This is a genomic window from Parasphingorhabdus sp. (genome assembly GCF_036568145.1).
Classification (GTDB): Bacteria; Pseudomonadota; Alphaproteobacteria; order Sphingomonadales; family Sphingomonadaceae; genus Parasphingorhabdus.
The window spans coordinates 114,513-172,183 of the sequence record NZ_DATCTC010000027.1 but is presented as its reverse complement, the minus strand read 5'-3'; the positions used below and the strand labels follow the sequence as shown (position 1 = coordinate 172,183).

Here is a 57,671-nt window from a genome sequence, read left to right as displayed (position 1 = left end):
CGAACGCAATGTCCGGCCAACGGCGCTGCAACCGTTCTGGAAAGTGGCGGGCTATGCGCTGGGCGCGGGCACTGCGATCATGGGGCCACGCGCGGCTATGGCCTGCACAGCGGCTGTCGAGACAGAAATTGACCTGCACTATCAGGAGCAAATGGAGCAGCTTGCAGATGCAGATGAGCCTGAACTGCTTGGCAAGATTGCGGAGTTTCGGGAAGAGGAACTGGAACATAAGCAGACTGCGATTGACTCCGGCGCGGAAGAGACATTCGGTTATCCGGTGTTGAGCGCGGCCATAAGGCTGGGCTGCAAGCTGGCAATAGGGCTTTCAAAACGGATTTAGCCCGTAGTTTTTACAAGGTAGAGCCGCGCCGCTGGGCTTCAGCGGCGGTTCATTCGGGTTATGACAAAGGATAATATATGAAGAAGACAGCTTTTCTCTCCGCGGGCTTGCTTTTCGCAAGTGGTTTGTTGGTCAGCCCTGCGCTCGCACAGGACGAGGCCGGTGATCGGGTCAACCAACTGATCATCTATGGCGATGACCCCTGCCCGGAAAGCGCGGAAGGAGAAATTGTTGTCTGTGCGCGCAAGGACGAATCGGAACGCTATCGCATTCCCGAAACACTCCGTGGTTCCGAGCTTGGCGATGCCAAGAATCAGGCATGGTCAGAGCGCGTCCGCTCCTATGAATATGTTGGCAAAAACGGCACGCAAAGCTGTTCGCCCGTTGGCGCTGGTGGCTTTACCGGCTGCACACAGCAACTGTTGACCCAGGCCTATGCCGAACGAGGGCAAGACGATACGGTCAACTGGGGCCGGTTGATTGAGGAAGAGCGCCAGAAACGGCTTTCCAGCATCGACGAAGAGGCCGAAGTGGTGGAACAACGGCTTCGCGAGATTGAAGCCCAGCGTGAAGCACGAGAAGCAGGCGCAGAAGAAGCGCGTGCGCGTCTGGAAGCCCAGGATGCAGAGGCTGTGGCCGCCGAAAAGGCCAACGACCGGGCCGGTAATGCGCTGGCTGTGCCGCCGGGCGCTGATGAAAGGGCTCCGGAAACCGGCGCAGAAGAAACGGTTCCGGTTCCCGAAGGTGACGAGAGCGAATGATCCGTTAGCGTTAAGCCTCCCGAGCCGAAGTCCGGTCGGGGGGCAGTCACGCTCCCGCATCACTTTCTATAAGAAATCCACCACACAAGCGGATAGCGCCAGATCAATTCTGCGCTTCAATCCAGCGGCTGACCTGCGCGTCCAGCAGGTCCAGCGGCACCGCGCCTTGGCCGAGCACAACATCATGGAATTCGCGTAGATCAAACTTCTCGCCCAGCGCTGCGGTGGCTTTTTCGCGCAGTTCGCGGATTTTCAGTTCACCCATTTTATAGGCCAGCGCCTGACCGGGCCAACTGATATAGCGGTTCACCTCCGCTTCGATATTGGCTTCGCTCAGCGCCGTGTTGTCCGTCATAAAGTCAATCGCACGCTGCTTGCTCCAGCCCTTTGAATGGATGCCGGTATCGACTACTAGCCGCGCCGCACGCCACATTTCATAAGACAGGCGGCCCATATCCTTTGCGGGTGTGTCGTAAAGCCCCATTTCAATGCCTAATCGTTCGGCATAAAGGCCCCAGCCTTCGACAAAGGCGGTGAAAAACGCGCCGTGCTTGCGAAAGTCCGGCATATCCAGTTCCTGTTGCAGGGCAATTTGCTGATGATGGCCCGGGACCGCTTCATGGACGCTGAGCGCAGGAATTTCCCAAAACGGCCGCTGGTCGAGTTTCGATGTATTGACGTAATAGAAACCGGCAATCCTGACTTCGGGTGATCCCGGGTAATAATAAGCGGTGGTTGTGCCCTCGGCCGTTTCCGCCGGGATTTCTTTGATGCCATAGGGAAGCCGCGCAAGCTTCCCGATAATCGAGGGCATTTTGCCATCAATCGTCTTGTTTACCCGCGCGACTTTTTCCATCAGCTCTTCGGGTGATTTTGCATAATATACGGGATTGGTCCGCAGATCCTGAATAAACGCCTCTCGCGAGTCGAAACCGGCCTGTTTCGCAACTTCGACCATCTCGGCGCGAATCCGGGCGACTTCGGACAGGCCGATCTTGTGAATCTCGTCCGCTGTCTTGTCCGTGGTTGTCATCTGGCGAACGCGAAACTCGTAATATTTGTCGCCGCCGGGCTGTGCAGAGACGCCCGGCTCCTTGGCGCAGTTGGGCGCATAGCGGGTGTTATACCATTCGAGATGTTCTTTCAGCGCCGGATTGATTACCGTTCGAATGGCTTCACTGGCACTGGCCGCCAGTTTATCAAAAGCCTGTTGGTCAATGCTTTCGGGTTTGGTGCGGGTGAATGGTTCGTAAAAGCGCGTTTGCTTCGGGTCTTCTTTAATCAGTCCGGAAATGCTTTTTTCAAATCCTTCCATCGCAACACAGGGCTGAACATAGCTACCTTCCAGCGCCTGATTGGCGACAGCTATCGATTGCTGATGGATTGTGCCGTATTTTTTCAGGCGATTGACATAGGTTTGATAGTCCTCAACCGTACGGAAGGCTATGCTGTTTGGCATAAAGGCAAAGCTTTGATGCCAGCCTTCGCGATTGGTAAAGTTTATTGTCCGCTGGCCGTAGCTATTGGCCTCAATCTGTTCGGCAAGACTGCGGTGAAGGATTCCGTAATTGGTTAAATCCGCCTCGGACAAGCTGTTCTGGTCGATGTTATTGAGCCGCTCTAGCCAGATCCTGGCCTTTTCGACTCGCTTGTCTTCGGCTTCAAGGCTGTAATCCCTGACCCGGCCAGCCGGATCACTAATGCCCAGAGAAGATGCGAATACCGGGCTTTGCTCCAGGGTATAGGCCCAATATTCATCGATAATCTGATGCAATTGGGGTGATTTGCTGCTGACCTCATTCTCGGCCCGCGCTGGTGTACTGATCGCCAGTGCGGTCAACGAAACCAACATCATGCTATATGCTTTGAAATTTCCCCAGCGCATCTTTCACTCCTGCAATGTGGTAACTGTTGCAACAACCGAGAATATTCGGCCGCGCAAGTCAAGTGTCATGATCACGGCATCATGTTTTCAAGGCGGGTGAAATCAGTTTTGACCGCAATGCCTTCGCGGCGGTGAGCGGGATGGCACAAATCTTTAGCGGGGCCATGGATGATCCACCCGCGACACCCACTGTCACAGAGGCAAGGCCAAGCGGATGATCGAGGGGCGACTGGCCAATATCGACAGTCTGAACTTTGCGGATTGGCAAGATAGTCAGCTTGCTCCGCCACCATCCCCGTCGGACGAAAAGATGCGTATCGGACAGCGCATAGTGATGGTGACGCCAGTTGAGATATTTTACTATACTGATCGGGATAGCCAGAAATACCAGCCCGAATGCAGCGGGGTGGCTTAGCAGTCCGTTAGCGATACCGACAGCCAGCAACACGGCCGTCCAGATGAGAGCATCGCGCCACCACATGGCAGGATGAACCGGTAAAAACTCCAGTTCATCCGTCACATTATCGATGCCCGCTTCCGCTAATATCGGATCGATTTCTTCGAGTCGGGCGCACGGCGCTGCGCTATGATCGCTTTCTCCTTTGCCATCGCCAGCAAGGGACTGGAATTGCAGATGATGCCAGCCAAAATGGCTTCGGATCGGGCCGGTTTTGATAATGGCGGCCTGAACCCGGTGGAATGGCATCACCATATCAGTGAGTGTGAACAGACCGCGCCTGCGCCGGAACCCCGGCCGTCCGCTATCAACGCGGTCCAGACGAAAACCATATTCGCGAATGAAAGTGAGAATGACGCCGCTGAACACGCCCATGAAGAGCAGCGAAACCAGTGCGCCGACCAGCCCCGCTATTTGTAGGGCAAAGCTGATTCCATTGAATATCTTATCTTGGTCGAACTCTTTGATCCTATAGAGCGGCCTTAAAAACTGGTCGGGTATAAGGAAATCGAGCTGCTGTGCTATCGCGGCCAATATGGTGAGCAGAATGAACGAGAAGTTGAATAGCCCCGCTATAAAAATCCGCCGGTTGTCCATGGCAAAAAGCGGGGGCCGTTCTTCCGCTTGAGGGGATTGTCCGGTGCCCGGCATATCCCCTTCACCGGCGGTGATGCCCGATTTATAATCGCGCAGCATATCACGCAATATCCGGGCATCGGTCAGCGAAAGGGCATCCAGTTTGCCATCCTCGCCCGCCGACGCGCCGGTTTCCAGCTTTACCGTGGCCAGTCCCAATAGGCGGTTGAGCAGGTTCCGCTCCAGGCTGATATCCTGTATCCGGTCAAATGGTATGGACCGGTTATTACGGCGCAGCAGGCCGCTTTTGATACGGATTTCCTTTGTCCCGACGTGATAGGTAAATCGCCACCATATCAGCGCGAACACACCGATGATAAACGCTATCAGGGTGATTGTGGCAAGACTGGTTAAGGCTATGTTCCGGTCGAAAACGCTGAAATATAGGACGCCTATACCGATCAGGTTCTGGCCGATAGCAGTAACAGATTTCAGAACGATGCTAAGCGGGTGGAGCCGGCGGAACTGTGTGTCGTCGGTCATATCATGTCTTGACGGATATGGTCCTTGATCGTGTCGCGCATGGCCTCCGCATCCGGGGTGCTGAGGCCGGGAAGCGTGACAATGCTGTTATGCGTTCCTGCTGTGTGGACGATCAGGGTCGATAATCCGAACATCCGTTGCAGCGGCCCCTGTGACACATCAATATGCTGGATACGGTTAAACGGAACGATTGTATCTGTCCGCCAAAGATAACCGCGTAAAATGCGGAGTTGTTCGTCCCCCATGTCATAACCCCAACGGCGATAGATACGGCCCGGCAGCATGACAAAAAGGAAGAAAGCAATGGCAGTTGCTGGCCCGATGATCGTGCCAGGCGCCAATGATAGCGCCTCCCCGATAACAAATTCCGCAACGATTGCCGCGATAATCAAAAGGACAGAGAGGCTTGCGATGCTTAGTTTCAAGAGCGATTTTTGGGGAGGGTGTAACGGGGTCAGGCCTTGGTTATAGGCCCGTGCGCTGTCTTCCTCCATCCGGGCGAGCGGGTCGGCGGTTATATCGGTCATGATCGGACTATGCCCAAACTGTATTATTTAAGCAAGACAGTTAAGGGGGCGTGCTGTTACGGACAGAATATTATCGCGCCAGCGCCGCTTCGGCTTGTTCGACCAACGACTTCAGAATCTCCGCAACGCTTTCTTCGGCTTTGACCATGCCCACGGATTGTCCGGCCATGACGGAACCATATTCGACATCGCCGTCAATCACGGCCTTGCGAAGCGCACCGGCCCAGAAATGCTCGATCTGCAACTGCGCTTCGCCCATTTCAATTTCACCGGAATCCAGCAGCTTTGCGACTTCAATCTGTTTGCGCGTAAATTCTTCGGTTCCCTTGTTTTTCAGGGCACGGACCGGAATGACCGGCAGGCGTGGATCGACCTGAACGCTGGTAATAGCATCGCGTGCATTGCCGCGAATGAAGGCTTTTTTGAAATTGGGATGGGCAATGGATTCATGGGCGCAGACAAAGCGGGAGCCAAGTTGGACACCGCTCGCCCCCATTTCCAGATAGCTGGCAATAGCTTCGCCGCGGCCAATACCGCCCGCTACAAAAACCGGAATCTGGTCAGCAATTTCCGGTAATATTTCCTGAGCGAGCACCGAAGTGGCCACTGGCCCGATATGGCCGCCCGCTTCCATGCCTTCAATAACAATGGCATCAACGCCAGACTTGATGAATTTCTTTGCCAGCGACAGGGCGGGCGCGAAACAGATCACTTTTGCGCCGGTTGCCTTTATCGCTTCAAGGCTGCCCTTGGGAGGCAAACCACCGGCCAGCACGATATGGCTGACGTCATGTTCACCGCAGACTTCAATGAGCTTCATCAGGTCAGGATGCATGGTGATCAGGTTGACGCCAAACGGTTTAGACGTTCGCTTTTTAGTCTCAGCAATTTCGGTGTCGAGCAATTCCGGTGTCATCGCACCGCAGGCGATAACGCCAAATCCGCCCGCGTTGGAAATCGCGCTGACCAGATTGCGTTCGGAAACCCAGCTCATCGCGCCGCACATGATTGCGGTTTCACTGCCAAGCAGATCGGTACCGCGCTGCATCAGGGATGCGAGTTTAGATTGGGCCATGTTTTTCTTTCGTTATTCCGGCATCCGGCTCAGGGCTGACGGTTTCTTCTTTGTCCAGTGGAGATAATTGCCAGGCAACGTCCTCAGGACCTAAACCGTTTCCTCTGCATCCAGCCCATAAGCGGTGTGCAGAACGCGCAGCGCCAGTTCGGCATAATCTGCTTCGATCAATACGCTGACCTTGATTTCCGATGTGGTAATCGCCTGAATATTGACGCCGCGTTCGGCCAATGCCTTGAACATCGTAGAGGCAACACCGGCATGGCTTTTCATGCCCACACCGACAACGGAAATTTTTGCCACATTGGTATCAGAAAGTATCCGGTTATAACCGATTTGGTCCCTTGCCTTTTCCAGTATCTGCATGGTCCGGTCAAGATCGCTGACCGGGGTGGTAAAGGTCACATCGGTTTCGCCTTTTTCACGGCCGACATTCTGGACGATCATGTCCACGTTGATGGCGGCATCGGCCAGGGGTTCAAAAATACTTGCCACCGCGCCCGGCTTGTCCGGCACGCGGGTCAGGGTGATTTTGCATTCGTTCTTGTCATGGGCAATGCCGGTGATGAGCTGACGCTCCATATCATTTTTCTCCATTTCGCTTTCGCTAACGATCATAGTTCCGGGCAGGTCATCGGCGCACGGCGCGTCATCCCCGTTAAACGATGACAGCACCTGAATACGCACATTTTCTTTCATCGCCAGACCGACAGAGCGTGTCTGCAACACTTTTGCGCCGACACTGGCGAGTTCCAGCATTTCCTCAAACGTAACGGTTTTCAGCTTGCGTGCACGGGTCACAATGCGGGGGTCAGTGGTGTAAACCCCGTCAACATCGGTATAAATGTCGCAGCGGTCCGCCTTTACCGCTGCGGCAATGGCGACGGCGCTGGTGTCGGAACCGCCCCGGCCCAGCGTTGTGATCCGGCCATTCTCGCTAATCCCCTGAAACCCCGGAATAATCGCGATTTCACCGCTTGCCATGGCGGCTGTCAGGGCTTCGGCGTCAATCGTTTCGATTCGCGCCTTGCTATGCGACGAGATGGTGCGGATCGGCATTTGCCAGCCCAGCCAGCTGCGCGCCCTTGCGCCAAGCGATTGCAAGGCAATGGCGAGCAGTCCGGAAGTGACTTGTTCACCGCTGGCCACCACGACATCATATTCCGCCGGATCGTATAACGAACTGGCCTCGCGGCAAAAATTGACAAGTCTGTCGGTGTCCCCCGCCATGGCGGAGACGACAACGGCGACCTCGTGCCCGGCATCGGCCTGCCGCTTGACGATCTGGGCAACCCGGCGGATACGTTCGATTCCTGCCATAGAGGTGCCGCCAAATTTCATCACTATTCGTGCCATGATGCCTGCTTATGTTCTTTCTGTTGAAAAAGGGTCTGAACGAGACGCGTGCGCTGTGATAAAGAGACGATATGACAAACGCAAGCATCAGCAATAGGGAAGTTTCAGGGGCGTCTGTACCTGAAATCAAAAGCACAATAAACCCCGAAGAAGCGGCGCATTTCGGCGCTTTGGCGGCGGAGTGGTGGGATCCGAACGGGTCTTCCGCAATGCTCCACAGGTTAAATCCGGTCCGGCTCGGCTATATCCGGGACGCGATCAACCTGCATTTTGACGTTGATCCAGCCGAATTGAGACCCCTGACGGGCAAACGCGCCCTTGATGTCGGGTGCGGGGCAGGGCTGATTTGCGAACCGCTGGCCCGCATGGGGGCGCAGGTAACAGGGCTTGACGCTGCGCCGGAAAATATTGCCGCAGCCAAGGCGCATGCCGAGCCCCAGGGACTGAATATCGCTTATCATTGCAACGGGATAGAAACATTCGGGGAAAGCGGCTTTGATCTGGTCACTTCGCTTGAAGTGATAGAGCATGTCGATGATCCCGACGGCTTTGTCGCTGGCCTCGCCAACGCGCTGGCGGATGATGGCCTGATGGTCATTTCCACGCCCAATCGCACCACCATGTCAAAATTGCTGATGGTCGATCTGGCAGAAATGACGGGGCGTATCCCCAAGGGCACACATCGTCATGACCAGTTTTTCACGCCCGATGAGCTGCAAAAACTATTGGATGAAGCGGGCCTGCGCGTGACGGATATAACAGGCATTTCCTATAGCCCTACGCATGGATTTAGCCTGTCCGAGAATCTGGCGCTTAATTATCTGATGACGGTGGTGAAAGACTAGGCAGGCGTGTCAGAAGTCCACCAGCTCGTAATGGGATGGCGGAGAGATGACTTCCATGCGTTCCGATAATAATGGCCGGAAGGAAGGGCGGGATTTGAACATGGCATACCATGCCTTGGTCTGCCCATGGCCCGTCCAGTCAATCCCGCCAAGATAATCCGCGACCGAAATCTGCGCCGCGGCAGCAAGGTCGGCAAGGCTCATCGTCGCACCGGCCAGCCAGCTGCGATGGTCGATCAGATAGTCGATATAGTCGAGGTGGACATTGGCCCGCCGCATGGCTTCCCGCAATATTTTGGCATCCGGCGGCGCGCGGTGGACAATGCGTTTATGCATGCGTTCATAGAGCAAGGGCGCGGTCACATCGCCGTAAAACTGTTCATCAAACCAGGCCACAAGCCGGCGGATTTCGGCACGGTTAGTGGCGGTGCCATTGATCATCGGGGACTTTTCGACCGTCTCTTCGATATATTCGCAGATCGCGACGCTATCGGCGAGGATGATATCCCGTTGATCGTGGCTCATGACCGGAGTCCGGCCAGCGGGGTTCATATCCAGAAATTCATCGCGCTGTAACCATGGCGATTCGCGGACCAGTTCGTAACCGACCGACTTTTCGCCCAGTAACAGACGCACTTTGCGCGAAAAAGGACAAAGAGGAAATTGGAATAAGTGCCACATATTTATGCTGTTAAGCGGGTTTGCGCTGCGGGGGAAGAGCCTTGATGCGGTAAATGCGGATTACCGGTTTCCTGGCAGGATAAGTGGCATTATTCCGGCATCGAAGCGGTCTGGTAAATGGCCAGCCGGTTGCCCGCAGGGTCAAGACATTCAAAGCGGCGACCGCCGGGATAGGCAAAAATCTCTTTGACGATAGTGCCGCCCGCTTCCTTCACCTGTGCCAGTGCCGATTCCAGATCATCGGCCTCGAATGTCGGGAGAGGAGCCGCTGGTTCATCCCCGGCGGCCAGACCAATCTGCACCGGACCGCCTTCGACCCCGGCATAGTCCGGGCCATAGTCGGTGAAGACGAAACCAAAGGCTTTTTCATAAAAGGTTTTGCTGGCCCCCATGTCGTCAGCTTTCATTTCCATATAATTGGGCGTGAATTGGGGCATTTTACTGGCTTCCTTCTGCTGGCTGTATGACAATCATCCTGCGCTATAATATCATGGCCGCCATGTGAGAAAAAGCGGGATCATCAAATTTGGCTTTCGGTAGCACTAACGAAAAAGGGGCGATCCTAGGACCGCCCATAATTACGCAAGATTACAGCTACTATCACTCTGCCGCTTGTATCGTTTCGCTGTCCGATAGCGGATGCACCAAACGGCTGATCATTTCCTTTGGACATACCTGCCAAAACCGTTCACGCCAGCGGTCCCAGTCGCGTAGAACCGTCTCTGACCATTTGCTGTCCGTGGCCCGGTAATGCTGCTCGATAAGTCCTTTCAGGTGCTGTTCCCAATAGTCGCTTTCCAGCCGTTGCCAGACAATAGTTTCGGGATTGGCAAGTTTTTCAAAGTCACGGTTGAGGTCGAGGATGAAGGCCATGCCGCCGGTCATGCCAGCGCCAAAATTATTGCCGACCGCGCCCAGTATGACCGCGTTGCCGCCAGTCATATATTCACAGCCATTGGCACCGCAGCCTTCCACCACAACATCCGCGCCGGAATTACGGACAGCAAAACGCTCGCCCGCCTGTCCCGCGGCAAAAAGCCGACCCGATGTCGCGCCATAAAGTACGGTGTTACCAATAATCGTATTCTGCTTGCTGTCGAGCGGTGAGCTGACCATCTGACGCACGACAATTGTACCGCCAGACAGGCCCTTGCCGACATAATCATTGGCATCGCCGAATACTTCCAGCGTGATCCCCTGACACAAAAATGCGCCAAGCGATTGACCCGCGCTACCACGCAGACGCACATGGACATGGTCTTCGTTCAATGTACTCATGCCATATTTGGCGGTAATTTCTGCCGAAAAACGTGTGCCAACAGCGCGGTGCGTATTGCGTACCGTATAGGTAAGCTGCATTTTCTCGCGGCGTTCGAACACCGGCTTTGCATCGGCGATCATCTGCGCGTCCAGACTGTCGGGCACTTCGTTACGGTGCGTCGGCAGATTGAAGGTGCGCTTTGCATCCGGCACATCAACCTTGGCCAGAATCGGGTTGAGGTCGAGATCATCAAGATGTTCGGCCCCGCGGCTGACCTGACGCAGCAATTCGGTGCGGCCGATAATTTCTTCCAGCGAGCGGAAACCGAGCCGCGCCAGAATCTCGCGCACTTCTTCGGCCATATAGGTCATCAGGTTGATGATTTTTTCCGGTGTGCCGGTGAATTTCTCACGCAGTTTTTCATCCTGCACACACACGCCGACCGGGCAGGTATTGCTGTGGCATTGGCGCACCATGATACAGCCCATGGCGACAAGGCTCAGTGTACCGATACCATATTCCTCTGCGCCCAATATTGCCGCGATGACTATATCGCGGCCGGTTTTCAGGCCGCCATCCGTGCGCAATTTCACCCGGTGACGCAGGTTGTTCAACGTCAAAACCTGATTGGCTTCGGTCAGGCCCATTTCCCACGGCGTTCCGGCAAACTTGATGGACGTTTGCGGTGACGCGCCGGTCCCGCCGGTATTGCCGGAAATCAGGATGACATCGGCATGCGCCTTGGCCACGCCAGCCGCAATCGTGCCGATACCGGCGGAGGAAACCAGCTTCACGCATACGCGCGCTTTGGGATTGATCTGTTTCAGATCGTAAATCAGCTGGGCAAGATCCTCGATCGAATAGATATCATGATGCGGCGGCGGGCTGATCAGCGTGACACCCGGAGTCGAATGGCGCAGCTTGGCGATAAACTCGGTGACCTTGAAACCGGGCAACTGTCCGCCTTCGCCGGGCTTTGCGCCTTGTGCGACCTTGATTTCAAGTTCTTCACAAGCACCGAGATATTCTGCCGTCACGCCAAAGCGGCCAGACGCTACCTGTTTGATCGGGCTGGACGCATTATCGCCATTTTCAAAGGGCGTGTAGCGGCGCTTTTCTTCGCCGCCTTCGCCTGAAACGGATTTCGCGCCGATCCGGTTCATAGCGATGGCCAGCGTTTCATGCGCTTCCGGGCTTAGCGCGCCCAGCGACATGCCGGGGGTGTTAAACCGTTTGCGGATTTCGGTAATCGCTTCCACTTCATCAATCGGAATCGGTTCCGGCGCGTAGTTAAATTCCATCAGGTCGCGCAGGTAAACAGGCTCCAGCTCGCGGACACCTTGCGAAAATTGCAGGTAAGAGGAATAGCTGTCATGCGCGACTGCGCTTTGCAGCAAATGCATCAGATGCGCGCTATAGGCATGGGTTTCGCCGCCGTCGCGCTGTTTGTAAAAACCGCCGACGGGCAAGCGGACTACCGCAGCATCAAAGGCCGCTTCGTGCTTTTCCTGTGCATTGATGAACAAAGACGCATAGCCTTCACCGGAAATTTTCGTCGGCATGCCGGGGAACAGATCGTTACATAATGCACGCGACAGGCCCACTGCCTCGAAATTATAGCCGCCGCGATAGCTTGAAATGACGGCAATGCCCATTTTGGACATGATTTTCAGCAGGCCTTCATCCACAGCCTTTTTGTGGCGAGCGATGCACTCATCAAGCGAAAGACCGTCGAAAAGCCCGCGGGCATGGCGGTCCACAATCGCGGCTTCGGACAGATAGGCATTGACCGTCGTGGCGCCGACACCGATCAGCACCGCGTAGCAATGGGTGTCCAGGCATTCCGCCGCGCGGACGTTGACCGATGCGTAAGAGCGTAACCCTTTGCGGACCAGATGGGTGTGCACGGCAGCAGTGGCGATCACCATAGAGATAGACATATGGTCTTCGTCTATATTCTCGTCCGACAGGAATATTTCGGTCTTTCCCTGACGCACGGCTTGCTCTGCTTCATCGCGGATGCGGGCAATCGCATCGCGCAATGTAATGGCTCCGCCCGTGGTGGACATGGTGCAATCAATCGTGGCAACCATATCGCCAAATCCGGCCTTCAACCGCTCCCAGTCGGCACAGCTTAATACCGGGCTGTCCAGCACCAGAACATTCTCGTTCTGGCTGTCTTTCTCCAAGATATTTGCAAGATTGGAAAACCGCGTCCGCAGGCTCATGACATGCCGCTCACGCAGGCTGTCAATCGGCGGGTTGGTGACCTGGCTGAAATTCTGCCGGAAAAAATGGCTGACTTGCCGGGGTTTCTGGCTGATTACCGCCAGCGGAGTGTCATCGCCCATGGAGCCGACCGCCTCTTTCGCGTCCTCGACCATAGGGGCGAGAATCATCTCCATATCCTCCAGCGTATGACCGGCGGCGGTTTGACGGCGGATCAGTTCTTCCTTGGAAAAGCCCATACCCGATTCCGCAGGAGCAGGGGGCAAGTCATCTATTGCCCGGAACCCCTTGACCAGATCGGCATAAGGCTCTTCCGAAGCGATCCGGTCCTTGATTTCCTTGTCAGCAAAAACCACGCCTTCCTGAAGATCGACGGCGATCATCTGCCCGGGGCCAAGGCGGCCTTTCTCGACGATCTGGCTTTCGGGGACGACAACCATGCCGGTTTCCGACCCGATAATCAGCAGGTTGTCAGACGTTTTGCTATAGCGCAGCGGACGCAAAGCATTGCGATCGACACCGGCAACGGCCCAGCGACCATCAGTCATGGCAAGGGCGGCGGGACCGTCCCACGGTTCCATCACACTGGCCAGATATTCATACATAGCCTTGTGCGCGGGGTCGAGGTCCGTTCCATTCTGCCATGCTTCGGGGACCAGCATCAGCTTTGCGGTTGGCGCATCGCGGCCAGAGCGGCAGATGGTTTCAAACACGGCATCAAGAGCAGCAGTATCCGAAGCACCGGCGGGGATCACGGGTTTGATATCTTCCGAATGATCACCAAACGCGAGGCTCGCCATCTTGATCTCGTGGCTTTTCATCCAGTTCGTATTGCCGCGTATCGTGTTCACTTCACCGTTATGTGCGAGGGTCCGGAACGGCTGCGCCAACCACCATTGCGGGAAGGTGTTGGTGGAATAACGCTGGTGGAAAATCGCAACCCGGCTTTCAAACCGCTCGTCGAGCAAATCTGGGTAAAAGACGGACAGGGATTCGGCAAGGAACAGGCCCTTGTAGATGATGGAACGACAAGACAGGCTGCAAATATAGAAATCCTGTATCTGCGCTGCGACGGCTTTCTTCTCGATCCGGCGGCGAATGAGGTAGAGGTTCTTTTCAAACTCCTCGACACTCTGCCGATCCGGCAACGGCCCGGCGATCATGATCTGTTCAATTTCCGGCCGGGTATTTTGTGCTTTTTCGCCAATCACCGACACATCAACCGGCACCTGGCGCCAGCCATAAATTTTATAACCGGCCTCAATAATCTCCGCCTCGACAATGGTCCGGCAGGTTTCCTGCGCACTTAAATCCGTGCGCGGAAGAAATATCATGCCCACGGCAAGCCGGTTGGGCCGGACTTTGTGGCCGCTATCGGCAACCGCATCATCAAAGAAACGGACCGGCAAATCGACATGAATCCCTGCACCGTCTCCAGTCATTCCATCAGCATCGACCGCACCGCGATGCCACACAGCTTTCAGCGCATCAATTGCGGACGATACTACCCGCCTTGAAGGCTTTCCATCGGTTGCTGCGACCAATCCGACACCGCAGGCATCAGATTCAAATTCAGGTCGATACATACCGATTTCGGCAAGCCGCTTATGTTCTGGTGTAGGATAATAATGGGTCATCATATTTTCATTTCAATCAGTGGAATCTCTGTCTTCGCAGCTTTCATCTAATGCTGCGGCGCGGAACTATTCAGGCAGCCTGCTTTTCTGCAGTTGCCTTTTCGCGCAAAAATTTATGCATATGCTCGGTTACATCCCGCCCGTCGCGAATCCCCCAGACAACGAGGCTGGCTCCGCGCACGATGTCACCGGCGGCAAAAACGCCGTCGAGGTTAGTCATCATGGATTTATGATCCACCCGCAACGTGCCCCAGCGCGTGACGCTGAGATCGGGGCAATCGAACAAAGTGGGCAGTTCTTCTGCATCAAATCCCAAGGCCTTGATGACGAGGTCCGCTTCCAGCGTAAATTCACTATCGGGTTGAACTTCTGGAGAGCGCCGACCACTTGCATCGGCCGCACCAAGGCGCATCTTCGTAGCCTTTACTGCGGTGACATGTTCTGTGCCCTCCACTGCTATGGGAGCAGACAGCCAGACAAATTCAACGCCTTCTTCTTCGGCATTTTTAACTTCGTTCTGAGAGCCGGGCATATTGTCGCGGTCGCGGCGGTAGAGGCATTTCACTGATTTGGCACCCTGCCGGATCGAAGTCCTGACACAGTCCATTGCGGTGTCACCGCCACCGATAACAACGACATTTTTATCCTTCGCATTAAATCGGCCATTGTCAAATTCTGGCACTTCATCGCCAAAGCTCTTGCGATTGGATGCGGTAAGAAAAGCAAGAGCTTCCTCTACTCCCGGAGCGCCCACGCCGGGCATCATTATTTCACGCGCCTTGTAAACGCCCGTAGCGATCAGAATCGCATCATGCTTGCCACGCAAGTCATCTAGCGTCGCGTCTTTGCCAACCTCGAAATTCTCATGGAAGTTTATTCCGCCATCTTTAAGCCGCTGGACCCGACGCATGATAATGTCTTTTTCCAGCTTAAAACCGGGGATGCCATAGGTCAGCAGGCCACCGGCACGGTCATGGCGATCATAAATATGCACGTCATAGCCCGCCACGCGTAAATATTCGCCAGCAGTCAGGCCAGCGGGGCCAGCTCCGATAATGCCAACCGACTGGCCACGAGGCTTTCCGGGCTCTAACGGTTCGACCCAGCCTTTTTCCCAGGCCGTATCGGTTATATATTTTTCCACCGCGCCAATGGTTACTGCGCCATGGCCGGAAAATTCAATTACGCAATTGCCCTCACACAAGCGGTCTTGTGGACAGATACGTCCACAAATTTCTGGCATGGTGGAGGTAAGGTTCGACATTTCATAGGCTTCCCTTACCCTGCCTTCTGCGGTTAATCGGAGCCAGTCGGGAATATGATTGTGCAAAGGGCAGTGGACGGAACAATACGGCACCCCGCATTGCGAGCAACGAGAAGCCTGTTCGGCCGCTTTATCAGGTGCATAGCGATCAGCAATTTCTCGAAAATCTTCGGCGCGCAAAATGGGTTCGCGCTTTTCCGGATAGCTTTGCCCGGTGTCAACAAATTTCAACATATCTAATTTTACTGCGTCTTTTGGCATGCCAGTCACTCGATTCCGGTAATTTTATATTATAGTGCCTGCTCTTTTGAGTGTCCTTCCTGAAGAGGCCCTGAGCCAGGCGATGCGTTCCGATAGAGGAAATCAGGGAGTGAGTCACGCAAAAAAATCCAAAAAAGACAGCCTTACTGCCCTATATAAAAATTTTTGAATCAATTAGCATGCTCCGCGTAATTCGATGCTGGTAAATATACATCAAGGCGGACCTAATTGGCTAGCGACAAAAATAGCGACAAACAAAGGTGCCGCTTCTATACGGTGCATTCGTTCTTTTTATCGGGATTCCATCATGACATTTATTCAAATGCTGCTCCTCGCCGTTGTGCAAGGTGTTACTGAATTTTTGCCAATTTCATCGTCCGGCCATTTAATATTACTCCCCGTTTTTACGGGTTATTCTGATCAAGGACCGATGATCGATATCGCAGTCCATGTCGGATCACTCCTCGCCATTATTACCTTTTTCTTCAAGGATGTGATTGCACTTGGCAAAGGAGGTTTTGCAACCATCGGTATCGGTAAGGCAGATGCGGAAAAACGTTTGTTATGGTGGATCATAATCGGCACCATTCCTGCGGTGATCGTTGGTTTATTTCTGAAAACCGGCGGTTATTTGGACGGGTTTCGCAGTACCACTTTGGTTGGCGTTAACCTGATTATTTATGGCGTATTACTGGGATTTGCAGACCGGATAGGGCGGCAGGTCAAAACTTTTGAGGATATGACGCTTAAAGACGGGATCATTGTCGGTTTGGCACAGGCGCTTGCGCTGATCCCGGGCACTAGCCGCTCCGGTGTGACAATGACGGCAGCGCGATTCTTGGGCTATAGCCGTGTGGAATCGGCGCGTTTTTCTTTTCTTCTGTCAATCCCCGCCGTCGCGGGGGCCGGTATACTGATCGTGCCGGATCTAATGGATGCCAATAGTGAACTTCTCAAAGAAGCCTTCATTACAGGCGCGATGACTTTTGTTGCTGCCCTGCTGACGATGACCTTCCTGATGCAGTTTCTGCGTAAGGCATCAATGATGGTTTTCGTGATTTATCGCGTCGCCTTGGGCGGTGCGCTATTAATCTGGTTTTAAAAGCAGAATGGATTAACCCGCTTTGGCCTGCGCGCCAAAGCGGCCATGCATGGTATAAGACTCCATCCATCCGTGTCCAACGGCGTTCAGCGGCGTAGGCGTTACACCAAAAGCCTTCAGCCCTGCCTGCCCTTCACTGACGATATTATCCTTTTGCAGCATCTTATATTGATCGGACGTAATAGGTGCACCGGGCAATAAGCCTGTTAAAGCCACCAGGATCTTCGTCGCGAAATCGGGAAGTTCAACAAAGACGCGGTCCCGACGGGTTATTTTCGCAATCCGCCGATAGAGTTGGGCCATGCTAAGCACTTCCGGACCGCCGAGCTCGAAAACCTTCCCGGCATATAATTCCGGATTTTCCAAGGCTACCGCAACGACCTGCGCGACATCATCGACAAAAACCGGCTGAAACTTGGTATCGCCGCTGATGATTGGAACCATGGGCAGCATACGGATCATTCCGGCAAAGCGGTTGATAAACTTGTCTTCACGTCCAAACACAATAGACGGCCGCAGGATGATTGCGCTTGGAAAGGCGTTGAGCACTGCTTCCTCTGCCTCGCCTTTGCTCTGTCCATAACGTGATGGTGATTCGGTATCCGCGCCAATGGCGGACATCTGCACCAATGCGCGGCACCCTGCCTGTGTAGCCGCTTCGGCAACATTTCGCGCGCCTGTTACATGCACAGCATCAAAGTTACCGTCTAATATACCCACCAGATTAATGACCGCATCGCAGCCATGAACGGCACGGATGACGCTGTCCTTTTTTGTGACGTCAGCACTGCATAACTGGGTCTGTCCTAGACTGCCTAGCGGTTTAATATGGACTGCATTTTTCGGATCGCGCTCAGCTATCCGAACCCGTGCGCCGCGCGACAAGAGATGCTGTGATATATAGCGGCCTAAAAAGCCGCCACCACCAAAAATACAAACCAGTTGTCCGTCAAGCGTCATAATCCAGTGTCCGTTTCTTGTCGCAAATTACAGTATGTTCTGCGCGCGCTTGTGCCCGACCGGCGCGCGGCACGCAATATCCGAATCCACTTAAAAGTAGGATGAATTATATCATATTAGAGCGAGCAAGCCCTCCAAAGAAATTTGATTGCAAATAACGACAGATGAATCATTGACAATATCGTCCCCATGGCGCTAATCGCCCGCTGCTACACCGATGATAGGTCGGCGTGCCCAGATGGCGGAATTGGTAGACGCGCTAGCTTCAGGTGCTAGTATTCGCAAGGATGTGGAGGTTCGAGCCCTCTTCTGGGCACCATTTATCTGTTCGCAGACATTCACCAAAGCTTGTATAACCCTTAGAAAACTGCTAAAAACTACGCTAGTTTAGTCGCTGGCGTCCGCCGCTGTTCGTGTGCAAACGCGATATTATGGGGGCCACGTTGGGGGCCATTAGGATTACCCTAACCAATGCTTGTGGGGAACAGACTGGCCGCATCCTAATCAGCAAGAAATATTACCCGACGATGGCATGCTGGTGGATGTCATCCCGAAAATTGCGCCGACACAAGAGCTTCAGCGCAAATTGCTTATCGACAATCCAATGCGTCTCTATTGGCCAGAGGAACGAACTCATGTTTAAAATATGCGCATAAACATGCACGCACATTGCAAGTGGAACCAAGCGCGTCGCGCGTATCTGTTGGCACAAAAACGCAGGCATCTTGACAAGCTTTCAAATTGACTTAGGTCCGGGCTGACATATCGGTGTGGGACGGTTCAGAAATATATTTCTGAACTTTCGCGATTTTACGCCCTGCCGTAGTCTAAGGAACAGAGCAGTTTTGAAGCAACTCACAGACGAACAGATCGAGCGCCGGTTATCGGAAGCTTTGACCCATTTTTCCTCCGTGTCACCGGACAAGCTGGTGGACGGATTGCTCCGCACGCTTGATCTTACGGCGGATGTGGATGATGAATTTGTGTTTCCCGCACTCAATTCAACGTCTCGAGAGCGTATTTTTGGGGGGCAGGTGATCGCTCAAGCCATTGTTGCGGCGGATCGCACGGTTGATGAGGGCAAGCATATTCATTCGCTTCATGCCTATTTTTTGCGGGCGGGAGATGAGACAAAGCCGCTGCATTTCCGGGTTCACCGTGACTTTGACGGGAGGAGCATATCCAATCGCAGGGTCGTTGTGCGGCAGGATGAAAAAGTCATATTCAACCTTACGGCTTCCTTCCAAACGCCGGCCGAAGGGTTCCATCATCAAATACCGATGTCATCCGATATTTTGCCGCCCGATCAATGTCTGAGTGCATTGGAACTTACGGCCCGCAACCCGGATATATTGGATGAACATATAGAGCAAATGAGTAGGCCGCGGCCCTTTGATATACGCAGCGTTCATCCGCAGGACAAGGACCGGACTGCACATCAATATCAATGGTTCAAAACTGCTGCTCCGCTACCAGATGACCCGCTTACCCACCGCGCAGCTCTGGCCTTCGCATCCGATATGGGATTGCTTTCAACAGCGATGATTCCGCACGGATTAAACTGGACCTCGCCCGGATTATTCTCCACCAGCCTGGACCACGCTATGTGGTTCCATGATGATTTCAGGATTGATCAATGGATATGCTATGTGATGGATAGCGATTGGTCCGGCAACGCACGCGGCCTCAATCGTGGCTCCCTTTATACCGAGGATGGCAAACTGGTTGCATCAGCCGCACAGGAAGGCCTGATGCGCGTGGTACCGAACAACGGCTGATCTTTAGAATGCGGATTAAAGCTCGCGTTTCAACATTCTGCTAAAGTGATCCACGGGGGGCTAGCCGGTGGGCTGGATCGTCATTTCCACATGAATCGTTCCTAGTTAACCGAGGATCATTGCATTTTTACGCAGATCAGCTATATACCCCCCATAGGTATATGCGGAAGGGCGCTGATTCAATGACTGCAAAAAATTCAGAGAAGAAGATTAACCGCCTCAAACGCATTGAGGGTCAGGTGCGCGGTATTGCCCGAATGGTGGAAGAAGACCGTTATTGTATTGACATTTTGCATCAGATTCAGGCGGTACGCGCCGCTCTGACCAAGGTCGAGAGCGCGGTATTGAAGGATCATGCGGCGTGCTGCGTCGCGGAGGCCATTGCCAGCGGTGATGAGGCCGAGCAGCGTGAAAAATTCACCGAACTGGTCGACTTATTTGAAAAAGTGCAGCGGTGATGGAGGCTTGATTTATGGCTGAAGCTTCTCATCCTAGTGATTGCTGCAACCATGACGTTATCGACCCGGTATGCGGGATGACGGTCGATCCGGCAAAGACCGCGCATCATGGCGAACATCAGGGTAGTGAATATCATTTCTGTTCCGCTGGCTGCAAAACCAAATTTGCCGCAGACCCCGAACGGTATTTATCGGATAAGCCGATCCCACAAGAACCAATGCCTGCCGGCACCATTTATACCTGCCCCATGCATCCGGAAATCCGTCAGGAAGGCCCAGGTTCTTGCCCCATCTGCGGTATGGCGCTGGAGCCGGAGACATTTTCGCTCGATACCGGGCCTGATCCGGAATATCTGGATATGCGCCGCCGGTTCTGGGTGAGTGCTCTGTTCACGATTCCGTTGTTCATCTATGCCATGGGAGATATGCTGCCGGGCAGGCCGTTTGATGGGTTGGTCGACCCGAGTATATCACAGTGGTTGCAGTTGATCCTTGCCGCTCCGGTCGTGATTTGGGGCGCACAGCCATTTTTTGTCCGTGCATTCCAATCCATAAAAACGCTCAACCTCAATATGTTTACGCTGATTGGCATTGGCGTCGGCGTGGCGTTTCTGTTCAGTCTGGCGGCGACGCTGTTCCCCGATATATTTCCGGATTCGTTCAGGGACCATGGTGGACAGGTGGGCGTTTATTATGAAGCCGCTGCGGTTATCACCACTCTTGTCTTGTTGGGGCAGGTTCTGGAGCTGAAAGCGCGTGGACAGACGACAAGCGCCTTGCGGGCTTTGCTGGAGCTGGCACCGCCGACAGCGATACGGATTAACAGCGATGGCTCCGAAGAAGAAATCGCGCTGGAGCAAGTCGCCACGGATGACCGTTTGCGGGTTAGGCCGGGTGAGAAAATTCCGGTTGATGGCACCATAGCAAAGGGTTCCAGTACCGTTGACCAGTCGATGATTACGGGCGAGCCGATACCGGTCAGCAAAGCGCAGGGGGATGAGGTCACCGCCGGTACGGTCAATCAGACCGGCGGCTTTGAAATGATCGCAACGCGCGTTGGCAAGGACACATTGCTGGCGAAAATCGTGCAAATGGTGGCCGATGCACAGCGCAGCCGTGCGCCCATTCAAAAGCTTGCCGATACAGTTTCCGGCTATTTTGTGCCGGGCGTGGTGGCGATTTCGATTATCACCTTTGCCGTGTGGGCCATTTGGGGGCCGGAACCAGCGCTGGTATACGGGCTGGTGAACGCGGTGGCGGTTCTTATCATTGCCTGTCCTTGCGCGCTGGGATTGGCAACGCCGATGTCGATCATGGTCGGTACGGGCAAGGGGGCGCAAAGCGGGATCTTGATCAAGAATGCCGAGGTTCTTGAGACATTTGAAAAGGTCGACACCATAGTTGTCGACAAGACCGGAACACTGACAGAGGGTAAGCCGAAGCTGGTAATGGTAGAGGCGCAAGGCGCGCTGGAAGAAGATGAGATGTTGGCGCTTGTCGCGGCGGCGGAGATGTCCAGCGAACATCCGTTGGCAGCCGCGATTGTGGCGGGGGCAAAGGATCGCGGGCTGTCTTTTGCAGCGGCAGATGACTTTCAGTCGGTTACCGGGGAAGGCGCGGAGGCCACGGTTCATGGCCGCCGGGTTGCTGTCGGTAACGAAAAGATGATGGAACGGCTGAGTGCATCAAGCTCCGATCTTTCAGCGAAAGCACAAGATGGCCGCTCGCAGGGTCAGACGGTGATGTTTGTCGCGGTAAATGGCAAACCAGCGGGCCTCATCGGCGTTGCGGACCCGATCAAATCCACCACGGCGCAGGCCATCAAGGACCTGCATGCGGCCGGTATGAATGTCGTTATGCTCACCGGTGATGCGGAGGCGACGGCCAAGGCGGTTGGCAATGAAATCGGCATCGACGAGATCCATGCCAATGTGTCGCCGGAGGACAAGCACCGTGTCATCAGCGAGTTGCAGGCATCGGGCAAGATTGTCGCCATGGCAGGGGACGGGATTAACGACGCTCCTGCCTTGGCCAAAGCCGATATTGGCATCGCCATGGGGACCGGCACGGATGTGGCGATGGAAAGTGCTGGCATCACGCTGGTCAAAGGTGATCTGGGCGGTATCGTCAAAGCGCACCGCCTGAGCCGCCTCACGATGAACAATATCCGCCAGAACCTGTTCTTTGCTTTTATTTACAATGGCTTAGGCGTCCCACTCGCGGCTGGAATACTATATCCATGGTTCGGTCTATTGCTAAGCCCGATGATCGCGGCGGCGGCGATGAGCCTGTCATCCGTCTCGGTAATCGGCAACGCATTAAGGCTGCGTGGCAAGACTTTGTGAGATTTTTGCTGAGCCTGTCAGAAAAACCCCCAACGCATCGGACCATGGCTTCCGTTACGGCAGGCAAGGGACGCGTGAAATACAGGCTTGCTGCGGCGCGGTAATCTTGCCTTTCAAAGCCCGATAATGTCATCACCGCCGCTTGACTCGAACGGCTTGATTGCCCATCCATCGCTGCAAAGATTCCATTCATAGCAAAAAACGAGAGGCAAAAATCCGATGAGCACAGTAGAATTTAATGATCGCGTAGCCATTGTCACGGGCGCTGGCGCCGGGCTTGGCAAGGAACATGCGATGGAACTGGCGCGCCGCGGCGTGAAGGTTGTCGTCAATGACTTTGGCGGCGCGCGTGACGGCACCGGCGGTTCTGCCACGGTTGCCGAACAGGTGGTCGCTGAAATCGAAGCCGAAGGCGGCGAAGCCATGGCAGCAGGGTGCAGCGTCACCGATATGCCAGCGGTCGAAAAAATGGTCGCCGATGCCATCGCGAAATGGGGCCATGTCGATATTCTGGTCAACAATGCCGGTGTTTTGCGCGATAAAAGCTTCCACAAAATGAGCCTGGAAGATTTCCAGTTCGTCATGGATGTCCACCTGACCGGCAGCGTCAACTGCACCAAGGCGGTGTGGGACCACATGCGTGAGCGTCAATATGGCCGCATCGTGATGACGACTTCTTCCACCGGCCTTTATGGCAATTTTGGACAGGCCAATTATGGCGCGGCGAAACTGGCGCTGGTCGGTTTCATGAACACATTGCATCAGGAAGGCGCGGGCAAAGGCATCCATACCAACTGTATCTCCCCCGTGGCTGCGACCCGCATGACCGAAGACATCATGCCGGAAGAAGCGCTGAAATTGCTGGTGCCCGAAGCGGTAACGCCCGCCGTGGTTTACCTGTGCAGCGATGGCGCACCGTCCAAGACTATCCTCACCGCTGGTGCAGGCGGCTATGCAGCGGCGAAAATTCTGGAAACCGAAGGCATCTGGCTGCCGGTTGAAAAGCGCAGCGCCGAAGCGATTGCAGAGAATATCGACCAGATTCTCGACGAAACCGGCATGCAGGAATATGCCAATGGCGGCGGACAGGGCGGCAAATTCTTTCGCCGGATGCAGGAAGTCATGAAGGGCTGATAGGGCGCCGATAAACGCTTGGGTGCCCGATAGATCGGGCCCCGGAACCATATTTAGGAGAGATAATATGCCAACGATTATGCCAAGTGAACTGGAAAGCTGGAAAGGCAAGGAAGTGGGCGTGTCCGAATGGTTTGAAGCCAGTCAGGACCGCATCAACAAATTTGCCGACTGCACCGAAGATCACCAGTTCATCCATGTTAACGAAGAAAAAGCGAAACACACGCCGTTTGGCGGTACCATCGCGCATGGCTTGCTGACCCTGTCTCTGCTCCCCGCCATGTCGGCTGGCTGCACGCTGGGCCTCAAAGGCACGGTGATGGGCATCAACTATGGCTATGACAAGGTGCGTTTCCTGAACCCCGTTCGCGCCGGTTCCAAAATACGCGCGCGTCATACATTGGTCGATGCAGATGAAAAACAGGCGGGCCGCTGGCTGCTCAGCTATGATGTGACGGTGGAGATCGAAGGCGTTGAAACACCTGCGCTGATCGCCCGTTCGCTGGTGATGATCGTCGTAGGGTAGGGCCTTACGCAAACTGCGTTTGATTTCGATATACAGGAATGGCTCCGGATTGGTTTCCGGGGCCATTTTTATGGGGACTGGAGGCCTGGAACTGGAAAATCGCTGTTTCAAACTTCACTAACTTCACACCAAGGAACATTTTGTTTCCGCCAATTCTTCCGGAAAATATTGGATTTGGTCTTGGGGCCGGGATGTGTTGGACTTTTGACGCTGGCCGGGCATGAAAAAATTCAAATCTGAGAAAGAACCGGATTGCTGATATCATAAGGCTGAGCATGTAGGACAGCGTTAAATCACGACGGTCATTCCCGCGTAGGCGGGGGCGCGTTCAGCTGGAACCTTGCAGAGGGAAGCTGGATTCCCGCCTTCGCAGGAATGGCGAGGGGCGAAACCGACCTACTTCCGGACGGCAGCGCTTTTTTCGCGGATTTCCTTGAACTCGGAACCCTCTTTCCATTCCGGCCAGCGGTCTGAACGCACCAGGTCGTTGCCGATGTCGAACATCAGGTTGATGTCCTGCATCGCGCCGGCCAGATCCCATTCCGGCGACCACGCATCGCAGGCGGCGTGATAGCAGTTTCCGGTATAGTCATCGATCCATTTCTGGCCCGCGGCTTGTCCGCCCTCGACCAGATCAGCCGCACCTGCAATGCCCATCATCAACAATACCGGCACGCCCTGTTTGGCGAGGGAGAAATGATCGGCGCGGTAAAACAGCCCCCGTTCGGGAAGGCTTTCCTCGGTTACGACGCGGCCTTGCAGCTTGGCGAAGGTCGCCAGATCGTCTTCCAAAGTCCCTTGGCCCTTGCCGACCAGAATAACGTCTTTTGCCTCACCAGCGGTTTGCAAAATGTCGATTGCCAGATTTGCGACCGTCTTTTCAAGCGGATAGACAGGCGCCTGTGCATAGGCTTCGGAGCCAAGCAATCCCCGCTCTTCCGCTGTCCACGCGGCAAAGACTATGGTCCGGTCCGGCTGCGGCATGGATTTGAACTTGCGGGCAATTTCCATGATACCCGCAATGCCCAGCGCGTCGTCATTGGCACCGGCGCGGTATATTCTACCCTCCTCATCGGGCGGCCCTTCACCATAAGCATCCCAGTGCGCGCCATAGATGACAGTCTCGTCAGGGCGGGTCTTGCCAGTGATTTTGGCAATGACATTCTGGCTTTTCACCACTTCCTGCTGAACCGGATAGACGGCATTGAACCGGGCATTGAGCGGAACCGGCTGGAAGTCCTTGGTCCGTGCCCTGACGCGCAGATCGGCAAGGTCCAGCCCGGCATCATCAAACAATTTCTGCGCCGCTTCGCCGCTGATCCAGCCTTGCAGGGCGAGGCTGGTGATCTGGTCCGCCGGTCTGACGATATCGTAATTCTCGCCTTGCGGGCTTTGCACCACGTTCCAGCCATAACCGGCCGCTTCGGTTTCGTGGATGATTAACGCGGCTACCGCGCCGCGCCGCGCTGCTTCTTCAAACTTGTAGGTCCAGCGGCCATAATAGGTCATCGCCCGCCCGCCAAATGTATCGGCCACAGGCTCATTCGCCGCAGCGGCAAAATCCGGATCATTGACAAGGATCACCGCGACCTTGCCCTTGAGGTCAAGCGACTTGAAATCATCCCATTCGCGTTCGGGCGCGGTCACGCCATAGCCGACGAAAACCATCTCCGCATTTTGAACCGCGACTTTTTCGGCGGGTTGCAGGGTGGAGACATAGATATCCGTACCCGCTTCCAATTCCGTTGTCTGTCCGCCTGCCGAGACCGAGAGGGTTTCCGGAGTTCCAAGGATAGTATGGAGTAGCGGAACCGGCTGCGTCCATGTGCCGTCCACGCCGCCAGGCTCCAGCCCCAGGGCTTCAAACCGGCCAATCAGATAACCGATGGTTTTATCTTCCCCCGCCGTGCCCGGCGCGCGCCCTTCAAACTGGTCCAGCGTCATGGTCTTGACGGTCTGGGTCAGCCTGTCGGCGCTGATTTCAACCGGCTGGCCAGTGTTTGTGGAGCCACTATCCTGCGCCAATAGTGGCGAAGCGCTCATCAGGCTCGCGGCGGATAATAATGCTAGGGTGCGGGGAAAGGACAAGTGAAAGCTCCTGAAATCTATCCCCGCCGGCCAAGTCAGTTTCCGTTAGTGCTGAGCCTGTCGATGCACGCTTTTAGCCTTGATACCGTTCCCGACCTAGAAACGTGGTTCGACAGGTTCACCCCTAACGGAGCAAGATATACTTGTCCCAAGGGCATGGTCACCAATAATCAATGACGCGACTTTAGATTATCGTGAGTTTTTTGCAACCGGCTTGCCCCTGACGCTATGGGCTTGCCCTGCGCTTATTGCGCGGGGATCAGCACTTGCCCCTTTGCCCGGACGCGGATCGGAATGCTGCTCATCAGCGGAATACCTGTCCTTCTGTCAAAGTCGCGGTCGTTAAACGAAAGCCTCCCGGTATTGCCGCCATCGCCCAGCGGGTCTTCATTCTCGTCCGGATTTGTGCCCCAGCTATGCGGCATGGAAACGCATCCGCGCTTCACGCTTATATCGGCCTTGGCCACGCAGCTAATGAAGGCGCGTTCCGATTCCACTTCCACCGGCTGATCCTCAATCAAGCCGAGCGCTTCCATATCCGCAGGGTTCATATAGGCCGGGTGATGCGGCACGCGTTTGCGCTGGGTGGGTTCCTCGTGCCAGCTGGAATTGAGCATGGCGGTCATCCGCCGGCCAATCATCCGCATCGGGAAGGCGGTTTCCTCCACCGGCTGTCCCAGCCGCTGCACATAGGCGTCCAGTTCTTCCAGCATGGCGGCATTGCCGACCGACAGCTTGCCTTCCCAGCCTGCGGGCTTGGGCTGGACAAGCAAAGGCTGCGCATCGACAATCTTGCCCTTATGGGCATCGGGATCGGCGAAAACTTCGGTCACAGGAACCGGCGATCCGTTCAGCGCGGCGCTCCACGCGGTGACCGGATCGGGTGTTTCGCCGGGTTCGAAAATCGTGGTATTTTCCTCGCGCTCCTGCGGGTGGGAGACAAGCGCCCAGCTTTTGATTTCCAGAGGTTTGCCCATGTAGCTGGCGAGCGTGTGGATGAATTGATATTCCTCGCACAGGTCGGAACCTTCGGGTGCTTCCATGATCGGCAGGCTGGCCTGCGCGTAATTATTTTCAAAGCCCCAGCCAGCGCCAAATCCGCCATAAAGTCCCGGCGCGGCGGTGCTGCCATGGACTTCGTAATGCAGCTTTGGCGAGATAACATAGTCGGCAAGCTCCGCCGTTTTCGACATGCGCGGATCGACACAGACCAGCAGGTCGAGCGCCTTCATCGCCTCGAACGTCTTGAGCTGGTCCGGCCAAGCCAGCATCGGGTTGCCGCCCAGACAGATCAGCGCCTTTACCTGTTTGTCACCGGGAGTCAGGATTTCGTCGGGCAGGGCAGATGTGGGCATGCCGGAAATGCTCTGCTCCAGATCGCGGCTATGCAGCTTGCGGCCAAAGCCCCATGCCTGCAATGGCCCCGGAGAAGCGGCGATAGGGGGAGCGGGCTTCATAAACACGCCGCTGCGCCGGTTGATTTCACCTTCACGCCGCCAATGGCCCATGATCGAGGTCAGCGACAGGTTGAGATATTCGGTAATATTGCCGCCGCCAGCCATATTGGGGCCGGTCCCGACGCTGATGCTGCCTTGTTTCCAGCGGCCATACATGCGCGCGGCCTGAACAATTTCTTCCACTGTCAAATCGGCGCGCTGGGCAGCCAGAGCGGGATCGAAAGGCGCGACCGCCTTTTTTAAAGCCTCAAGCCCGTTCACGTCATTGGCGACGAAATCCTTGTCATACAGGCCTTCCTCGATCACCACCTTAGTGATGGCGGCAAGGATTATCGGATCCTCACCGGGGCGGCATTGCAGGTATAGATCGGCCTGCCGGGCGCTTTCTGTTTCACGTGGATCAATGACGATAAGCTGCATCCCGCGTTTCTTCGCATCATGCAGTTTCTTGGCCGGGTTCATGCCTAGCCCGCCATTCATCGAGACGATGGGATTAGTGCCAACCAGCATCAACCCGTCCCACTCGCCCACCCGCGGCGCGCCCGCAAGCCAGGGACCGGCGAGCGCGCGGGCAATGCCTTTGCCGGGCTGGTCGATGGTCACACTGTCATATACCGAAGTCGATCCTATCGCATCCATCAGGGCCAGCATGAAGCTATGGGCGTTGAGGTTGTTATAACCGAACGTCCCGACATAGGAAGCCACGCTGTCCGGCCCGTGCTCGGCGATAATATTTTCGAGTTTTGCGGCAATTTCCTGCGCGGCATCCCGCCAGCTTATCGCCTCTTTCCGGCCCTGTTTCATGCCCTTGTAACTGGTCAGTAAGCGCGATTCCAGGCTGTGATAATTGGCGAGTTGCCGACCTTTTATGCAGCTATACCCTTCATATTCGGGATTATTCTTGTCACCGTGGGTTTTGACCGGAACACCATTTTCAAAATCGACAATCAATCCACAATGGGCATGACAGGCACGGCACATCACGTGTTTTTGCTCGATAGACATATCTCTCTCCCTACCGGGTAAATGACCATTGCTTTTTGCAATTTAATCGTTCAGTTAACCCGCTATTGATTTTATGGATATCGCAGGGCACTACGCTCTGCCACTGACCCTATTGATAAGAGACGTTTAGGAGCGACATCATGGCCGAAAAACCCAGCCCAGCCGAATTAAAGGAATTTGGCGAAGCCGCCGATGCCTGGTTCAAGGAAAATACCGTCCGCGATCCCGGCTTCATGCTGCCACTGACTTTCATGGAAGTCTCTACCGATCAGCAGTACGATTTCCTGCGCGATTGGCAGCGCAAGGTTTACGAGGCCGGGTTTTTTGGTGCCAGCTGGCCAAAGGAATATGGCGGCGGCGGACTGCATAGCGAGTTCCAGCGTGTCGCCACCCGCGCGATGAAAAAATATGACGCGCCGATAATGCTCAACGCCATCGGCAATGGCTGGGCAGGGCCGCTCATCCTCGATCTGGGGTCGGAGGAGCAGAAGCAGAAATATATCAAGAATATGCTCAGTGCCGAAGATATCTGGTGCCAGGGTTTTTCCGAGCCGGAACATGGCAGCGACCTTGGCAATGCACAGCTTAAAGCGGTCAGGGACGGCGATGAATATGTCCTCAACGGGTCGAAAATCTGGACCTCGCTGGGGGACCGCGCCAAATATATGATCCTGCTGGCGCGCACGGATTTCAATGCGCCGAATAAATATGCAGGCTTAAGCTTCTTTCTTATCCCGATGAAGATTGACGGCATCACCACCAGCCGGATCAAGAAGCTCACCGGCGAATATGGTTTTGTCCAAACCTTTTTCACCGATGCGCGCGTTTCCGCCGACTGCCTGTTTGGCGGCGAGGGGAATGGATGGTCGATGGCGGTCAAGACGCTGGAATATGAACGGGGCGCGAAAGTGAAACCGGTTGGCGGCTATTTCGTCAAGGAACTGGATGTCATGCAGATTGTCGAACTGGCAAAAAATTCGGTGCGGAATGGCAAGCCGCTGCTCGATGACCCGGTCATGCGGGACAAGATGACGCAATTCATGATCGATATTCAGGCGATCAACCTCAACAACACCCGCCGCCGGATGCCGCAATTGATGCAGGACCGGCCCATGGGCCTGCCGCTGATGAACAAGCTGGCAAGGACCGAGCTGATCCGTGAGCTGACAGAATTTTCGCTGGCGTTCCAGGGGACAAAGGCGGGCTATTATGTGGGCGATGAAAATGCGATCGATGACGGCTATTGGCATCGCAGCTATCTCAACAGTTTCTCGGCAACCATTGGCGGCGGAACTTCGGAGATTCAGCGCAATATCGTTGGCGAGCACGCGCTTGGCCTTCCTAAAACGCGATAATCAGGATCAGAAAAATGGATAATTTAGGCACAATCGGCACGACCGAAGAGCAAATTGAATTGTTGGATGTCGCAACCAATTTTTGCCGGGACAAGTCCCCGATAGAGAAGGTGCGCGCATTACTTGAGGATGATCTGGGATATGATCCGCAGGTCTGGAAAGAGATTGGCGAGCTGGGCTGGCTGGCGATTGCCATTCCGGAAAACTATGACGGCGTAGGCCTGTCCATGGCCGAAGTGGTCCCGATTGCCGAGCAAATGGGCCGCAACCTCATGAATACGCCTTTTGGTTCCACGACACTGGCCGCACAGGCCCTGCTTGCGGGCGGAAGCGAGGAACAGCAGGCCCGATGGCTGCCGAAAATTGCGGCGGGAAGCGTGGCAACCCTGGCCCTGTCCGAAGATAATGGCGACTGGGATCTTGGCAATATAGAATGTTCCGGCAAGCAGGATGGCGATACTGTCACCCTGTCCGGCAAGAAGCAGTTAGTGCGATGGGCGGACAGCGCAGAGCTTATCATCGCGTCGGTAAAGATTGACGGCACTATCCGATTTGCCCTGATCGAGCGTTCGGCTCTGGCAGAAGGAGCATTGCGGCGGGAATCGATTATCGACGAAACATCGCGTAGTTTCGAGCTGACTCTGGACGGCGTGAAAGTTTCGGCTGATGCGCTTTTCGATGCGGACCGCTCCCGCGAAACGATTGAGAGAATCGAGCTTGCTGCCGGATTGATCCAGGCCGCCGAAATGTGCGGCGGGGCGCAGGCGGTGATCGACTACACGATCGAATATCTCAAGACGCGCAAGCAGTTTGACAAGATTATCGGCAGCTATCAGGCGCTGAAACACCCCACTGTCGATAATTATGTCGAATATGAAAAAGCCCGCACGCACGTTTATAGCGCAGCGCATAGCTGGGGCGAGCAAGGCCGCGGGGAAGTGGCGGTCCGTATGGCCGCGGCGCAGGCACATTCAACCTATAGCCGCGCTGCCGACCGCTCGATCCAGTTCCACGGCGGCTTTGGATTCACCCATGATTGCGACGCCCAGTTGCACCGGCGCAAAGCCATTTTTGATGGCGCGCTGATTGGTGATGCGGCTTATCAACGGTCAAAACTGGCCGGTTTATTGTTCGATTAAAGATTAAAGGAGATACAAAATGTCAGAAGTGCTTACGGATATTCAAGACGGCTTTATCATCGTCACCATCAACCGGCCCGAAGCCAAAAACGCGATGACCAAAGCGGCTGCCGAGGGCATTCGCGCGGCTATGGAACAGCTTGATAATGATAACAGCCTGAATGCCGGTATCATCACCGGCGCGGGAGGAACCTTTTGTTCCGGCATGGACCTGAAAGGCTTTCTGCGCGGCGAAACGCCAAGCGTAAAAGGCTATGGTTTCGGCGGTATCACCGAAAAGGGACCGGAAAAACCCATCATCGCGGCGGTAGAAGGCTATGCCCTTGCTGGCGGTCTGGAACTGGCTTTGGCCTGCGATCTTTGTGTTGCGAACAGCAAGGCCAAATTCGGTATTCCCGAAGTCAAACGCTCGCTGGTTGCGGGTGCAGGCGGTGTGCTGAAATTGCAGCAGCTTGTCGGCAAGCGTATCGCGATGGAAATGGCGCTGACAGGCGACTTCATTGATGCCCAGCGCGCCTATGATGTCGGTTTTGTCAACCGCTTAACCGATGGTGCAGCGCTGGATGCCGCGATTGAGCTGGCGACAACGGTTGCAGCCAATGGTCCGCTTGCGTTGAAAGCGACCAAGAAAATCATCAACGAAAGCTATGACTGGACCAGCGAAGAGGCCTGGAAGAAACAGGCCGAGATCATGGGCCCGGTCTTTACGTCACAGGATGCCAAAGAAGGTTCACTCGCCTTTGCCGAGAAGCGCAAGCCGAACTGGCAGGGTAAATAAGACCTCCTATGGCCAGCACAGACATACAAGAACTTTGGGCTGGCAGTCACCAGCTGCCGTCATGGTTCATCGAAGCGCTAGAAGTTCCTCGTGAGGAAGGCTTCGTGGATATTGGCGGCAGCAAGGTGCATTATTTCCGCTGGGGCACACGCGGGAAGCCGCCGTTGTTGATGACGCACGGCTTCCTGTCCCATGTGCGTTGTTTTGCGTTCATTGCCCCGTTCCTTGCCGGGGAATATGATATTGTCGCCTATGAACTAGCCGGGATGGGCGATAGCGAGCTTCATAGCGCCAGCACCCATGCCGGGCGCGGTGCGAACATGATCGCTGTGGCAGAGGCGTTTGATTTCTTTTCGGGACCGGTCAAGCCGACGATCATTGCCCATAGTTTCGGGTCAAGCGTGGGGGTGACCGCCATGGAGCTGGCTGGCGATAAATTTGCCGGTCTGATCATCTGTGACCTGATGATTATGCGGCCCGAAACATTGCGGGAGCGGGAGGAAAAGCAAGGCATGGGCCCTCCGGGTTCCGGTGATGCGACCCGGCCCAATAATATCTACCCCGATTATAAAACAGCGCTGGGGCGCTATATCCTGTCTCCGCCGCAGCCTGTGGGCGAGCCTTTTCTGAAGGACTATATGGCTTATCACTCGCTCCGTCAGGTTGAAGGCGGCTGGACGTGGAAATTCAACCCGCTTGTGTTCGCGCGTACCGAGGATGACAACTCGGCGCAGCAGCAATTAGGTGGCCGTGTTGCGAATTTGCAGCACAGACTGGCGATCATATACGGAGAAAACAGCCAGCTTTTCGATGCGGACAGCGTCGCCTATGTCAAAGAACTGGGCGGGACGCATATCCCGATGATTGCTGTCCCGGAAGCAGAGCATCACCTGATGCTGGACCAACCGATCGCTTTTGTCACCGCGCTGCGTTCTGTGCTGGCTTTGTGGAAACACGGCCAAGCCTGAAACCGGCGCGGCGCAAAGCGACCTCGTCGCGCCTTCAGGAATGTGCAAGGGCGGGAATGTGCAAGGGCGGTTAGCTGATCGCCAGATTAACAGCCCTGCCTCCCCGCGACACTTTAATACAATATAGATGGAATCTGACAAATCTTTGCGACGGGTTTGCGTCATAACTGTTTCTGACGCCGCAGTGAGCGCCGTATGTAAAGGAGTTTGTTATGAAAAAGTTTCTGATGGTTCTGGCCGCTTCCACCATGGTAGTTTCGCCGGTGATTACCGCTCAGGCACAAGCTGCGCCATATCAGTCGGCACAGCATAAGACGGTCAAGAAAAGCGTGACCAACAAGAATGGCAAGCGTGTTGTCACCACGAAAACGACGGTGAGAAACAATGCGCCGAAATATTATAACGGGAACCGGAACACTACCAAACGGCAGAACGCAAACCGGCAGAATAACAACCGGTATCAGCAGAACCGCTACCAAAAATCCTATTACAAGGCCAATAAGAAACGGTGGGCCAAGGGACAGCGCTTTGACCGCAGATATGCGAACAACTACCGGGTGATTAACAACCCGCGCGCCTATCGCCTGTCAAACGCGCCGAGAGGGCATCAGTGGGTCCAGTCCGGCAATGATGCTGTGCTGATCGCGATTACCAGCGGCATTATCGGTGCGGTCATCGGCAACGCGATTGGACGCTAAACGGAACATGACCACGAAATAAAGGAGCCCCCGGAAAGTTTTTCGGGGGCTCCCCTATGTTATCTATGCCTTTAAAAAGCCTTCCAGGCGGCCGCGAATAATCTCTTCCGCTTCGCTCATGATCCGGTCGATCAGTTCTTTCACGGTGGGGATGTCATGGATGAGGCCCGCAACCATGCCGCAGCTCCATGCGCCTGCATCCATTGTGCCTTCCTCCATGATCTTCGGATAAATGCCCGCAACCTGTTCCATGATATCGTTGAATTTCAGGTCAGAGCCTTTCTCTTTCTCGATCTCCAGCAGCTTTTCGACAGCCGCGTTGTTCAGCACCCGTTCGGTATTGCGCAGCGGGCGCATGATGAGGCGGGTGTCAAGCTCGCTTGCAGCGACGATGGCGTCTTTCACATTCTGGTGCACCGGCGCTTCCTTGGTGGCGATGAAGCGCGTACCCATGTTCATGCCTTCTGCTCCCATGGCGAGCGAGGCGACCAGCGAGCGGGCATCGGCCTGACCTCCGGAGCTGACAAACGGAATGTCCAGCTCATCGGCAGCGCGGAGAAGCAGGATCATGTTCGGCACATCATCTTCACCGGGATGGCCGCCACATTCAAAACCGTCCACCGAAACCGCGTCACAGCCAATGCTCTGGGCTTTCAGCGCATGGCGCACAGCGGTGCATTTGTGGATGACCTTGACGCCGTTTTCCTTCAGCTTGGGTAGATATTCCACCGGATTGTTACCGGCTGTTTCCACCGCCTTGATCCCGTTGCTGATGATCGCGTCAATATAGCCGGGATAGTCGGGCGTGTTGACGATGGGCAGGAAGGTCAGGTTCACGCCGATGGGCTTGTCGGTCAGTTCCTTTGCCTTTTTGATTTCCTTGTCGAGATCTTCGGGTGTTCTCTGGGTCAGGCCGGTGATCATGCCAAGGCCGCCCGCTTCGGATACAGCGGCGGCCAGTTCGGCGAATCCGACATAGTGCATACCGCCCTGAATGATGGGATGTTCGATGCCGAAAAGCTCAGTAATACGTGTTTTCATGGGTTATTGCTTTCTTAGGTGTAGATGTCGAAGCCAAAGGTATCCCATTGACGAATCAGATTAATTGACCAGTTAACTATCAACCCAGTTACCGGTTGTCACCCCTTTCCAGACATGGTCCGGCGACCCCTTGGAAAGCTCTTCGCCCAGCAATGCGGACCAGCGATGTTCATTGCCCAGCGCATCGCGCCACGCCCACAGGCGGCGGGTATAATGGTGCAGGTCATATTCCTGCGTATAGCCCATCGCCCCGTGCACCTGATGGAAGGGAACGGTCACGGCTTCCACGCTGTGGCCGATCTGGACCTTTGCGACGACCGCTTCGTGCCATGCCTTTTCGGGATCATCCCTGTGCTGTGCGATGCTGCTTGCGGCCTGCGCCGCCGCCATGGTTGCCGCAGCACATTCCGATGCCGCGACGGCCAGTTGCTGCTGGATTGCCTGAAACTTTGAGAGCGGCCGCCCAAATTGTTCGCGCTCTGACACATAGGCGATGGACAGGTTCAGCGCCGCCTCCATAGCCGCAGCCATTTGGACAGCCCGCACCGTCAGGATAAGCGCCTCGACCCCGCGCTGTGACAGGCCGGTTTTGGCCGATGACACCGCGCGGTGTCCTGAAAAAACAAAGCGGGTCGCGCCGTCGGGGGAGAGGGCATCCATATCTATCCGCGCCGCTTCCAGATTGTCGAACAGCGCAATTTCGCCCAGCGCCTCGTCAAACATAACAATCTGGTCCACATGCGCTCCAAAAGGAATGTCGGCCGTGGGCAGCCCGCCATTCGGCCCGCCGAGAATGGCAAAGCTGGCCGAGCCTTCCGCTGGCGACAGGTCCGCCTGGTCGAGCAGCCAGTTGGCGATCAATGTCTCGGCAAAGGGAACAGGAGACGCGGCCTGTGCTGAGGCCCAGATAGCGCCGAAAACCTCGTCATAATCCGCGCCAAAGCCGCCGTTATTCTCGCTCACCCATGCCAGAGGCAGGCCGTTTTCGGAAAGTGCATCCCACAGGTCTTGCGGATATTTCCCGGCCTCTGCCTCGTGCGGGACTTCCCGCCCGCACAGGTCACCATATATTTTCGCTGCTGTTTGCGCGATCATGCCTTCTGTATTTATCATCGCCGCTTTCCTTATCTAAGGCCCAGTTGCCGCGCAGTAATCCCGCGCAGCACTTCGGTTGTCCCGCCGCGCAGGGTGTTGGGCGGGGAGCGCAGGATGCCGATATTCAATATCCGGTGCATGTCCTCGCTCCATTCATCGGCTGGCAGATCGTTGAGGAGGGCGCGCACTTCCTGCGTCAGGTCATTTTCCAGACGGTTGCCCAGATCCTTGACCAGCGCCGCTTCCGCTTCCGGGGATACGCCGCGGTGCAAGAGATTGGCGATGCTCCACGACATGCCGCGCAGCGTGCGAAGACTGGCGATCAGCTTGCCCAGACGCGCATGGGATGCGCTGCCCATTTTACCCTGCAACTGGTATAAAGCTGTTTCCAGAGTGATATAGGTGGACAGGAACCGTTCGGGGCCAGAGCGTTCCATCGCCAGTTCGCCCGTCACCTGTTTCCATCCGCCGCCTTCCTCACCGAGCAGGCAATCATCGGGCACAATCACATCTTCAAAATAAACCTCGTTAAAATGCGCGTCACCGGACAGGTCCACAATCGGTTTGATCGTGACACCGGGAAGGCTCAGATCGATCAGGATTTGCGAAAGGCCGACATGGCGGTTGCGGCCATCGGCGGGCGACGTGCGCAGCAGGGCAACCATATAATGACAGATATGCGCGCCGGATGACCAGATTTTCTGGCCATTGATTTTCCACCCGTCCGCCACTTTTTCGGCTTTGGTTTTCACATTGGCAAGGTCCGACCCCGCGCCGGGTTCCGAAAGGCCGATGGCGAAATAGCATTCACCCGCGGCTATACGCGGCAAGATGTCATGTTTTTGTTCTTCCGTGCCATAGTCCAGCAACATCGGTGCATGCTGGCGGTCGGCAATCCAGTGCGCTGCCACCGGAGCACCGGCGCGCAATGTTTCTTCGGTGACGATATAGCGTTCCAGCGCGCTTTTATCCCGTCCGCCATATTGGCTCGACCAGGTGAGGCCGATCCATCCGCGCTTGCCCATTTTCCGAGAAAATTCGGGATCGGCGCTCGCCATCCAGCATTCCGGTTCGGGCCGGAAATTTCCGGCTTCCCGCTCTTCCTTCAAAAAGGCCTGAAGCCCAGAGCGCAGCTCTTCCAGTGCCGGGTCAGGCGGGACAACAGGGAAATTGAAACGCTGCATCTCTTTAATCCTCTACCAATCTCATCAAATTAACGGCCTTTGAACACCGGCTTGCGCTTTTCCAGAATCGCGTCAATCGCTTCGCGGTGATCGTCAAGCTGTTGCAACACGCCCTGGAACAGTGCCGCTTCATCCAGATTTTCTTTCAACGTCACGCTTTGCGCGGTGCGGACCAGTTCCTTGGTCTTGCGGATGGCAGAGGGCGGCAATGCAACCACCTGATCTGCCAGCTCATAGGCGCGTTTCAGCAAATCGTCATTGGCGACGACTTCCGATACCAGGCCATAGTTCAACGCTTTCTGGGCATCGATAAACTCGCCGGTGAACAGCATCTGGTTCGCCCGCGCCTGACCAATGATGCGCGGCAACAGCCATGCGCCGCCATCGCCGGGGATCAGACCGACGCGCAGGAAACTTTCCGCAAAAATCGCGTCTTCGCTGGCAATGCGGATGTCGCACATGGTGGCAAGGTCGTTGCCTGCGCCAATCGCATGGCCGTTGACCGCCGCGATGACGGGGACCGAAATATCGGCCATGGCCAGCGGGATGCGCTGGATACCGGTTTTATACCATTGCTCGATTTGCAGCGGGGACATGTTCTGTTCCGCCGTCATCGCCCTTATCTCGTGCAGGTTGCCGCCGGAGGAGAAGCTTTTGCCATTGGCGGCGAGGACAACGCAGCTCACGCTTTCGTCGGCGTCGGCTTTTTTGATTGCGGAGACAAGTGCCTCGCAAAGGTCGGTGGATAGCGCGTTGCGTGTCTCCGGTTTGTTCAGTGTAATGGTGACCACGCGGTCTTGCTTATTATAAAGAACGACGTCGCTCATATCTTCTCCACTCTATTTTATACCGGAATCACTATGTCCCTGTTTCATCCATTGCAGGCCCGCCGCGCTTCTGCAAGAGAGGGAACGGACGTTATGGGTATCAGATCATATGACAGGCTGCCGAAAACCGCGACAGGGCGCTGATCGACATTTTTATGAAGCGGGCTTCACGCTCGTGGAACTCATGATTGTATTAGTGATTCTGGGGCTGATGATGTCGGTCGCGGTGCTGTCCATCCCGCGCGGGGACGGAAAGCTGGAAAGCGATGCCCAGCAATTTGCGGCGCGCACGGCGGCCTTGCGCGATAATGCGATACTGCAGTCACGCCCGATGGCGGTGCAGGTCACGCCGTCCGGCTATAGTTTTCTGGAGCGGCGCAAGGGCGGCTGGACCGTGATGGAGGACAAGCCGTTCCGCACGACAAACTGGTCCGACGGAGTGAGCGCCGAGACGGGGGAGGCCGGGCCGATGCTCATCAGCTTTGAAAGCACGGGATTGCCCAGCGATCAGGTGGAACTGCGGCTGAGCTACGAAAATCTTGGCCGCAGCATAGTGATTACGCCGATGGGCGATGTGAGTCTGGCCCAGGCGGAGGACGCGCCATGAAGTCAGAACGCGGGTTTACGCTCATTGAAATGCTGGTCGCCTTGTCGGTATTCTCGCTGGCCGCGCTCGCGCTGATCCGGCTTCAGGGCTATACGACACGTAATGCCGCCGAACTGGAACTGCGCGTCGTGGCGCAGTCGGTGGTGCGTAATCGCGGCGTGGAAATCCTCACCGACCCGCGCCCGCCCGCTCTGGGTAAAAGCAGCGGCGAGGAGGAAAATGGCGGCCTTGAGTGGACTTGGACGCAAGATGCCAAACTGGCCGGCGAAGGCCGCTTCGTGCAGGTCGATATCAATGTGCAGGAAAAGGTCAGCGGCGCCCCCGCCTCGTTAACCATCCTGCGGCCAGCGGGCGTCGTGCTGGATGAACCGATGCCGGGGCAAGCACCGATTGAATAATATCCGTTAGTCGCTTGTCGAAGGGCGCTTCAAGACCATAGACACCCTTCGACAAGCTCAGGGCTAACATGTAAACTTTATCTGGCTTGAGATATCTAGCGGAACACAACCGTCCGGTTTCCGTTCAGCAATATCCGCCGCTCGCCCGCCCATTTCACGGCTTTCGCGAGCACCTGCGCTTCTATGTCGCGGCCGATGCGGATCATGTCGTCCACGCTGGCGCGGTGGTCGACACGCTCGACCGCCTGCTCGATAATCGGACCTTCATCCAGGTCGGCGCTAACAAAATGGGCGGTCGCGCCGATCAGCTTGACGCCGCGTTCATGCGCGCGGTGATAGGGTCTGGCCCCCTTGAAACTGGGCAAGAAGCTGTGATGGATATTGATGCAGCGCCCGGCCAGCCTGGCGCTCAGATCGTCGGACAATATCTGCATATAGCGCGCAAGAATCAGGTAATCCGCCTGCGTCTTGTCCATGATATCGAGGATCGCCTGTTCCTGCTCCGCCCGGTTTTCGTCGGTGACGGGAAGATAGTGGAAGGCAACGCCGTGCCATTCGGTCAGGTCGCGCAGCGTTTCATGGTTGCTGACCACAGCGGCGATATTGACTGGCAATCCGCCTGTTTTGCGGCGGTGCAGCAGGTCGTTGAGGCAGTGGCTGCCCTTTGAAACCGCGATCACGACATTGGGCTTTTGCGCGCCGCTATTCAATGTCCAGTCGAGCGCATATTGCTCCCCGATTGCGGCAAATTTTTCGCTGAGCAGTTCAAGACTGGCCGGAAACCGTTCTCCCGCAGCCTTGAACTCGACGCGCATGAAAAAACGGCCCAGCTCCAGATCGGCATATTGCTGGCTGTCGAGAATGAAGCCGTCATGGTCGGCCAAAAAGCCCGCGACCGCCGCCACGATGCCAACCCGGTCCGCCGCCGTCAGGGTAAGAATATAGTTTTCCGTCATAGTCATATCGCCTTTTCGCAGCCCAATTGGCCCAATCGGGACGATTTGAAAAGCGGGATTTCCCCTTGTGCTGAATAATTGAGGGATTAGAAGCCTGAACAAGTGACCGGAAAGACAGGATAGAGCAATGATTGAAGATGAGCCCTGGGATATAGATGGCGATGCAGACGGGGAATTTGATGATTTGCCGGAGGGTGAGGATTCCCAGCTCGAATGGTGGGATTTCGATGACCGTGCGGAAATGATCGACGCGATTGCGGGCGACGTTGCGTTTATCATTGAAAGCGCGCTGGATGCCCGCGGAGAGGCTTTGCTGGCGCTGCCGGTCGGTGACGACGTGATGCCGGTTCTGGAAGCTCTGGCCGAAAAGCAGATCAAGTGGAAATATGTCACGATCATTCCGACGGATGATTACCTGGTTCCGGTTGACGATCCGCGCAGCCATGTCAAAGCGCTGGCCCAGTTGTTCCTGACCCGCGGTGCACGGGTGCTGCCGATTGCGACCGAGAATGAGGATTATCACCTGGCTGGCGGCGCTGCGGATGCCCGCTTGCAGGATTTGAAATGGCCACCGGATCTGGTCTGGCTCGGCATGGGTGATGATGGCAGTACCGCCGGTCTGGTCGAAAGCGCGGACCTTGAACAAGCGCTGGACGGGCCAAAGGAAAAGCGCGCTGTCGGCCTTTTGCCCGATGATGGGGACACGCCGCTGGTCACGATTACCAAAGCGGCGATATGCGATGCCCGCACCGTATTGGTGCAGCTCAATGGCGCAGGGGCACAGATGAGCCTGGAACAGGCGATCGAGGAAGGGGCAAAGAGCATGTCCCCGATTGGCCGCATATTTGCCGACCTTGCGGTGCCGGTAGATATTTACGTCGAGAATTAGGGCGCGGGGCTAAGTTTCGCCCGCAGCCCGCCCGGCTATGTTCCTGAATAAGGCGCAGCATTAAATTATCATACCCGCGAAGGCGGGAATCCGGCTTTCCGATCTTCAATATTTCGGTGGCCGGGTTCCCGCCTTCGCTGTTTTGGCGATGCCTGATTCTCTCTCCCCTGTATTTTTTCACCCGTCAGCAAAGACAGGCCATTGATTTAACTGATCGATTAAACCATGGTGGGAAAAACGCGAATCGCTGTTCCGGCGCTGTCGCCCTTGAATGGAGAGAGTTAACAGATGCATCCTTATCTGCATGCGAAGGAAAATCCCGATAAACCTGCGGTTATCATGGCCGGAACCGGCGCGGTCCAGACTTATGCGGATCTGGACAAGGCATCCAACCGGATGGCCCATTTGTTCCGGAAAGAAGGCATCAAGACAGGCGATACAGTGGCTGTATTGCTCGACAACCATCCGAATTTTTTCGACTTCGCATGGGGCGCGCAGCGGGCGGGCCTTTATTATGTGGCGATTCCCAGCCGCCTGACCGCACCGGAAATATCCTATATCCTGACAGATAGCGGCGCATCATTGCTGGTCAGCTCTGAAAACAAGCTGGCCGTTGTCGATGAAGTGCGGAAGCTGAACCCTGATGTGAAGCAATTTGTCTATGGCGCGGGTAATAATCCCGGCGTTGGCGATGACAGGGATATAGAGGCGGCGCTTTCCGCGCTGCCCGATACGCCGATTGCCGATCAGCGCCATGGCATGGATATGCTTTACAGTTCCGGAACCACCGGCCGGCCAAAAGGTGTACGTATTCCTTTCCCGCAGGAAGAAGAAATTGAAGCGCCCAATGCAGTGGCGATGATAGCGCTGAACGCGTTCGGTGTTAATGGCGAGAGCATCTATCTGTCACCGGCCCCGCTATATCATGCGGCTCCGCTGCGCTGGTGCATGGCCGTCCACAGGCAGGGCGGCACGGTTATTGTCATGGAAAAATTTGATCCGGAACAGGCGCTTGCGTTGATCGAAAAATACAAGGTCACGGCCAGCCAGTGGGTGCCGACCCATTTCAACCGCATGTTGAAATTGCCGGAAGAAGTGCGGACGAAATATGATCTCTCCAGCCTGAAATGCGCGGTCCATGCGGCGGCGCCATGTCCGGTGCCGGTGAAGGAAAAAATGATCGAATGGTGGGGGCCGGTCCTGATGGAATATTATGCCGGTTCCGAAGGCAACGGCTTTACCTTTATCAATTCCGCAGACTGGCTGACGCATAAAGGATCGGTGGGCAAGCCGATACTCGGTCAGGTCAGAATATGTGACGAAAATGATGACGAAGTCCCGGTCGGTGAAGAAGGGCAGATCTATTTCGAGGGCGGCTCGCCGTTCAGCTATCATAATGATCCGGAAAAAACCAAAAGCGCGTTTAACAAACATGGCTGGAGCTCGCTGGGCGATGTCGGCAAGGTTGACGAGGATGGCTATCTTTACCTGACCGACCGCAAGAGCTTCATGATAATTTCGGGCGGTGTGAATATCTATCCGCAGGAGATCGAAAACCTGCTCGTCTCTCATCCCAGAATTGCCGATGCCGCTGTGATAGGCGCGCCGGATGAAGATATGGGCGAGCGTGTTGTGGCCATAGTCCAGCCGGTTGACATGGCCGAAGCGGGCGATGCCTTTGCCGAAGAGATAGAGGCCTATTTGCGGCAGACATTGTCGGGAGTCAAAGTCCCCCGGCAGATTGACTTCCGTGCAGAATTGCCACGAGAGGCCACGGGCAAATTATTCAAGCGCCTGCTGCGTGATGAATATTGGGGCAAAACCGGCTCCCGTATCGTTTAGCAGAATATTGAAGGGCGCATTACTTCGGGAGAGAAGATATGAACGCGGAACCGAAAGCACCGGCGGACATTGCTGCTGCTATAATTAATCCGGTATCCTATGCCGAGTGGGATGGACTGCTCGACAAATTTGATGTGCTGCGCCGCGAGATGCCGGTAGCGCGCATTGAAAATGGCGACCTGCACGATCCGTTCTGGCTGGTCACCAGCTATGATGACGTCATGCGGATGAGCAAGGATAATGCAACATTCCTGAACAATCCGCGCGGCGTGGTGTTTGGCGTGCGCCAGGGGGAAGAGCTGATAAAGGCGATTACCGACGGCAGCCCGCATCTCGTCAATTCGCTGGTCGCTCTGGATGCGCCTATCCATCCCAAATATCGCCGCCTGACGCAGGAATGGTTCATGCCCAAAAACCTGCGCCAGCTGGAGGGGGAAATTGGCGCGCTTGCGAAGACGACCGTTGACCGTCTGGTCGATGCAGGGCCAGAGGCGGATTTCGTGCCTTTGGTTTCGGCGCCTTATCCGCTGCATGTGGTGATGCAGATTCTGGGCGTTCCGGAAGAAGATGAACAGCGCATGTTGTTCCTGACTCAGCAAATGTTCGGCGGTCAGGACGAGGACCTTAACAAAACCGGCATGGCGAATATGACGACGGAGCAGATCACAAAGCTTGTGGTTGGTGCAGTCGCCGATTTCGAAGCCTATTTTGCCCGACTGGCCGAAGAAAAACGCGCCAATCCCACGGCTGATGTCGCCAGCATCATCGCCAATGCCAAGGTGGATGGAGAATATCTGAACGACCGGGACATGGCGGGCTATTATATTATCGTGGCGTCTGCCGGGCATGACACAACCTCTGCATCCACGGCCGGCGCGATGATGGCGCTGGCACAGGATCCGGAGCAATTTGCGCGGCTGAAGGCTGATCGTTCCCTGCTGCCCGGCATTGTTGAAGAGGCGATCCGGTGGACCACGCCTGTCCAGCATTTCATGCGGACCGCGGCAGAAGATGTCGAGGTCGGCAATGTGGCCGTGAAAAAAGGCGACTGGTTGATGATGAGCTATATTTCGGCCAATCATGACGAGCGTATCTTTGACAATCCACGCAAATTTGATGCCGCCCGCTCGCCCAACCGCCATCTGGCCTTTGGTGCCGGGGCGCACCAGTGCCTTGGCCTGCATCTGGCGCGGCTGGAAATGAGGATGTTGTTCAACGAACTGCTCGACCGGATCGAGACAATTGAACTGGCCGGTGAACCCAAGCGGGCCAAGTCGAGCTTTGTCGGCGGGCTGAAAACCCTTCCGATCCGATATACATTGTCAAAATGACAGGATCAAAAAGACAGGGTCAAAATGATAGGGCGGGCAGCCTTGTAATAGTCTATACTGCCCCGGTATGAAGCCATGGGAAAACATAAAGACAAGGCATGGCGTCAAGTTAGGCCAATTCTTAAAAGGAGAATCAAATGATTACGCAGTATAAGAACCTCATCAACGGAGAGATGGTCGGCACAAAAGATGTGCTGGACGTGGTCAACCCCGCGAATGAAGAAGTCATCGGACAGGTTCCCGCTTGCGGCGCCGACGAACTGGATCAGGCCGTTGCCGCTGCACGCGCAGCTTTCAAGGAATGGCGGAAAAAGCCGATTGAGGAACGCCGCAAGGTCATTCATGCCATTTCAGCGACCATCAAGGAAAATAGCGACGAACTTTTCCGTTTGCTGACCTCTGAACAGGGCAAGCCCCATGCACAGGCGCAGGGCGAAATTATCGGGGCGGCCATGATGGCGCAGGCGCAGTCCATGCTCGACCTTGATGACGAGATTAACGAAGATACCGAAGAACGGCTTAGCCGCACCCGCCGCGTTCCCGTTGGCGTGGTTGGCGGGATTGTTCCGTGGAACTTCCCTGTCATGATGGCGGTGCAGAAAATCGTTCCGGCGCTGTTGTCGGGTTGCACGATTGTGTTGAAACCATCACCCTTCACGCCTCTGACAACGCTGCGGCTGGCGGAGCTCATCAAGGATGTGGTTCCGGCTGGTGTGGTCAATATCATTACCGGTGAAGACAGCCTTGGCCCGCTTATTACCGGGCATCCTGATATCGACAAGATCACTTTTACCGGCTCCACCGCGACCGGCAAAAAGATCATGGAAGGCGCTTCCAAGGACCTGAAGCGGATCACGCTGGAACTGGGCGGCAATGACGCGTCCATCGTCCTGCCCGATGCCAATGTCGCAAAAGTGGCCGAACAGCTTTTCTGGTCCAGCTTTACCAATGCCGGACAAATCTGTGTTGCCGCAAAGCGTATCTATATCCACGAGGATATTTACGACGAATTGAGCACGGCGATTGCGGAATATGCCAAGAACGTAAAAGTGGGCGATGGCGCGCAGCAAGGCACAGCGGTTGGCCCGGTCCAGAACAAGAAACAGTATGAGCGCGTGCTGGAGCTGGTTCAGGATGCCAAGGACAATGGTTATAAATTCCTTGTCGGCGGTGACCATGATCCGGATATTCCAGGCTATTATGTGCCGATCACGATCCTCGACAACCCGCCCGAAGATGCGCGGATTGTGGCCGAGGAACAATTTGGCCCTGTCATGCCCTTGATGAAATTCAGCACGACCGAAGAAGCGATCAGCCGCGCCAATGCCAGCGAATATGGTCTGGCCGGGGCAGTCTGGACCGCCAATCCGGAAGAGGGCGTCCGGGTTGCCGAACAGCTTGAAACCGGAACGGTATGGGTCAATGAATTTTTGCACCTGTCGCCAAACGCACCCTTTGGCGGCCATAAACAGTCCGGCTTTGGCGCGGAATATGGCAAGGAAGGCTTGCTGGAATTCACCTATCCACAGGTGATTACGGTTAAGAAAAACAACGTGCCTGCCTAAGCTGGCCCGAGTATCGCCACGCTTTGATATGTTCGGTGCCCTGCATGACGTGCAGGGCACCATATCATTATTAGTGATTGACGCTCGACCTTCCGATGTTTAACCGGTCAATTAAATAATAGATTCGTAATCATATCAAGGAGTGAAATGAATGGCTGAAGCCTATATTGTAGATGCAGTGCGGACCGCAGGTGGCCGCCGTGGTGGCCGACTGGCCGGTATTCATCCGGTTGATCTGGGTGCAGCGACCCTGGATGCCATTGCAGACCGCAATGATTTCGATCCTTCCGCAATTGAAGATGTGATTACCGGTTGTGTGAGCCAGGGCGGCGAGCAGGCTGGCGACGTTGGCCGCAACTGTGTTCTGGCTTCAAAGCTCCCCGAAAGCATCCCGTCCGTATCGATCGACCGCCAGTGCGGTTCTTCGCAGCAGGCTGTGCAGTTCGCTGCACAAGGCGTGATGTCCGGCACACAGGATATGGTGCTGGCGCATGGCGTTGAAAGCATGACCCGCGTGCCAATGGGTTCGACATCCATATTGTTCCACAAAGCCGACCTGGGCCATAATAAAAGCCCCCGCATGGATGAAGCCTATCCCGGCATAAAATTCAGCCAGTTCATGGGCGCGGAAATGATGGTCAAGAAGCACGGTTTCACCCGTGAAGACCTTGACCGTTTTGCGCTGGAAAGCCACCAGAAAGCCATCGCCGCTGTTGAAGCCAATGCGTTTGCGAATGAAATTGTTCCTGTGGAAATCGAAACTCCAGAAGGCAAGGAAATGCACACAGTGGATGAAGGCATCCGCTATGACGCCACCATGGAAAGCATCGGTAGCGTTAAATTGCTTCAGGAAGGCGGCTCACTGACCGCTGCCAGCTCCAGCCAGATTTGTGACGGGTCCAGCGCCGTTCTGATTTGTTCGGAACAGGCCTTGAAAGACCACGGCCTGACGCCGCGTGCACGGATCGTCAACCTGACCGTAACCGCCGGTGATCCGGTCATCATGCTGGAAGAACCGTTGTTCGCAACGGAACGGGCGTTGAAGCGTGCGGGCATAAATATTGAAGATATTGACCTGTACGAAGTCAACGAAGCTTTCGCTCCTGTTCCGCTGGCATGGCTCAAGCATGTCGGTGCAGACCGTAGCAAGCTCAACGTGAACGGCGGCGCGATTGCGCTGGGCCACCCGCTTGGTGCATCTGGCGCGAAGCTGATGGCGACGTTGCTGAATGCCCTGGAAGCACGCGGCGCGAAATATGGCTTGCAGACCATGTGCGAAGGCGGCGGTCAGGCAAACGTAACGATTATTGAACGTTTGGGATAATCACACTTCCCTGAACCGGCCCGCGTCCTTGATGGTCACAAGATGACTATCGGTGGCGAGAGCCGGTTCGGGGCAATGAAAACAGAAAAGAAGGAATGTCATGGAACTTAATAACACAATGTCAGCGGTTATTACCGGTGGTGCTTCGGGTCTTGGCGCGGCAACCGCGCGGCGCTTGGCTGCAAAAGGCGTTAAAGTCGCCCTGTTCGACCTGAACGAAGAAAAAGGCGAGGCACTGGCCGCTGAGCTGGGCGGTATTTTCTGCAAGGTCAACGTAACAGACGATGCCAGCGTCGATGCCGGTTTTGAAAAAGCCCGCGCCGCCAATGGTCAGGAACGCATTTTGGTCAACTGTGCCGGTATCGGCAACGCGATCAAAACCGCGAAGCGCAACCGCGAAGACGGCTCGATCAGCCATTTCCCGCTGGATGCGTTCAACTTTGTCATTCAGGTTAACCTGGTCGGCACTTTCCGTTGCATCGCCAAATCTGCGGCGGGTATGATGACGCTTGATCCGCTCGACGAAAATGGCGAGCGCGGTGCGATGGTCAACACTGCATCGGTTGCGGCCGAAGATGGCCAGATGGGTCAGGCTGCCTATTCCGCTTCCAAAGGCGGCGTGGTTGGCATGACGCTTCCGATCGCGCGCGATCTGATGTCCGAAGGTATTCGTGTCAACACGATCCTGCCGGGCATTTTCGATACGCCGTTGCTGGCTGGTGCTCCGCAAAAAGTCCGCGATGCTCTTTCCGCATCTGTGCCTTTCCCGAAACGTCTGGGTCAGCCTGATGAATATGCGAACCTGGCGATGTGCATGATCGAAACCGGTTACTTTAACGGTGAAGACGTGCGCCTCGACGGTGCCATCCGTATGGCGCCGCGCTAAAAGGAACCGCGTAAAGACTCCGCGTAAAAATAAAGCTCCTCCCGTGCATGCGGGAGGGGTTTGATACAAGGATGCTCCCATGACCTACACCCAGATCAAATATGATGTTGCCGACAATATCGCGACGATAACGATCAATCGTCCGGAAAAAATGAACGCCTTCACCAACACTATGTTGCAGGAAATGTGCGATGCGTTTGACCGGATTGATGCCGATGACGATGTTCGCGCTGTCATCGTAACCGGTGCCGGGGACAGGGCCTTTTGTGCGGGAGCCGATTTGACACCCGAAGGCGGCGGAAAACCCTTTGCCAGCAGCGATCCCGTAGAGGATTATTCCGATCCGCGCGTGCGCGATGGCGGCGGCAAGCTGACGCTGCGTATCTATCAATGCCTGAAACCGGTTATCGCTGCGGTCAACGGGGCGGCGGTCGGCGTGGGGGCGACCTTGCAATTACCGATGGACATGCGGCTGGCCAGCGAGACGGCGCGGTTCGGCTTTGTCTTTGCCCGGCGCGGCATTGCGCCCGATGGTGCGGCAAGCTGGTTCCTGCCTCATATCGTCGGACGGCCACTGGCGCTGGAATGGTGCATGACCGGACGGATTTTCACCGCGCAGGAAGCGCTTGACGGCGGCCTCATCCGCTCCATCCACAAACCGGATGAATTGCTGCCTGCCGCTTATGCACTAGCGCGCGAAATTATCGACAATACAGCCCCGGTTTCCATTGCCCTGACCCGGCAGATGCTGTGGCAGATACCGTGCGCAGACCACCCGATGGAAGCGCATAAAATTGACAGCCGGATCATCTATAACCGCGCGAAATCCGGCGATGCCGCCGAAGGCATCGCAAGCTTTCTGGAAAAGCGCGCTCCTGTCTACCCGGATAAAGTATCAACAGACATGCCAGACACCTTCCCTTGGTGGGAGGAACCTGTTTATAAGTGATCGCTTGAGTTGGGTTCGGGAAATGGTAAAGGCCCATTGATTCAAAGGACATTAAATGAGCGCTGACAATCGAACCGGTAAGAATAGTGATGCGGATAGCGCCGCAAGCGCACGCAGCAAATTGATCGAAACCGCCAGCATGATTATGCGGGAAGGCGACACGATAGACATATCGTTCAGTGAACTTTCCGTCCGATCGGGACTGAACAGCGCGCTGGTCAAATATTATTTCGGCAATAAAGACGGCTTGCTGGAAGCAATTCTTGAGCGCGACATGACCAAGATTGTCGAGGATGTGGGCCTGTTAATTGCCAAGAACATGCCGCCCGAAGACAAGCTGCGCCGTCATATCGGTGCGGTGATCGATACCTATCACAAATATCCCTATCTCCATCGGCTGACCATGCGTCTGATCCGCGACCTGCCCCCCGAGGGCGCGCGAGATATTGCCACGAAATATCTGAAACCCTTGTCGGAAGCCTATAGCATATTTGTCGGTGACGGGATCAAAACAGGCGTGTTCCGCGAACTTGATTCGGACCTGTTCTATTCCGCCGTGACCGGAGCGGCGGACCGCTTTTTCACCGGAAAGCTGGTCTGGAAATATTGCTATGGCCGCGATGACTTTGACGAGCAAATGCGCGATTCCTATCGGGAACAGACAGTGGAACTGATTATGTCGGGGATTTTGGCGAAATAGTGACGCTGGTCCTTTGGAAATAAACCGCTAGTCCTGAGCCTGTTGAAGGACGTTTAGTGGCGGGATGCCCGCTTGACCTGAAAACACCCTTCGACAAGCTCAGGGTTAACGGGAAAAGATGGCAGTTAAATCAAGATCAACTAATAATTTATCCTGAATCACTCGACATTTCTACCAAAGTTACGCAAAGCATCGATTCCGTATTACTAACCACCGGAATCGATTAAACCATGTCTGAAGAATTCTACCGTATCAAACGTCTGCCGCCTTATGTGTTTGCTGAAGTAAACGCGATGAAGGCGGAGGCGCGCGCCCGCGGTGAGGATATTATCGACCTTGGCATGGGCAATCCCGATGGCGCACCGGCAAAGCATGTGATCGACAAGCTGTGCGAGACTGCCAATGATCCGACCGCGCACCGTTATAGTGCGTCCAAGGGGATCAAGGGCCTGCGTCTGGCTCAGGCTAATTATTACAAGCGCCGCTTTAATGTGGACCTTGATCCAGAGAGCGAAGTCATCGTCACTTTGGGGTCAAAGGAAGGGCTGGCCAATCTGGCACAGGCGATTACCGCGCCGGGTGATGTGGTATTGGCCCCCAACCCGTCTTACCCGATCCATACATTCGGCTTCATTATCGCAGGGGCGGCAATCCGCTCGATCCCCGCAGCGCCCGGCCCGGAATTTTTCACCCGGCTGGAATATGCGATGAGCTATAGCGTGCCGAAACCGTCGGTTCTGGTCATGGGCTATCCGTCCAATCCGACCGCTTATGTGGCCGATCTCGATTTCTATAAAAAGGTGGTCGATTTCGCCCGCGAACATAAATTATGGGTTATCAGCGACTTGGCCTATGCCGAGATTTATTACGGCGATGTGCCGACTCCGTCGATGTTACAGGTCGAGGGCGCGAAAGATTGCGTTGTCGAGTTTACCAGCATGTCCAAAACCTATTCCATGCCCGGTTGGCGCATGGGCTTTGCGGTTGGTAACCAGAAACTGATCGGTGCGCTCACACGGGTCAAATCCTATCTGGATTATGGTGCATTCACGCCCATTCAGGTGGCGGCGACCGCTGCGCTGAACGGCCCGCAGGATATTATCGCAGAAAACCGGGCGCTTTATAAGAAACGCCGGGACGTGATGGTCGAAAGTTTTGGCCGCGCAGGCTGGGACATTCCTGCACCAGAGGCAAGCATGTTCGCCTGGGCCCCGATACCGGAACAGTTCAAGCATCTCGGATCAATGGAGTTTTCCAAGCGCCTGATCGCGGAAGCAGGCGTTGCGGTCGCTCCCGGTCCCGGCTTTGGCGATGAAGGGGAGGGCTATGTCCGCCTCGCGCTGGTCGAGAATGAACAGCGCATCCGGCAAGCCGCTCGCAACATGCGGAAGTTTTTAAGCCAGGGTTGATTCTGGGGGTTGATTCCGGGGTCGATACCGCGATTAATCGTTCAGCACGTTAATCGCGGCATGGACGCGGGAACGCACCTCTTCGCGTTCCAGCCCCGGTTCAATCTCGTCCTGCACGGCATAGGTGATCACACCGCTTTTCTGCACGAACGTGTCGCGCGGTGAGACCAGTCCACTGTCGAGCGCCACGGGCACCAATGGCAAGCCCAAAAGCTTGTATATCCCCGCAAAACCGGTTTGCAATTCCGGTCGCTCGCCATGATGTGCGCGGCTACCTTCGGCAAAAATCACGATAGGACGCCCTTCGGCTATGGCTTTTTTGGCCTGCTTGATAATCTGCCGCATCGCTGCGCCGCCGCCGTCACGGTCTATGCCCAGCAATCCGTGCCTTTTGGCAATCCATCCCCATAGCGGGATGACGAGCAGCTCTTTCTTGGCAATAACCACCGGTTTTTCAAAGATACGCAGCAGGTCTATCGTTTCAAACATGCTTTCATGCTTGAAGACATAGAGCAGTGGTTCGTTACGGATTTCGCCCTTTATTTCGACTTTGATACCCAAAATGACGCGGGCGCACAGGTAATGGTAACGGCTCCATACCCGCGCCATGAAATGGGTGGCGGATTGGGAAAATAGCGCGAGTAAAAACGCGATAATGATGATCGGCGTGGATCCGCCATAGAATATCGGAATGAAGATGATCGACCGGATCATTGCCAGCATGTTTAAACCCCCGCCAATGCGGCCAGGCGTCGCATCAGAAACTTGTTATATTCTTTGAACAATATTCCCAATGACGGGGCGCTGGGCACGGCATCGGGGATAATCGTAATATTGGTTGGCACCGCGCGTTCCAGTTCCAGAATCGCCCGCCGCATATGCCAGTCGGAAGTGACGAGCCGCAAAGATGTGTCATTCCGGCGCGCGGACCAGCGTGCCGTTTCCAGGGCATTGGAACGGGTATCCACGGACTGGAAACCCAAATCTATGCAACATTCGAACAAGCTGTCGGGGCGCTTATATTCGACGGCCAGCTCATGGGGCTTCACGTCGCGGTCAACGCCGGAAATCAACAGGTAATCGGCCTTTTTCGCCTCAAGCAGTTCCAGAGCGCGATCAATGCGGTTGGCCCCGCCGGTCAGCACCACAATCGAATCCGTGCGAACATCGTCTGCGGCCGGACGCGGCAAATCTATGGCAAACCAGGCAAACCCGATCATCCAGATTATCAGCAGAAAAGAGATGGAGCGCAGGATCATGAACTGTGACTATAATATTTTCTTTAACGCGCCCATGACTGTCATTCGCGCAGTCACCATGGCAAGGATCATCCCCAATATCGGAATGAGGCTGATAATCAACCAGCTATACCACGACAGACCGAGCGACTGGACCAGTCCGGAGCCCAGAGCGGAAAGCTGAGCGCCCAATAAAACTATGATCGCGGCTCCGAATATCAGGCCCAATATCCCGCCAAGCAGCGCATCGAGAGCGATCCTGCGCTGGAACAGGCGGCTGATCTGTCCGTCCGTGCCGCCGAGCAGATGAATGACGCTGATGGTTTCCTTATGCGTGTTGAGCGCGGCGCGGGCAGAGATTATCACCGCCGCTGCCGTCGTGATGGCAAGCAACAGCACCAGCCCGAAAGCAATCCACTGGAAAGAGTGCACCAGTGCGATAACCGGCGCGATCAGGCCGCTGCTCGGTTCTACACGGGCGCTTGCCGCCAATGGCCGGATTGCAGCGCGTAACTCCGCAAGCTCTTTTTCCCCCGCAGAACGCACGAGGGTGAGGTCGATCAGCGAGGGCAGCGGAATATCATCCATCAAAGAAGCATCGCTGCCACCTTCATTGTCCATCTCGCCAACAGTTTGCCCCAGCCACGGCGCGATCAGCTCTTCAATCTCTTCTGGCGGCAAAACCCGGACTTTATCGACCAAATCCATCCCGCGCAGCCGCGCCGCTGCATCGCGGGTTTGCCGGGCTTTAACGTCGGGATTGGCCTCGATAATCTGGACCGTGGCGCGGCTGGACAATTGATCGGAGATATTATTCCCGGCTTCCGCAAAGGCAAGGCCCGCTCCGGTTGCCAGCACCATCAGGAAAATCATGATCGCAATGACCCAGGGCATCGGTCCCGACAAGCGGCCCTCGGGAATGAGCCGACGGTCATGGCGCGGAATGACGAACAGGCTGAGCACCGGGCGGCTACCTACGCTCTGTCATGCGGCAAAGGGGGGTTGCGCAAGGAACCGGTGGGGTCGGACAGCTCGCCTTTTTCAAGCCGCATCATCTGGGCGCCGGGCACTTTGCTCAAAAGGTGGATGTCATGGGTCGCAACCACGATAGTTGTGCCCAAAGTGTTCAGCGCTTCGAACAGTTGCAGCAGACGCAGCGCCATTTCCGGATCGACATTGCCGGTCGGTTCATCGGCGACCAGTATCTCCGGCCTGCCGATGACGGCGCGCGCAATGGCAACGCGTTGTTGCTCCCCGCCTGACAAGGTAGCGGGACGCGCCTCCGCACGGTCACCCAGACCAACCCAGTCGAGCATATCGGCAACCGGCGTGGCCAGTTCCTTTTCCTTTACCCCCGCAACGCGCAGCGGCAGGGCGATATTGTCAAAAGCGGACAGGTGCGGAACAAGGCGAAAATCCTGAAACACCACACCAATGCGCCGCCGGAATGCGGGCAGGCGATTACGTGACATGGTGACGGCATCCTCACCGAACAGGCGGATCAAACCTCGGCTGGGCCGCTGGGCAAGATAGAGCAGCTTGAGCAGCGATGTCTTGCCCGCCCCGGAAGCGCCGGTCAGGAAGTAAAAACTGCCCGGAAACAGCGTGAATGAAAGGTCTGATAGCGTCTCCGCGCCGGCTCCATAGCGCAGACCAACATTTTCAAATTGAACAATTTCATTCATCAGGATTTTTCAAATCATTTGATAGTGTTGGACTGTAAAATATCTTGCGGATTCAATAAGACCCTATAGCTTCAAAAATCAACTGTCGCGTGGTTTGTGACCGTTCAAGTCGGCGCTATAGACTCGAAATAAAGCCACCGGCCCAAAAAGGATTTCAAAAGCAGGCAGCACAGGCTTGCAGTTTCATGCTTTGGCGTGTTTAGAATGATGTCATGATTTTGAATTGCCCGGCCTGCAAGACACGTTACCTCGTGCCTGACAGTGCGATCGGCCCCTCTGGCCGGTCGGTTCGCTGCGCATCATGCCGTCATAGCTGGTTTCAGGAACCGGCGTCTCCGGAACCCGCCGCCCCCGCTGGTCCGGCCATGGGGCAGGGGGAGCCGCCAGTGCCCGGACTTCGGACCCAGCCTTCATCCCGGCAAGAACCGCAGCAAACGGCCCAGACATCGACCCAGACTTCGGCCAGCCCATCCGCAAGGCCGCCGCTATCCGGTGCGGGCGCCCCTCCATTTGCTTCGGAATCAAGCAGCTTCGCGCATGCCCCCCCGTTCAAGCCGCGGCGTAACCCCGCAAAATTGTGGACGATTGCCGCGATTGCCTTTGCTTTTCTGGTCATCGTGACCGGCGCGGCGATTTATGCTTTCGGAACGCCCAACCTGTTCTCGAACTATCAAATGGCGTCGGTTGACGACACGCCTTTGCTGATCGAGCTGAGCGCGAAACAGGACCGGCGGACGTTGAAGGACGGGACAGAATATTTTGCGGCCAGCGGGACGATCATCAACCCTTCCAACACCGAACAATCCGTGCCGCCAATGCTGGTCATCCTGCGCGATGCCAGCGGCCGGATTGTCTATAGCTGGAAAATGAAAGCACCCGCCAAAAACCTGGCTCCCGGCGCGAAAGTCAATTTCAACGAAGCAAAGCTGGACGTGCCGCGCTCTGCCAGCCAGCTCGAAGTGGGCTGGGCCGATATAGCGCGCGATTAACGCAAGCTGCGCGTCGTTTATTGACAAGAACAACTATCAACATCTTCTTTGCACAATATCTATTGCGGCCCCATTCGCGCTTTGCTAGGGCACGCGCCTACCAAGGGCTTATGGCCCAGCTTTATGACAGTGCGGTCGTGGCGGAATTGGTAGACGCGCAGCGTTGAGGTCGCTGTGGGATAATATCCCGTGGAAGTTCGAGTCTTCTCGACCGCACCAGAATTAAATCTAAGTATTTACTTAGATTTGTAGTGAAACTTTTAAAACCTCATCCCGCCTTCTTGAAGCGTTTCCAAGGCACTAAACTCGTGCTAAATTCTGAGGCGGCGAACATTCTCAGGTTGTCCAACACTTCCTCTCGCTTTTGCCTGTATGGTCTGCGGGCCTCGATCTGTCCTTCACCTATTCCATTGATGTTACCAGAAAGTCGTTTTTTTGCTGCCTTAAACATCCACAATTCGTAATGGCTACCAACGGCATCCAGTTCAGATAGGCTACTGATGAACTGAGGAAAATAAATTGCAGCAATGGCTTTTGCTTTAGGGAGGGGAGCTGGTTCCTGAGTGTCTTGTGCCCCAAAGACGCGAATGCTTTGAACAACGCTTAACCAATGATCGTGAGCGTAGATACAGCTAAGCATCTCTTCCAACTTTTCAGCACGCTTCTTTCTATTGCTACTCTCCTCGTTCAACCAGTGTGCCAGGGGAGGGCCGACGATGCCTCCAGCAAGGCCGATTATACCACCTACAATGACTGGTACGAGTGATTCCACTGTAACTCCCCTTTTATACGCTCACCTAATTGCATTATGATGTGCTTATTTTACATATTATTGAGAATTAAGCATTCCTAATAGAAATGCTAAGAATTATTCGAACTTCAGTGAAGTAATATTACTGTTGCTATGTGATTGTATAAAAAGAGGAATAGTCTTCTCGACCGCACCAGTTTTTCCCAAAATATCAAATATAATCGGGGCCAAGCTCATGATCGAGATCGCGCGGGCGAGTGAAGCGGTCGAAGGTGGCGCAGTCATCTTTGATGTCGGCCCATTGGTCGATATTCAATGTCAGTTCCGCCAATGACGCAGTGGGATATTTGACTTCCACCGCACTGCGCGGTTCGGATGAGCTGTCATGAGGGACCAGATCAAAGACCAGATCTTCAAGGCCGGGATTATGACCGACCATCAGGATATGCTCTGCTTGCGGGTCTGCTCCGCGCAGCACATCCATCAAGGTTGCGGATGAAGCCAGATAGATTTTGCGGTCCCATTGCGGCTCGATGGAAAGGCCGCTGGCCGCTACAAAATGTTCGAGTGTTTCAATGACACGCTGAGCGGGAGAAGCGAGCACCAGGTCAAAGGTTATGCCGCCGCGCTTGACAAATGTGCCCATCACCGCAGCAGCGCGCTTGCCCTTTTCGTTAAGCGGCCGGTCAAAATCCCGCGTGACGGTATCATCCCAACTGGATTTCGCATGCCGCAAAAGTGTCAGTTTCTTCATATACTGCCCGATTTACCCCGTCATTTGCCTTCTTTGGAAACGCGATTCACGGAAGAGCCATGCCCGAAAGATATGTCAGGGGGAAGACTGGATATCGCAGTTTTGGATTTTGCCGCCCTTATCTCCGCCAGCGCTCGGTCCAGCGTCATTCTTTCCACCGGCGTGCCCTTGGGAAAAGCGGACAGCAGCCGTGACGGGAAAGCGGATGACAGGATGACAAAATGGCCACGATCGTCGGAGCGCCGGATAATCCGGCCAAATGCCTGCGCCAGACGTGACCGGATGAGCCGGTCATCATAGGCACTGCCCCCGCCCGCCAGTCGCCGGGCCTTGTGCAATATGTCGGGACGCGGCCAGGGCACCGATTCCATCACGACCAGACGCAGGCTATTGCCCGGCACATCAACGCCGTCACGAAGCGCATCCGTGCCAAGCAGGCTGGCCTTGGGATCATCGCGGAAGATATCCACCAACGTTCCGGTATCAATCGGATCGACATGCTGCGCGTAAATCGGCAGCTCGTTTTGCGCCATGCGGTCGGCAATCCGCGCATAGACCGTGCGTAGCCGACGAATCGCGGTAAACAGCCCCAGCGTGCCGCCGCCCGATGCCTCTATTAACTGGGCATAAGCCCCGGCAAGAGCCGCCATATCGCCGCGCTTTACATCGGTGACTATGATGACCTTGGCTTGCTCTGCATAGTTGAACGGGCTGGGCACTTCAAATTCCTGCACCGCCTGGTCCAGATGCACGGCTCCGCTGCGCGCCCTTGCCGTTTCCCAGTCGCCGCCGCCTTTCAGCGTGGCGGATGTCACCATCAAGCCATGGGCGGGCTTGGTGACAGTTTCCGTGACCGGAATGGTCGGGTCGAGCCAGTGGCGGCAGATGCCGATATCATATTCGCGGCCTTCAAACCGTTCGATCATCATCCAGTCGACAAAATCGGGATCCGCCGGACCGCCGATACGCGACAATAACGCCAGCCAGCCCGATAATGTATCGCAGCGCCAGCCAAGGCTGGACAACGCGCCCTCCATCCGTGCGCGAGCCGGGCCATCCATCCAGTCCGGGCCTTCCGCGATCAGATGTTCGATCCGCTTGCCCAGCCGGACCAAAGGTTTGAGCAAAGCGTCAATAGCTTCGGCGGCATTGGCAACCGCGTCGATCATCGGGCCTTCGATGGCGGTGATTTCGGTTTCGAGCCCGTAACCGGCATCCGCGCTCTGGCTTTCGTCGCGGGCAAAGACCATGTGGCGCACTTCGCCCAGCAAGGTTTCGACCGGGCCATAAGGTTCGCTTTCGGCCAATCGCTGTATCCATCCGTCCCCCGGCATGGCTTCGGCAGCGTGACGAGCGCTTTCAATCGCGCGTCCGCCTTCCTCGTCATAAGAGGCAAGGTCCGCAAGGCGGGCGGCAAGCCCCCGCCGCCGTCCGCGGTTACGGCTTTCCGGTCCGATGACCCAGCGGCGGATCTCTATGCCTTCCTGTCCCGACAGGCGTGTGGAAAACATCGAATCGGCAGCATCGAACAGGTGATGTCCTTCGTCAAAGATCAGGCGCGTTGGGGCGTTTTGTTGATCACCACCACCGCCTAAAGTTCCGCCCAAAGTCCCTCTGGCGGCATTGACCATGACCAGCGCATGATTGGCGATGACAATATCGGCCTGCTGGCTGGCGCGGGCAGATTTCTCGATGAAGCATTTTCGGTAATGGGGGCATCCCGCATAGACACATTCGCCGCGCCGGTCGGTCAGTGCGGTCG

At 55.5% G+C, this 57,671-nt stretch carries 50 protein-coding genes, 2 tRNA genes and 1 pseudogene (2 of these 53 cut by a window edge); 29 read left to right on the top strand and 24 right to left on the bottom strand.

The window, feature by feature from the left end; translation table 11 throughout:
• Both VIN76_RS10070 and VIN76_RS10065 read left to right on the top strand, forming a co-directional pair.
• On the top strand, positions 1-340 hold the 3' portion of the coding sequence (locus tag VIN76_RS10070) for a demethoxyubiquinone hydroxylase family protein (protein WP_332041708.1). 215 nt of this gene lie to the left of the window's left edge; only the last 340 of its 555 coding nucleotides appear in the window; the start codon falls outside the window, past its left edge; it ends in the stop codon at positions 338-340.
• Between the two features lie 77 nt (positions 341-417).
• The gene (locus tag VIN76_RS10065) at positions 418-1,101 is read left to right on the top strand and encodes a hypothetical protein (protein WP_332041707.1); all 684 of its coding nucleotides are present in this window, start codon (positions 418-420) and stop codon (positions 1,099-1,101) included.
• 103 nt (positions 1,102-1,204) lie between these two features.
• On the opposite strand, the gene VIN76_RS10060 is transcribed toward VIN76_RS10065, so the two are convergent.
• The 5 genes from VIN76_RS10060 to VIN76_RS10040 form a co-directional block, all read right to left on the bottom strand.
• The gene (locus tag VIN76_RS10060; RefSeq protein WP_332041706.1) at positions 1,205-2,986 is read right to left on the bottom strand and encodes a DUF885 domain-containing protein; all 1,782 of its coding nucleotides are present in this window, start codon (positions 2,984-2,986) and stop codon (positions 1,205-1,207) included.
• A gap of 79 nt (positions 2,987-3,065) precedes the next feature.
• A complete protein-coding gene (locus VIN76_RS10055) occupies positions 3,066-4,562 on the bottom strand; it encodes a PH domain-containing protein (RefSeq protein ID WP_332041705.1) in 1,497 nt (498 codons plus the stop codon).
• Positions 4,559-5,089 (bottom strand): PH domain-containing protein, encoded by a 531-nt coding sequence (locus VIN76_RS10050; RefSeq protein ID WP_332041704.1) that lies wholly within the window; start codon positions 5,087-5,089, stop codon positions 4,559-4,561. Before VIN76_RS10050 ends, VIN76_RS10055 begins: the two co-directional genes overlap by 4 nt.
• Positions 5,090-5,159: 70 nt before the next feature.
• Positions 5,160-6,164, bottom strand: a complete 1,005-nt coding sequence (locus VIN76_RS10045; protein ID WP_332041703.1) for a nitronate monooxygenase — start codon at positions 6,162-6,164, stop codon at positions 5,160-5,162.
• Positions 6,165-6,254: 90 nt separating this feature from the next.
• Positions 6,255-7,520: an aspartate kinase gene (locus tag VIN76_RS10040; protein ID WP_332041702.1), complete on the bottom strand. Its 1,266-nt coding sequence runs from the start codon at positions 7,518-7,520 to the stop codon at positions 6,255-6,257.
• A gap of 71 nt (positions 7,521-7,591) precedes the next feature.
• Here VIN76_RS10040 and ubiG point away from each other — a divergent pair, with 71 nt between their 5' ends.
• The gene (gene ubiG, locus VIN76_RS10035) at positions 7,592-8,365 is read left to right on the top strand and encodes a bifunctional 2-polyprenyl-6-hydroxyphenol methylase/3-demethylubiquinol 3-O-methyltransferase UbiG (RefSeq protein WP_332041701.1); all 774 of its coding nucleotides are present in this window, start codon (positions 7,592-7,594) and stop codon (positions 8,363-8,365) included.
• Positions 8,366-8,374: 9 nt separating this feature from the next.
• Here the strand turns inward: ubiG and VIN76_RS10030 are convergent, their stop codons facing one another.
• From VIN76_RS10030 to VIN76_RS10015, 4 genes are all read right to left on the bottom strand, one after another.
• A complete protein-coding gene (locus VIN76_RS10030) occupies positions 8,375-9,046 on the bottom strand; it encodes a glutathione S-transferase family protein (protein ID WP_332041700.1) in 672 nt (223 codons plus the stop codon).
• Between the two features lie 89 nt (positions 9,047-9,135).
• On the bottom strand, positions 9,136-9,483 hold the full coding sequence (locus VIN76_RS10025; RefSeq protein ID WP_332041699.1) for a VOC family protein: 348 nt from the start codon (positions 9,481-9,483) through the stop codon (positions 9,136-9,138).
• Between the two features lie 163 nt (positions 9,484-9,646).
• The gene (gltB, locus tag VIN76_RS10020; RefSeq protein WP_414696336.1) at positions 9,647-14,176 is read right to left on the bottom strand and encodes a glutamate synthase large subunit; all 4,530 of its coding nucleotides are present in this window, start codon (positions 14,174-14,176) and stop codon (positions 9,647-9,649) included.
• Between the two features lie 67 nt (positions 14,177-14,243).
• A complete protein-coding gene (locus VIN76_RS10015; protein WP_332041698.1) occupies positions 14,244-15,698 on the bottom strand; it encodes an NAD(P)-dependent oxidoreductase in 1,455 nt (484 codons plus the stop codon).
• Positions 15,699-16,005: 307 nt separating this feature from the next.
• Here VIN76_RS10015 and VIN76_RS10010 point away from each other — a divergent pair, with 307 nt between their 5' ends.
• Positions 16,006-16,800 (top strand): undecaprenyl-diphosphate phosphatase, encoded by a 795-nt coding sequence (locus VIN76_RS10010; protein WP_332041697.1) that lies wholly within the window; start codon positions 16,006-16,008, stop codon positions 16,798-16,800.
• 12 nt (positions 16,801-16,812) lie between these two features.
• Here the strand turns inward: VIN76_RS10010 and VIN76_RS10005 are convergent, their stop codons facing one another.
• A complete protein-coding gene (locus VIN76_RS10005) occupies positions 16,813-17,760 on the bottom strand; it encodes a complex I NDUFA9 subunit family protein (RefSeq protein WP_332041696.1) in 948 nt (315 codons plus the stop codon).
• A gap of 232 nt (positions 17,761-17,992) precedes the next feature.
• Here VIN76_RS10005 and VIN76_RS10000 point away from each other — a divergent pair.
• The 7 genes and pseudogenes from VIN76_RS10000 to VIN76_RS09970 all read left to right on the top strand — a co-directional run bounded on the left by VIN76_RS10000 (position 17,993) and on the right by VIN76_RS09970 (position 24,001).
• Positions 17,993-18,079: transfer RNA gene (locus VIN76_RS10000), tRNA-Leu, on the top strand.
• Positions 18,080-18,217: 138 nt separating this feature from the next.
• Positions 18,218-18,403 (top strand): annotated as a pseudogene (locus tag VIN76_RS09995) (amidohydrolase family protein); the annotation flags it as partial.
• Between the two features lie 202 nt (positions 18,404-18,605).
• The gene (locus tag VIN76_RS09990) at positions 18,606-19,538 is read left to right on the top strand and encodes an acyl-CoA thioesterase II (RefSeq protein ID WP_332041695.1); all 933 of its coding nucleotides are present in this window, start codon (positions 18,606-18,608) and stop codon (positions 19,536-19,538) included.
• A 182-nt stretch (positions 19,539-19,720) separates the two neighbouring features.
• A complete protein-coding gene (locus VIN76_RS09985; RefSeq protein WP_332041694.1) occupies positions 19,721-19,996 on the top strand; it encodes a metal-sensitive transcriptional regulator in 276 nt (91 codons plus the stop codon).
• 14 nt (positions 19,997-20,010) lie between these two features.
• A complete protein-coding gene (locus tag VIN76_RS09980; protein WP_332041693.1) occupies positions 20,011-22,341 on the top strand; it encodes a heavy metal translocating P-type ATPase in 2,331 nt (776 codons plus the stop codon).
• 219 nt (positions 22,342-22,560) lie between these two features.
• On the top strand, positions 22,561-23,475 hold the full coding sequence (locus tag VIN76_RS09975; protein ID WP_332041692.1) for an SDR family NAD(P)-dependent oxidoreductase: 915 nt from the start codon (positions 22,561-22,563) through the stop codon (positions 23,473-23,475).
• Positions 23,476-23,542: 67 nt separating this feature from the next.
• Entirely contained in the window at positions 23,543-24,001 is a 459-nt protein-coding gene (locus tag VIN76_RS09970; RefSeq protein ID WP_332041691.1) for a MaoC family dehydratase, read from the top strand.
• A gap of 396 nt (positions 24,002-24,397) precedes the next feature.
• Here the strand turns inward: VIN76_RS09970 and VIN76_RS09965 are convergent, their stop codons facing one another.
• Together VIN76_RS09965 and VIN76_RS09960 are read right to left on the bottom strand one after the other, a co-directional pair.
• Complete coding sequence (locus VIN76_RS09965) at positions 24,398-26,044, bottom strand: M28 family metallopeptidase (protein ID WP_332041725.1); 1,647 nt, start codon at positions 26,042-26,044, stop codon at positions 24,398-24,400.
• 290 nt (positions 26,045-26,334) lie between these two features.
• Positions 26,335-28,551: a molybdopterin-containing oxidoreductase family protein gene (locus tag VIN76_RS09960; RefSeq protein WP_332041690.1), complete on the bottom strand. Its 2,217-nt coding sequence runs from the start codon at positions 28,549-28,551 to the stop codon at positions 26,335-26,337.
• A 140-nt stretch (positions 28,552-28,691) separates the two neighbouring features.
• On the opposite strand from VIN76_RS09960, the gene VIN76_RS09955 reads away from it, so the two are divergent.
• The 5 genes from VIN76_RS09955 (at position 28,692) to VIN76_RS09935 (ending at position 33,489) form a co-directional block, all read left to right on the top strand.
• A complete protein-coding gene (locus VIN76_RS09955; RefSeq protein ID WP_332041689.1) occupies positions 28,692-29,906 on the top strand; it encodes an acyl-CoA dehydrogenase family protein in 1,215 nt (404 codons plus the stop codon).
• A gap of 14 nt (positions 29,907-29,920) precedes the next feature.
• Complete coding sequence (locus VIN76_RS09950) at positions 29,921-31,045, top strand: acyl-CoA dehydrogenase family protein (RefSeq protein WP_332041688.1); 1,125 nt, start codon at positions 29,921-29,923, stop codon at positions 31,043-31,045.
• 19 nt (positions 31,046-31,064) lie between these two features.
• Positions 31,065-31,823 (top strand): crotonase/enoyl-CoA hydratase family protein, encoded by a 759-nt coding sequence (locus VIN76_RS09945; RefSeq protein ID WP_332041687.1) that lies wholly within the window; start codon positions 31,065-31,067, stop codon positions 31,821-31,823.
• 8 nt (positions 31,824-31,831) lie between these two features.
• Positions 31,832-32,791, top strand: a complete 960-nt coding sequence (locus tag VIN76_RS09940; RefSeq protein WP_332041686.1) for an alpha/beta hydrolase — start codon at positions 31,832-31,834, stop codon at positions 32,789-32,791.
• 227 nt (positions 32,792-33,018) lie between these two features.
• A complete protein-coding gene (locus VIN76_RS09935; RefSeq protein ID WP_332041724.1) occupies positions 33,019-33,489 on the top strand; it encodes an RcnB family protein in 471 nt (156 codons plus the stop codon).
• Between the two features lie 63 nt (positions 33,490-33,552).
• Here VIN76_RS09935 and VIN76_RS09930 read toward each other — a convergent pair whose 3' ends face one another.
• The 4 genes from VIN76_RS09930 to VIN76_RS09915 form a co-directional block, all read right to left on the bottom strand.
• Positions 33,553-34,530, bottom strand: coding sequence for a nitronate monooxygenase family protein (locus VIN76_RS09930; RefSeq protein ID WP_332041685.1), 978 nt, complete (start codon positions 34,528-34,530; stop codon positions 33,553-33,555).
• 72 nt (positions 34,531-34,602) lie between these two features.
• Positions 34,603-35,643 carry an acyl-CoA dehydrogenase family protein gene (locus VIN76_RS09925; protein WP_332041684.1) on the bottom strand — a complete coding sequence of 347 codons (1,041 nt, stop codon included), beginning with the start codon at positions 35,641-35,643 and terminating at the stop codon, positions 34,603-34,605.
• 11 nt (positions 35,644-35,654) lie between these two features.
• Positions 35,655-36,809, bottom strand: coding sequence for an acyl-CoA dehydrogenase family protein (locus VIN76_RS09920; protein ID WP_332041683.1), 1,155 nt, complete (start codon positions 36,807-36,809; stop codon positions 35,655-35,657).
• A 29-nt stretch (positions 36,810-36,838) separates the two neighbouring features.
• Entirely contained in the window at positions 36,839-37,636 is a 798-nt protein-coding gene (locus VIN76_RS09915) for an enoyl-CoA hydratase-related protein (protein ID WP_332041682.1), read from the bottom strand.
• A gap of 109 nt (positions 37,637-37,745) precedes the next feature.
• Here VIN76_RS09915 and VIN76_RS09910 point away from each other — a divergent pair, with 109 nt between their 5' ends.
• Both VIN76_RS09910 and gspI read left to right on the top strand, forming a co-directional pair.
• Positions 37,746-38,243, top strand: a complete 498-nt coding sequence (locus VIN76_RS09910; protein WP_349257496.1) for a GspH/FimT family pseudopilin — start codon at positions 37,746-37,748, stop codon at positions 38,241-38,243.
• On the top strand, positions 38,240-38,641 hold the full coding sequence (gene gspI / locus VIN76_RS09905) for a type II secretion system minor pseudopilin GspI (RefSeq protein WP_332041680.1): 402 nt from the start codon (positions 38,240-38,242) through the stop codon (positions 38,639-38,641). The genes VIN76_RS09910 and gspI overlap by 4 nt, the downstream gene beginning before the upstream one ends.
• A 95-nt stretch (positions 38,642-38,736) precedes the next feature.
• Here the strand turns inward: gspI and purU are convergent, their stop codons facing one another.
• A complete protein-coding gene (purU, locus tag VIN76_RS09900) occupies positions 38,737-39,597 on the bottom strand; it encodes a formyltetrahydrofolate deformylase (RefSeq protein WP_414696334.1) in 861 nt (286 codons plus the stop codon).
• Between the two features lie 127 nt (positions 39,598-39,724).
• On the opposite strand from purU, the gene VIN76_RS09895 reads away from it, so the two are divergent.
• The 9 genes from VIN76_RS09895 to VIN76_RS09855 all read left to right on the top strand — a co-directional run bounded on the left by VIN76_RS09895 (position 39,725) and on the right by VIN76_RS09855 (position 50,492).
• On the top strand, positions 39,725-40,486 hold the full coding sequence (locus tag VIN76_RS09895; RefSeq protein ID WP_332041678.1) for a 6-phosphogluconolactonase: 762 nt from the start codon (positions 39,725-39,727) through the stop codon (positions 40,484-40,486).
• Positions 40,487-40,774: 288 nt separating this feature from the next.
• Positions 40,775-42,328 carry an acyl-CoA synthetase gene (locus VIN76_RS09890; protein WP_332041677.1) on the top strand — a complete coding sequence of 518 codons (1,554 nt, stop codon included), beginning with the start codon at positions 40,775-40,777 and terminating at the stop codon, positions 42,326-42,328.
• Positions 42,329-42,366: 38 nt separating this feature from the next.
• Positions 42,367-43,659 carry a cytochrome P450 gene (locus VIN76_RS09885; protein ID WP_332041676.1) on the top strand — a complete coding sequence of 431 codons (1,293 nt, stop codon included), beginning with the start codon at positions 42,367-42,369 and terminating at the stop codon, positions 43,657-43,659.
• A 137-nt stretch (positions 43,660-43,796) separates the two neighbouring features.
• A complete protein-coding gene (locus VIN76_RS09880; RefSeq protein WP_332041675.1) occupies positions 43,797-45,224 on the top strand; it encodes an aldehyde dehydrogenase family protein in 1,428 nt (475 codons plus the stop codon).
• Between the two features lie 151 nt (positions 45,225-45,375).
• Positions 45,376-46,548, top strand: coding sequence for an acetyl-CoA C-acetyltransferase (locus tag VIN76_RS09875; protein WP_332041674.1), 1,173 nt, complete (start codon positions 45,376-45,378; stop codon positions 46,546-46,548).
• A gap of 100 nt (positions 46,549-46,648) precedes the next feature.
• A complete protein-coding gene (locus VIN76_RS09870; protein ID WP_332041673.1) occupies positions 46,649-47,434 on the top strand; it encodes an SDR family NAD(P)-dependent oxidoreductase in 786 nt (261 codons plus the stop codon).
• Between the two features lie 79 nt (positions 47,435-47,513).
• The gene (locus VIN76_RS09865; RefSeq protein ID WP_332041672.1) at positions 47,514-48,383 is read left to right on the top strand and encodes a crotonase/enoyl-CoA hydratase family protein; all 870 of its coding nucleotides are present in this window, start codon (positions 47,514-47,516) and stop codon (positions 48,381-48,383) included.
• Positions 48,384-48,438: 55 nt separating this feature from the next.
• Entirely contained in the window at positions 48,439-49,083 is a 645-nt protein-coding gene (locus tag VIN76_RS09860) for a TetR family transcriptional regulator (protein WP_332041671.1), read from the top strand.
• Positions 49,084-49,313: 230 nt separating this feature from the next.
• The gene (locus tag VIN76_RS09855) at positions 49,314-50,492 is read left to right on the top strand and encodes an LL-diaminopimelate aminotransferase (protein WP_332041670.1); all 1,179 of its coding nucleotides are present in this window, start codon (positions 49,314-49,316) and stop codon (positions 50,490-50,492) included.
• Positions 50,493-50,525: 33 nt separating this feature from the next.
• On the opposite strand, the gene VIN76_RS09850 is transcribed toward VIN76_RS09855, so the two are convergent.
• From VIN76_RS09850 to ftsE, 4 genes are read right to left on the bottom strand one after another with little or no spacing between them, the layout of a single operon-like run.
• Positions 50,526-51,215: a lysophospholipid acyltransferase family protein gene (locus VIN76_RS09850; RefSeq protein ID WP_332041669.1), complete on the bottom strand. Its 690-nt coding sequence runs from the start codon at positions 51,213-51,215 to the stop codon at positions 50,526-50,528.
• A gap of 2 nt (positions 51,216-51,217) precedes the next feature.
• Entirely contained in the window at positions 51,218-51,751 is a 534-nt protein-coding gene (locus tag VIN76_RS09845) for a YdcF family protein (protein ID WP_332041668.1), read from the bottom strand.
• A gap of 9 nt (positions 51,752-51,760) precedes the next feature.
• Entirely contained in the window at positions 51,761-52,693 is a 933-nt protein-coding gene (locus VIN76_RS09840; RefSeq protein WP_332041667.1) for a cell division protein FtsX, read from the bottom strand.
• A gap of 11 nt (positions 52,694-52,704) precedes the next feature.
• The gene (ftsE, locus tag VIN76_RS09835; RefSeq protein WP_332041666.1) at positions 52,705-53,415 is read right to left on the bottom strand and encodes a cell division ATP-binding protein FtsE; all 711 of its coding nucleotides are present in this window, start codon (positions 53,413-53,415) and stop codon (positions 52,705-52,707) included.
• A 212-nt stretch (positions 53,416-53,627) separates the two neighbouring features.
• On the opposite strand from ftsE, the gene VIN76_RS09830 reads away from it, so the two are divergent.
• On the top strand, positions 53,628-54,404 hold the full coding sequence (locus tag VIN76_RS09830) for a zinc-ribbon domain-containing protein (protein ID WP_332041665.1): 777 nt from the start codon (positions 53,628-53,630) through the stop codon (positions 54,402-54,404).
• Positions 54,405-54,535: 131 nt separating this feature from the next.
• Positions 54,536-54,623, top strand: a tRNA-Leu gene (locus VIN76_RS09825).
• Between the two features lie 49 nt (positions 54,624-54,672).
• Here the strand turns inward: VIN76_RS09825 and VIN76_RS09820 are convergent.
• The 3 genes from VIN76_RS09820 to VIN76_RS09810 all read right to left on the bottom strand — a co-directional run.
• On the bottom strand, positions 54,673-55,176 hold the full coding sequence (locus VIN76_RS09820) for a hypothetical protein (protein WP_332041664.1): 504 nt from the start codon (positions 55,174-55,176) through the stop codon (positions 54,673-54,675).
• Positions 55,177-55,366: 190 nt separating this feature from the next.
• Complete coding sequence (locus tag VIN76_RS09815) at positions 55,367-55,909, bottom strand: SixA phosphatase family protein (protein ID WP_332041663.1); 543 nt, start codon at positions 55,907-55,909, stop codon at positions 55,367-55,369.
• Between the two features lie 20 nt (positions 55,910-55,929).
• Positions 55,930-57,671, bottom strand: partial view of an ATP-dependent DNA helicase gene (locus VIN76_RS09810; protein WP_332041662.1) — the 3' portion only. 1,048 nt of this gene lie beyond the right edge of the window; the window shows 1,742 of its 2,790 coding nt (coding positions 1,049-2,790); its start codon lies beyond the right edge, outside the window; it ends in the stop codon at positions 55,930-55,932.

Coding starts and splice junctions, on each gene's coding strand:
- VIN76_RS09865 (WP_332041672.1), top strand. CDS start 47,514: ATGACCTACACCCAGATCAAATATGATGTTGCCGACAATATCGCGACG.
- VIN76_RS09945 (WP_332041687.1), top strand. CDS start 31,065: ATGTCAGAAGTGCTTACGGATATTCAAGACGGCTTTATCATCGTCACC.
- gltB (WP_414696336.1), bottom strand. CDS start 14,176: ATGATGACCCATTATTATCCTACACCAGAACATAAGCGGCTTGCCGAA.
- VIN76_RS09940 (WP_332041686.1), top strand. CDS start 31,832: ATGGCCAGCACAGACATACAAGAACTTTGGGCTGGCAGTCACCAGCTG.
- VIN76_RS09925 (WP_332041684.1), bottom strand. CDS start 35,643: ATGATAAATACAGAAGGCATGATCGCGCAAACAGCAGCGAAAATATAT.
- VIN76_RS10015 (WP_332041698.1), bottom strand. CDS start 15,698: ATGCCAAAAGACGCAGTAAAATTAGATATGTTGAAATTTGTTGACACC.
- VIN76_RS09850 (WP_332041669.1), bottom strand. CDS start 51,215: ATGCTGGCAATGATCCGGTCGATCATCTTCATTCCGATATTCTATGGC.
- VIN76_RS09890 (WP_332041677.1), top strand. CDS start 40,775: ATGCATCCTTATCTGCATGCGAAGGAAAATCCCGATAAACCTGCGGTT.
- VIN76_RS10005 (WP_332041696.1), bottom strand. CDS start 17,760: ATGACGCTTGACGGACAACTGGTTTGTATTTTTGGTGGTGGCGGCTTT.
- VIN76_RS09870 (WP_332041673.1), top strand. CDS start 46,649: ATGGAACTTAATAACACAATGTCAGCGGTTATTACCGGTGGTGCTTCG.
- VIN76_RS10040 (WP_332041702.1), bottom strand. CDS start 7,520: ATGGCACGAATAGTGATGAAATTTGGCGGCACCTCTATGGCAGGAATC.
- VIN76_RS09935 (WP_332041724.1), top strand. CDS start 33,019: ATGGTTCTGGCCGCTTCCACCATGGTAGTTTCGCCGGTGATTACCGCT.
- purU (WP_414696334.1), bottom strand. CDS start 39,597: ATGACGGAAAACTATATTCTTACCCTGACGGCGGCGGACCGGGTTGGC.
- VIN76_RS09880 (WP_332041675.1), top strand. CDS start 43,797: ATGATTACGCAGTATAAGAACCTCATCAACGGAGAGATGGTCGGCACA.
- VIN76_RS10025 (WP_332041699.1), bottom strand. CDS start 9,483: ATGCCCCAATTCACGCCCAATTATATGGAAATGAAAGCTGACGACATG.
- VIN76_RS10045 (WP_332041703.1), bottom strand. CDS start 6,164: ATGGCCCAATCTAAACTCGCATCCCTGATGCAGCGCGGTACCGATCTG.
- ftsE (WP_332041666.1), bottom strand. CDS start 53,415: ATGAATGAAATTGTTCAATTTGAAAATGTTGGTCTGCGCTATGGAGCC.
- VIN76_RS09875 (WP_332041674.1), top strand. CDS start 45,376: ATGGCTGAAGCCTATATTGTAGATGCAGTGCGGACCGCAGGTGGCCGC.
- VIN76_RS09970 (WP_332041691.1), top strand. CDS start 23,543: ATGCCAACGATTATGCCAAGTGAACTGGAAAGCTGGAAAGGCAAGGAA.
- VIN76_RS09855 (WP_332041670.1), top strand. CDS start 49,314: ATGTCTGAAGAATTCTACCGTATCAAACGTCTGCCGCCTTATGTGTTT.
- VIN76_RS10010 (WP_332041697.1), top strand. CDS start 16,006: ATGACATTTATTCAAATGCTGCTCCTCGCCGTTGTGCAAGGTGTTACT.
- VIN76_RS09930 (WP_332041685.1), bottom strand. CDS start 34,530: ATGAAAACACGTATTACTGAGCTTTTCGGCATCGAACATCCCATCATT.
- VIN76_RS09965 (WP_332041725.1), bottom strand. CDS start 26,044: ATGAGCGCTTCGCCACTATTGGCGCAGGATAGTGGCTCCACAAACACT.
- VIN76_RS09975 (WP_332041692.1), top strand. CDS start 22,561: ATGAGCACAGTAGAATTTAATGATCGCGTAGCCATTGTCACGGGCGCT.
- gspI (WP_332041680.1), top strand. CDS start 38,240: ATGAAGTCAGAACGCGGGTTTACGCTCATTGAAATGCTGGTCGCCTTG.
- VIN76_RS10065 (WP_332041707.1), top strand. CDS start 418: ATGAAGAAGACAGCTTTTCTCTCCGCGGGCTTGCTTTTCGCAAGTGGT.
- VIN76_RS09985 (WP_332041694.1), top strand. CDS start 19,721: ATGACTGCAAAAAATTCAGAGAAGAAGATTAACCGCCTCAAACGCATT.
- VIN76_RS09860 (WP_332041671.1), top strand. CDS start 48,439: ATGAGCGCTGACAATCGAACCGGTAAGAATAGTGATGCGGATAGCGCC.
- VIN76_RS10055 (WP_332041705.1), bottom strand. CDS start 4,562: ATGACCGACGACACACAGTTCCGCCGGCTCCACCCGCTTAGCATCGTT.
- VIN76_RS09895 (WP_332041678.1), top strand. CDS start 39,725: ATGATTGAAGATGAGCCCTGGGATATAGATGGCGATGCAGACGGGGAA.
- VIN76_RS09830 (WP_332041665.1), top strand. CDS start 53,628: ATGATTTTGAATTGCCCGGCCTGCAAGACACGTTACCTCGTGCCTGAC.
- VIN76_RS10060 (WP_332041706.1), bottom strand. CDS start 2,986: ATGCGCTGGGGAAATTTCAAAGCATATAGCATGATGTTGGTTTCGTTG.
- VIN76_RS09980 (WP_332041693.1), top strand. CDS start 20,011: ATGGCTGAAGCTTCTCATCCTAGTGATTGCTGCAACCATGACGTTATC.
- ubiG (WP_332041701.1), top strand. CDS start 7,592: ATGACAAACGCAAGCATCAGCAATAGGGAAGTTTCAGGGGCGTCTGTA.
- VIN76_RS09845 (WP_332041668.1), bottom strand. CDS start 51,751: ATGATCCTGCGCTCCATCTCTTTTCTGCTGATAATCTGGATGATCGGG.
- VIN76_RS09960 (WP_332041690.1), bottom strand. CDS start 28,551: ATGTCTATCGAGCAAAAACACGTGATGTGCCGTGCCTGTCATGCCCAT.
- VIN76_RS09950 (WP_332041688.1), top strand. CDS start 29,921: ATGGATAATTTAGGCACAATCGGCACGACCGAAGAGCAAATTGAATTG.
- VIN76_RS09885 (WP_332041676.1), top strand. CDS start 42,367: ATGAACGCGGAACCGAAAGCACCGGCGGACATTGCTGCTGCTATAATT.
- VIN76_RS10050 (WP_332041704.1), bottom strand. CDS start 5,089: ATGACCGATATAACCGCCGACCCGCTCGCCCGGATGGAGGAAGACAGC.
- VIN76_RS09955 (WP_332041689.1), top strand. CDS start 28,692: ATGGCCGAAAAACCCAGCCCAGCCGAATTAAAGGAATTTGGCGAAGCC.
- VIN76_RS10030 (WP_332041700.1), bottom strand. CDS start 9,046: ATGTGGCACTTATTCCAATTTCCTCTTTGTCCTTTTTCGCGCAAAGTG.
- VIN76_RS09920 (WP_332041683.1), bottom strand. CDS start 36,809: ATGCAGCGTTTCAATTTCCCTGTTGTCCCGCCTGACCCGGCACTGGAA.
- VIN76_RS09815 (WP_332041663.1), bottom strand. CDS start 55,909: ATGAAGAAACTGACACTTTTGCGGCATGCGAAATCCAGTTGGGATGAT.
- VIN76_RS09910 (WP_349257496.1), top strand. CDS start 37,746: ATGACAGGCTGCCGAAAACCGCGACAGGGCGCTGATCGACATTTTTAT.
- VIN76_RS09915 (WP_332041682.1), bottom strand. CDS start 37,636: ATGAGCGACGTCGTTCTTTATAATAAGCAAGACCGCGTGGTCACCATT.